The organism is Streptomyces sp. NPDC094034 (genome assembly GCF_040303865.1).
Taxonomy (GTDB): Bacteria; Actinomycetota; Actinomycetes; order Streptomycetales; family Streptomycetaceae; genus Streptomyces.
On the sequence record NZ_JBEOUD010000007.1, the window covers coordinates 56,120 to 112,573 of the forward strand.

Below are 56,454 nucleotides of genomic sequence, written 5' to 3' on the forward strand. Positions count from 1 at the left end.
CGCCCGCTCATCCACTCCAGGGCCGGCGGGATCTCCCGGCGCCAGGTGTTGAAGTTGTGCCCGCCGCTGTCGAGGATGATCGACGACACATGCGAGGGCGCTTTGACCTTGCTGATGAACGTCCGCGTGGCCTTGAGGTTTCCCTCGCCCTTCTTGGACGAGGTGACCAGGAGGGACACCGGGCCCTGCGGCCGGTTGTCCAGGCTCCACAGCAGGTCGGAGCGGTTGCGCAGCTGCTTGTCGCCCCGGAAGAGATCACCGGTCGTCGGATCGACGGGCGCCTTGTAGTACGCCGAGAGCCCGACGCCCACGGAGTACCGCTCAGGATGGTGCATGGCGATCTTCAGCGCGCAGTAGCCGCCGGTGGAGTTGCCGATGATGCCCCAGCTCTTCGGCTCGCGCCCGACCCGGTACGTCCGGGACACCGCCAGCGGCAGATCCTTGGCGAAGAACGTCTCCGTCTGCGGGCCGCGCGGGATGTCCACGCACTCGGTGTCCCTCGGCGGCGCCACGGTGGGCCGCAGCATCACCAGCACCATCGGCTGCATCTTGCCGTCCTTGGCCAGCTGCCAGGCGGTCTTCGGATAGTTCAGCCCCTTGATCAGGTTCTCCGCCATCCCCGGATAGCCGGTGAGCACCACGGCGACCGGGAAGGTCCGGTGCACGAATCCCGGCCGGAAGTACTCCGGCGGGAGATAGACGTACGCGGTGCTGTCGATTCCGGATTTCGGGCCGCTGACGACGATCCGCTGGACCTGGCCGGCCACCGAGGGCACCGAACCGCCGGGCGTGGGCGTGCGCTGGGTGTCCATCACCGTCACGTGAGTGCCGCCCGCCGAGTGATCGACGACCGCTCCCAGGTCCTGCTTGCGCCCGAACAGGTCGGACCACGATCCATAGAAGAGGAAGGAGTTGTTGGCGACGAGACCGACCGCCATGAACACCGCCACCTGCGTGGCGAACAGGAGTCCGATCCGGCCGAGCACCACGCGTGGCGTACCGCGCGACAGGCGCGGCCACAGCCAGATGGTCACGACGAACAGCCCAACAGCCAGCAGGACGGCCAAGATCAGGACTTTACGGCTGGTAAGACCCATGTCGACCGAGCTTTCTCCTGTGAGATTTTCCGAAACGCTGAAGAACCCGACCTCTGAAAGCCCCGTCCTGGAGGTCGCGAAATGTCCGGCCCGCGAAGAAGAGGCGGAGCCGGGCACCACGCTCTCTCGCGGAACCACGGGAAGCGATGTCCGTAACTCAGGATGGGGATAAATCAGGATCAGTTCCGGGTCGGTCACAGCACAACACGGGCATACCTCCCAGGCCACTGACACGCCGTCTGTTCCGCCGGACCCGACGTCTGTTCCCACGGATCCGACGTCCGCCCCGCGGCCCGCGCCCCGAATCCGTCCCCGCCTGGTCGGCACCACCCGCACGCTCGTCGGGCCGATGGATATCGCGGGTCCGCACCGCCCGAGGCCGCGTCCGGCCCGCCCAGGGGTGTGTCACTCGCCCGTCGGGCGGATCCGGCCGGGCGGCCCGCCCCCGGGGAGACCCCCTAGGGTGGGCGTATGAGTACGTTGCACGCGCGGGGCACGGTCGAGGGACTGCCGGAGTGGGACCGCTGTGCGGTGATGGGGGTCATCAATGTGACGCCCGATTCCTTCTCCGACGGTGGCCGCTGGTTCGACACCACCGCCGCCGTCAAGCACGGTCTCGATCTTGTCGCCGAGGGCGCGGACCTGGTGGACGTCGGTGGTGAGTCGACCAGGCCCGGCGCCACCCGCGTGGACGAGGACGAGGAGCTCAGGCGCGTGATCCCCGTCGTACGGGGCCTGGCGGCCGAAGGCGTCACCGTCTCCGTCGACACCATGCGCGCCGCCGTCGCCGAGCAGGCCGTCGCGGCCGGTGCCGCGCTGGTCAATGACGTCAGCGGCGGACTCGCGGACCCCGCCATGGTGCCCGCGGTCGCCGCCGCGGACGTGCCGTTCGTGGTGATGCACTGGCGCGGTTTCAGCGAGCGGATGAACAGCCGCGCCACCTATACGGACGTCGTAGCGGAGGTCGTCGCCGAACTGCGTGCCCGGATGGACGCGGTGGTGGCCGGAGGCGTCGCCCCCGAGCGGCTTGTCATCGATCCCGGCCTCGGCTTCGCCAAGCGGGCCGAACACGATCTCGCGCTCCTCGCACACCTCACCGAGCTGCGTGCCCTGGGCCGGCCGCTTCTGGTCGCGGCCTCCCGTAAACGCTTCCTCGGACATGTCCTCGCCGACGGCGAGGGCTCCCCGCCGCCCGCCCGCGAGCGCGACGCGGCCAGCGCCGCCGTCTCCGCGATCGCCGCCCACCAGGGCGCCTGGGCGGTCCGCGTCCATGAGGTACGGGCCACCGCCGACGCGGTACGGGTGGCCCGGGCCGTCGAGGGAGCCCAGTGACCGCGCGCACGGACAACGAACAGGTCGAGGTGGCCAACACCACGTTCTACGAGGCGATGGAGCGCGGTGACTTCGACGCGCTGTCCGCGCTCTGGCTGGACGGCGACGACGACGGGATCTCCTGCGTCCACCCGGGCTGGCCCGTGCTCACCGGCCGCGGGGAAGTACTCCGCTCATACGCGCTGATCATGGCGAACACCGAGTACATCCAGTTCTTCCTGACCGATGTCGTGGTGTCGGTCTGCTCCGACACCGCGCTGGTGACCTGCACCGAGAACATCCTCAGCGGTGGCCCCGCCGAGGAGAGCGGCGAGCTCGGACCGCTCGTCGGCCAGCTGGTCGTCGCCACCAACGTCTTCCGCCGCACACCCGAAGGGTGGAAAATCTGGTCACATCATGGCTCACCGGTTCTGGCCGAAACCGATGAGGAAACGGACGACGAGACACCCGCGTGAGTGGGTAGGCAGCTCCTGCGGGCCGATCGGCGGGTTCGGGCAGGGCCGGCCCCCGGGCAACCTCACACCTGTCCCTCACCCCCCGCACGAGAGCACTGTCCGTGCCCGCGGGTAGATTCAAATGAGGGAACCCAGCCGCCCGCACCCGGCCGGGTGCCCCGACGACCAACGACAGCAGGAGTGATTCGCGTGGATCGTGTCGCGCTGCGCGGCCTCAAGGCCCGCGGGCATCATGGCGTCTTCCCCCGGGAGCGCGAGGAGGGCCAGACCTTCATCGTGGACCTGATGCTCGGCCTCGACACCCGCCCCGCGGCCGCCGACGACGACCTGTCGAAGACCGTGCACTACGGGATCGTGGCCGAAGAGGTCGTGGAGGTCGTCCAGGGAGAGCCGGTCGACCTGATCGAGACGCTGGCGGAACGGATCGCCCAGCAGTGCCTGAAACACGACGGCGTCCAGGAGGTCGAGGTGGTCGTACACAAACCCGACGCCCCGATCACCGTCCCCTTCGACGATGTGACCATCACCATCACCCGGAGCCGAGTATGAGTGTGTTTTCCGCCAACGGTCCCCAGGGCGACCCGACCGTACAGCCGGTGCCCGCCTCCGTGGTCGCCCAGGTCGACGCCGCCGACACCACGCTGTCCAACCCGAAACGCGCCGTGGTCTCCCTCGGTTCCAATCTCGGCAATCGCCTGGAGACGATCCAGGGCGCCATCGACGCCCTGGAGGACACCCCGGGACTGCGGGTCAAGGCGGTCTCCCCGGTGTACGAGACCGAGCCCTGGGGCGTCGAGCCCGGCTCCCAGCCGTCCTACTTCAACGCGGTCGTCGTGATCAAGACGACGCTGCCGCCGTCCTCACTGCTGGAGCGCGGGCAGGCCATCGAGGAGGCCTTCGACCGGGTCCGCGAGGAGCGCTGGGGCGCGCGCACCATCGATGTGGACATCGTGGCGTACGCGGATGTCGTCTCGGACGACCCGCTGCTCACCCTCCCCCACCCCAGGGTCCATGAGCGCGCCTTCGTCCTCGCACCGTGGCACGACGTGGAGCCGGAAGCGCAGGTCCCGGGCCGTGGCCCGGTCGCCGAACTGCTCGCGGACGCCGACCGCGGCGGTATCCAGACCCGGACCGATCTGGAACTCCGCCTGCCCGAGTAGTGGTTAGGCTCAGCGGGGTCGGTACGGCGAGGATCGGTACAGCGAGGCGAAGGGCTTTCTCGGTGAAGCAGTTGCGGATCGGCGTCCTCGCCGGCCTGTTCGTGGTGGCGGGTGTGCTCTCCTGGGGCGCCGCCCGCCTGTGGGACTCCTTCGGCACGCTGCCGAGCGTCCCCCTCGCGGCGCCGATCGTGCTCGCGGTGATCGCCGTGGTCCTGACCGCGACGGCCCTCTCGCTGCGCGCTCGGCTGAAGGCCCAGCGGGAGCGCCGCCCCGGCGCGCAGGGCGTGAATCCACTGATGGCGGCCCGCGCGGTGGTCTTCGGCCAGGCAAGCGCCCTGGTCGCCGCCCTCGTCTCCGGTATGTACGGCGGTACGGGCGTCTTCCTGCTCGGCTCCCTCGACATCCCCGCCCGCCGCGACCAGGCCATCTACGCGGCGTTCTCCGTCCTCGCGGGCATCGCGGTGATCGTCGCGGCGTTCTTCCTGGAGCGGGTCTGCAAACTCCCGGAGGACCACGACAAGAACGGCACCGCCCCGGCGGGCCCCACCACCTGATCGCGCGGACCCTCGGCCGGCCCCGCTCAGCGGGCCATGATCAGACTCATCGCCTCCGCGCGGGTGGCCGCGGCGCGCAGCTGGCCGCGCACGGCCGAAGTGATCGTCTTGGCGCCCGGCTTCCGTACGCCTCGCATGGTCATGCACATGTGCTCGCACTCGATGACCACGATCACCCCGCGCGGGTCCAGGATCTCCATCAGCGAGTCGGCGATCTGCGTCGTCAGCCGTTCCTGGACCTGCGGCCGGCGGGCGAACACATCCACCAGCCGGGCCAGCTTGGACAGTCCGGTGATCTTCCCGTCCGAGGACGGGATATAGCCGACATGGGCGACCCCGACGAAGGGCACCAGATGATGTTCACATGACGACATCACTTCGATGTCCTTCACAAGGACCATCTCGTCGTGGCCGAGGTCGAACGTCGTGGTCAGCACCTCTTCGGGGGTCTGCCAGAGCCCGGCGAATATTTCCCTGTACGCCCGCGCCACCCGGCCGGGAGTGGCCCGTAGCCCCTCTCGGTCCGGGTCCTCCCCCACCGCGATCAGCAGCTCGCGCACCGCATTCTCGGCCCGCTTCTCATCGAATTCGCGGATGGGGCTCTCCCCGTCCAGCATCACCGGGTCGGTCATGTGTGCCTCGTTCCTGTGCCGTTCTGTGGGCGGGCAAACGAATGCCGCGCCCCCACAGGCTAAAACCTGGGGGGCGCGGCATCCATTCCGGGCCAGGTGAGGCGCCCGGATCAGCTCTCGGGACGCTCCTCGGGAACCGCCTCGCCGGGCGTCTCTCCGCTCGTCACCGCGGGCATCCCGCCGTTCGAACCGGACGCGCCATTGGTGAGCGCCAGCTCCTTGGGCGAGAGCACCGGCGGCCGCGTCGAGGGGGTACGCCGCGAGGAGCCGGTCCACGCCGGACGGGACGGGCGCTTCACGATGGTCGAGAAGATCTCGGCGATCTGTTCCTTGTTCAGCGTCTCCTTCTCCAGGAGCGCCAGGACCAGATTGTCGAGCACATCGCGATTCTCGACGAGAATCTCCCACGCCTCGTTGTGCGCGGTCTCGATGAGCTTCTTGACCTCTTCGTCGACCAGCGCCGCGACCTCTTCCGAGTAATCGCGCTGATGCGCCATCTCCCGGCCGAGGAACGGTTCGGTGTTGTCGCCGCCGAACTTGATCGCGCCGAGCCGCTCGGTCATGCCGTACTGCGTGACCATCGCCCGAGCCGTGGCCGTGGCCTTCTCGATGTCGTTGGCCGCGCCCGTCGTCGGGTCGTGGAAGACCAGTTCCTCGGCCGCGCGCCCGCCCATCATGTAGGCGAGCTGGTCCAGCATCTCATTGCGCGTGGTCGAGTACTTGTCCTCGTCGGGCAGGACCATGGTGTAGCCCAGGGCCCGGCCGCGCGACAGGATCGTGATCTTGTGGACCGGGTCGGAGTTCGGAGACGCCGCCGCGACCAGGGCGTGACCGCCCTCGTGGTACGCGGTGATCTTCTTTTCCTTCTCGGACATGATCCGGGTCCGCTTCTGCGGGCCCGCCACGACGCGGTCGATCGCCTCGTCCAGGGAGTGGTTGTCGACCAGCTTCTTGTCGCTGCGCGCCGTCAGGAGCGCCGCTTCGTTCAGCACGTTCGCCAGGTCCGCGCCGGTGAAGCCGGGCGTACGACGGGCGACGGCGCCCAGATCGACGTCCGGGGCGACCGGCTTGCCCTTCTGGTGGACCTTCAGGATCTCCAGCCGGCCCTGCATGTCGGGGCGGTCGACGGCGATCTGCCGGTCGAAGCGGCCCGGGCGCAGCAGCGCGGGGTCGAGGATGTCCGGCCGGTTCGTGGCGGCGATCAGGATGACGCCGCCCTTCACATCGAAGCCGTCCATCTCCACGAGCAGTTGGTTCAGCGTCTGCTCGCGCTCGTCATGGCCGCCGCCGAGACCCGCGCCGCGGTGCCGGCCGACGGCGTCGATCTCGTCGACGAAGACGATCGCCGGGGCGTTCGCCTTGGCCTGCTCGAAGAGGTCACGTACCCGCGAGGCGCCGACACCGACGAACATCTCGACGAAGTCGGAACCGGAGATCGAGTAGAACGGCACCCCGGCCTCACCCGCGACCGCGCGGGCGAGCAGCGTCTTGCCCGTACCGGGCGGGCCGTAGAGCAGCACACCCTTCGGGATCTTGGCGCCGACGGCCTGGAACTTCGCCGGCTCCTGGAGGAACTCCTTGATCTCATGGAGCTCTTCGACCGCCTCGTCGGACCCGGCCACATCGGCGAAGGTCGTCTTCGGGGTGTCCTTGGTGATCAGCTTGGCCTTGGACTTCCCGAACTGCATGACACGGGAGCCGCCGCCCTGCATCTGATTCATCAGGAACAGGAAGACCACGACGATCAGGACAAAGGGGAGCAGCGAGAGCAGCACCGAGACGAACGGGCTCTGCTTCGACGGCGAGACCGTATAGCCCTTGCTGATGTCGCCGTTCTGGAACTTGGTCTGGAGCGTCTTGGCGAGCGTCGCACCCTGGCTGCCGATATAGCTCGCCTGGATCTTGTCGCTGCCGTTGATCTTCTGGCCGTTCTTGAGGTCGACCTTGATGATCTGTTCGTCGCCGGTGGTCAGTCTGACCTGCTCGGCCTGGTTCTTGTCGATCGCCTGGACGACCTGACCGGTGTCCACTGTCTTGTAGCCGCCCGACGAGCCGACGACCTGCATCAACACGACCACGGCGAGGACGGCCAGCACGATCCACATGACCGGCCCACGGAAGTATCGCTTCACGTCCATCCATACGGAGCGAAGTCGCCCCGTCCCTCCTGCCCGTAGGTAAATGCTGCTGTGAGAAAAGACTGTTCTTCGGACGGTACCCCAGCATTGTGGCCCGCGATCGCACGGGACGGCTGGCAAACCCGTCTTCCCATGCTTCAACGGCGCGAGGGCGTCTGGGGTTCCCGGCCGCGGCGAAGCCTGTCCCTGGAACTTCGCCGCTCTTCGGAGCGCTCAGGTGCGCCGAGGTGCGCCGAGGTGCGCTCTGGACCCTGTCAGGGTCTAACCGCCGTACACATGTGGAGCGAGTGTCCCGACGAAAGGCATGTTGCGGTACTTTTCCGAGTAATCCAGGCCATATCCCACGACAAACTCATTGGGAATGTCAAAGCCGATCCATTTGACGTCGATCGCGACCTTTGCGGCATCCGGCTTACGGAGCAGGGTGCAGACTTCGAGCGAGGCCGGCTCCCGCGAACCGAGGTTGGAGAGCAGCCACGACAGGGTCAGACCCGAGTCGATGATGTCCTCGACGATCAGTACGTGCTTGCCCTTGATGTCGGTGTCCAGATCTTTGAGGATCCGGACCACACCGGAGGACTGCGTGCCCGCCCCGTACGAGGAGACGGCCATCCAGTCCATCGTCACGGGGGTGGACAGCGCCCGCGCCAGGTCCGCCATGACCATCACGGCGCCCTTGAGGACTCCGACGAGAAGCAGGTCCTTGCCCGCGTACTCCGCGTCGATCTTCGCGGCCAGTTCGGCCAGCTTCGCGTCGATCTCTTCCTTGGTGATGAGCACCGACTGGAGGTCGTTGCCCATGTCCTTGTCGTCCACCCGCATCACTTTCGTCGTCGGCCAGGGGTCCGGGGCCAAGGCACTGGCGGCCCGGGAGACACAGCCGTAAGTGCATCAGCGCTTCAGCCCTGCCGGATGACCAGTCTGCCACCCTGCCTCCGGGCCTCCACGCGGCCGGGCAGGTTGATGGCTCCCTGGCCGCGCCAGCCGGTGATCAGGCGGTCGACCTCTTCGATGTGACGGGCGAACAGCGAACCCGCGGGGGCGCCCGCGGCGATGACCGCCCGGCGCAGCACGCGACGGCGGACGGCGGGCGGGAGGACGTACAGCTTGGCGCACCTCAATTGCCCGGAATCGTCCCGCACGGACTCCTCGACGGTGGCGGCCCAGGTGTCCAGGGCGTCGGCGTCGTCGCGGGAGAGCTGTGCCGTACGGGCCAGGGCCTCGACGACGCCCTTGCCGAGCGCCTTCTCCAGGGCCGGCAGCCCTTCGTGGCGCAGTCGTGAACGGGTGTACGCGGGGTCGGTGTTGTGCGGGTCGTCCCAGACGGGGATCGACTGGACCAGGCAGGCCTTGCGGGCGGTCTGCCGGTCGAGCTGGAGGAAGGGGCGTCGGTAGCGGCCGGCCGCCCCCGAGACGGCGGCCATTCCGGACAGCGAGCGGGTGCCCGAGCCGCGGGCGAGCCCGAGCAGCACGGTCTCGGCCTGGTCGTCGCGGGTGTGGCCGAGCAGGACGGCGGCGGCCCGGTGGCGCTCCGCGGCGGCGTCGAGCGCAGCGTAGCGGGCGTCGCGCGCGGCGGCCTCAGGACCGCCTTCCCGGCCGACGGTCACGGCGACGGATTCGACGGGGTCCAGGCGCATGGCACGGAGTCGGGTGACGACTTCGGCGGCGCGGAGGGCGGAGCCGGCCTGGAGGCCGTGGTCGACGGTGATGGCTCCGGCGCGGACGGAAAGCTTGGGGGCCTCGAAGGCGAGGGCGGAGGCGAGCGCCATGGAGTCGGCGCCGCCGGAGCAGGCGACGAGCACGAGGGGGGGCTCGCCGGCGGGGACGGAGCCGGCGGAGAGGTTCTCCGGCCGGTCGGTGAGGACGTCGTGGAGTACGCGGCGGACCGCCAGGCGTATCGCCGCGACCGCAGGATGGGGACCCATATCCGGTGCCCTTCGTGATGTTATTTGGGGGGTGCCTCGGTCGGAGTAAGGACGGAGAGCGTCACTCAGAGTGCGTCGATGGTGACAGAACCGAGCCATTACCCGAGCATTGCACGCCTATCCCTCACCCACGGTCCCTCGGATGGGTGATACCTGAGGCGTACTACTGCCGCGAGCCGCGCCCGTCTCAGGAGTCCGCCTTGCGGTGCACCCGTGCGATCCAGTCCGCCGGTTTAGCGATCTCCGCCTTGGTGGGCAGGGTGTTCGGCGAGGTCCAGACCCGGTTGAAGCCGTCCATGCCGGTCTCCTCGACGACGGCCCGTACGAACCGTTCCCCGTCCCGGTACTGGCGCAGCTTGGCGTCGAGGCCGAGCAGTTTGCGCAGCGCCTGGTCGAGGCGGCCGGCGCCCCGGGCCCTGCGCTGCTGGAACTTCTCGCGGATCTCGGCGACCGACGGCACGACGGCCGGTCCGACGCCGTCCATCACATAGTCGGCGTGCCCTTCGAGCAGGGACATGACGGCGGTGAGGCGGCCGAGGATCTCGCGCTGTCCGGGGGTCTGCACCAGCTCGACGATGCTGCGTCCGTCCTCGTTCTCCTCGCCCTCCGGGCGACCGCCGGCGAGCGACTGAGCGGCCTCACGGAGCCGTTCGACGAGGGTCATCGGGTCGACCTCGGTCTGGTCGAGGAATGACTGGATCTCGCCCTGGAGGTGGTCGCGCAGCCAGGGCACGCCGGTGAACTGCGTGCGGTGGGTCTCCTCGTGGAGGGCGACCCAGAGCCTGAAGTCGTGGGGCTGCACGTCCAGTTCGCGTTCGACGTGGACGATGTTGGGGGCCACGAGCAGCAGTCGGCCGCCGCCGTTCGCGGCCGCGGGGAGATCGCGGGTGGCGGGGGCGAACGTCTCGTACTGGCCGAGGACACGGGACGACATGAACGACAGCAGCATGCCCAGCTCCACGCCGGTCACCTTGCCGCCGACCGCGCCGAGCACGGCGCCGCCGGGACCGCCGGGGCGGCGCTCCTGCATCTTCGCCAGGAGGGGCCCCAGCAGCTCGCGGAATCCGGCCACGTTCGCCTTGACCCAGCCGGCCCGGTCCACGACCAGGACCGGGGTGTCGGGCGGCTCATGGCCGTCGGGAACCATGCGCGTGTACGCGCGGACGTGCTCCTCCGAGGACTTCGCGTGCCGCCGCAGCTCGGCGACGATCTCCCGCGCCTCGTCGCGGGTCACCTCCGGTCCCGGCCGCACGAGGCGGGTCGCGGTCGCCACCGCGAGATTCCAGTCGACCATCTGGGCACCACCGATGCTCGTCATGCGTCAACCGTACGTGCTCGGCCCGGGGAGCGGTGGGGTGTGGGTGGCCCGGTTCTTCCCCTACGGGACCCTTAGGGGGCGCCTGATCACGGGACCAGGGCCGCGGAGAGCCGGTCCAGGGCCTTCTGGGCGGTGTCGGGGGCGGGGGTGGCGCCCGCCATGAAGGCGAAGGCCAGCAGTCGGCCCCGGGCGTCGACGACCGTGCCCGCCAAGGCGTTCACCCCGGTGAGCGTGCCGGTCTTGGCGCGGATGAGTCCGGCGGCGGGCCCGTCGTCCGCGTACCGGCTTCGGAGGGTGCCGTTGAACCCGGCGACCGGCAGTCCCGTGAGTACGGGGCGCAGCTCCGGGCGGGCGGGGTCGGCCGCGCGGGCCAGCAGCGCGGTGAGGAGGGCGGCGCTGACCTTGTCCTGGCGGTTGAGGCCGCTGCCGTCGGCGAAGCGCGCGCCGCTGACCGGCAGCCCGAGCTTCTTGAGCTCGGCGCCGACGGCGCGGCCCGCGCCCTCGAAGCTGGCGGGTTCGCCCGCCGCGAGGGCGGTCTGCCGGGCCAGGGACTCGGCGATGTCGTTGTCGCTGTCGGTCAGCGCGCGTTCGGCGAGGTCGGAGAGCGGGCGTGAGTAGGTCCTGGCGACGGTCGTCGAGGCCTTGGGGGTCTTGCCGGGCTCGGGCGCCGCCGAGGTACGGACGCCGCGCTCGCGCAGCAGCGCGGCGAAGACGCGGGCGGCGTCTCCCGCCGGATTGCCGCTGCGGGGGGCGGGTCCGCTGCGGGATGTGTCGAGCCGGCCCTGATCGGCCATCAGGGCGACGACGGGGGCGATGTTGTCGTTGGGGCCGATCGGGTGCTCCCGGCGGCCGGTGTAGAGGGAGGTGTCGTAGCGGAGCTCGACCTTGGTGATGCCCCGGTCGCGCAGCGCGCGGGCGGTGTCCTCGGCGAGTGCGCTCAGTCCTGACCGGCCGAGGGTGGCGTCACCGCCGCCGACCAGGGTGATCCTCCGGGCGTCGGCGGTGGAGGTCACCGTGGTGGCGATGCGGTGGTCGGGGCCGAGCGCGGAGAGCGCGGCGGCCACCGTCGCGACCTTGACCGTGGAGGCCGGGGTCATCGGGGTGCCGGCCGCCCTCTCGTACAGCGGCTCTCCGGTCGTGGCGTCGATGACGGAGGCCGACCGGGTCTCGCCGAGCGCGGGGTCGTCGAGGAGCGGTCCGAGCTTCTTCTTGAGATCCACGGACACGGTTCCGGCATTCGGGGGGTCGCTGTCGGGTGCGGAGAGCGCGGAGAGCACGCCGGCGGCGCTGGGGGCGGGCGTGGGCGTACGGGGGGCGGACGGGCCGTGAAGTGCGCCACCCGTACGGCTCTGCGCGACCGCCCAGTCCCGCTCGGCCTTACGCTGACCGGAGTCCCAGGGGCCGGCCGCGGCCACCGCCGCGGCGGCGAGCGCCATGCCGATCACGACGGAACCCGCCGTGAGCTGCCACACTTTCGGCTCAAGCACGGTTGACCAGCCCCTTTCGCGATCACACTGCTGCGTGGGGGACACTTAATCACTGCGCCTTGCCACGAGCATGGCACCCCGGCCAGGAGTGGGCCCGCTGTCCGCTCCCGGACGGGGGGTCTCCTGCGTGAAGTCGCAGCACCACTGACAAATGTGTTGATCATGGAGGAGCCACCCGTGGAGTTCGACGTCACCATCGAGATCCCTAAGGGTTCGCGGAACAAGTACGAGGTGGACCACGAGACCGGTCGGATCCGTCTTGACCGTCGTCTCTTCACCTCGACCAGCTACCCGGCCGACTACGGGTTCGTCGAGAACACCCTCGGCGAGGACGGCGACCCGCTGGACGCGCTGGTCATCCTCGACGAGCCGACCTTCCCGGGCTGCCTCATCAAGTGCCGTGCCATCGGCATGTTCCGGATGACGGACGAGGCCGGCGGCGACGACAAGCTGCTGTGCGTCCCCGCGTCCGACCCCCGGGTGGAGCACCTGCGCGACATCCATCACGTCTCGGAGTTCGACCGCCTGGAGATCCAGCACTTCTTCGAGGTCTACAAGGACCTGGAGCCCGGCAAGTCCGTCGAGGGCGCCGACTGGGTCGGCCGCGCCGAGGCCGAGGCCGAGATCGAGGCCTCCTACAAGCGACTTGAGGCCCAGGGCGGCGCGCACTGACCAGGCACTGACCTGGCACCGGCCGCCGGACGCAGGACGGGCGATGACGGGCGGCGTACCCCACGTGGGGTACGCCGCCCGTCCGCGTGTGTGACTCGTCCGTGTGTGTGACTGTCCATGTCCATGCCCATACTGGGCAGACGTGTGACTGCGCGGCGACCGGACAGGACCGAGATCGCCCCAGGAGCGAGGGAGCGGTGGGTGGTGGCGGAGTCCGGCGGTCAGGAGGACCGGAAGCCTCAGACGGACGAGGCGCACAGCGCCTTCACCCCGCCGTTCGGAGTGGAGCAGCCGCCGCTTCCCGAGGACGACCATCCGACGTCGGAGTTCGCCCTTCCCGAGGGGCTGAGCACGGAGCAGCCGGCCGAGCCGGAGGGCTCGGCCTTCGATCTGCCGGGCGGTGCGCCGGCCGGTGGGTCCGGTGGGTCCGGCGGGTGGCAGTCGCCCCACGCGTACACCCCCGCCCGGGGCGTCCCGGTGATCCAGTTGAGCAAGGAAGCGCCCTGGCAGGACCGTATGCGCACCCTGCTGCGGATGCCGTCCGGCGAGCGCCCCGTACCGGAGCGGGTCCAGCGCCACGACGACCAGGGGCCCGCCGTGCCCCGGGTGCTCGACCTGACACTGCGTATCGGTGAGCTGCTGCTGGCCGGCGGCGAGGGCGCCGAGGATGTCGAGGCCGCCATGTTCGCGGTCAGCCGCGCGTACGGCCTCGACCGCTGCGAGCCGACCGTCACCTTCACCCTGCTGTCCATCTCCCATCAGCCGTCGCTCGTGGACGACCCGGTGACGGCCAGCAGGACCGTACGCAGACGGGGCACCGACTACACCCGGCTGTCCGCCGTCTACACGCTCGTCGACGACATCACCACCGAGGACACGGACGTCACGCTGGAGGAGGCGTACCGACGGCTCGCGGAGATCCGCCGTAACCGGCACCCGTACCCCGGCTGGGCGCTGACCGCGTCCAGCGGGCTGCTGGCCGGGGCGGCGTCCGTGCTGGTCGGCGGTGGCGTGGTGGTGTTCGCGGCGGCGGCGCTCGGCGCGATGCTCGGCGACCGGCTGGCCTGGTTGTGCGCAGGGCGCGGGCTGCCGGAGTTCTATCAGTTCGTGGTGGCCGCGATGCCGCCCGCCGCGATGGGGGTGGCGCTGACGCTGCTCGGCCCGCATGTCTCGTGGGAGGGCCGGCCCTCGGCCGTGATCACCGGTGGTCTCTTCGCGCTGCTGCCGGGGCGGGCGCTGGTGGCGGGGGTGCAGGACGGGCTGACGGGCTATTACATCACCGCCGCCGCCCGGCTCCTGGAAGTCATGTACTTCTTCATCGCGATCGTCGTCGGTGTGCTGCTCGTGCTCTATCTGGGCGTCCAGTTGCACGCGCAGCTGACACCGGAAGCGGCGCTGCACAGCGAGGTACGGCCGGTGGCCCAGACCCTGGCGGCGGTGACTCTGAGCTTCGCCTTCGCGATCCTGCTCCAGCAGGACCGCTCGACCGTGCTGATGGTCTCGCTCAACGGCGGTGTGGCCTGGATCGTCTACGCGGCGATGCATGACGTGGGCGGTATCTCGCCGGTGGCCTCGACGGCGGTCGCCGCCGGTCTGGTGGGGCTCTTCGGGCAGCTTTTCTCGCGCTACCAGTTCGCCTCCGCGCTGCCCTACATCACGGCGGCGATCGGACCGCTGCTGCCGGGCTCGGCGACCTACTTCGGGCTGCTGGGCTTCGCGCAGAACGAGCCGGCCAGCGGGCTCACCTCGCTCTCCCAGGCCGTGGCGCTGGCGCTGGCGATCGCCGTCGGGGTGAATCTCGGTGGGGAGATCGCCCGGCTCTTCCTCACGGTGCCGGGGGCGAACCGGGCGTCGAGCCGCCGCGCGGCCAAGCGGACGCGCGGCTTCTGAGGGGTCTCGTCGAGGTGGTCAGCGCTTGGCGTGACGGCCGCGGCCACCGTTGCCCGGGGCGCCCGGCGTACCCGGGGCGCTCGGCGGCGCCATCGGGGCGCGCCCGTCCGTCGCGGCCGTACCCGGACCGACCAGGCCGTCATCGACGCCCGGCTGCCGCGCGGCTTCCTTCTTGGACTTGGAGCGCGCCCGCAGGAACTCGATCACGATCGGCAGCACCGAGAGCACCACGATGCCGATCAGGATCATCTCGATGTTCTCGGTCACGAAGTCGATCTTGCCGAGCGCGGCTCCCAGCAGCGTGACGCCCGCGCCCCACAGCGTGCCGCCGACGATGTTGTACGTGATGAACGCGCGGTAGTTCATCTGGCTCACACCGGCGATGATCGGCGTGAACGTACGGACGACGGGCACGAAGCGCGCCAGGACCAGCGACTTGGGGCCGTACTTCTCGAAGAACTCGTGCGCCTTCTCGACGTTCTCCTGCTTGAAGAACTTGGAGTCCGGACGCTTGAACAGCGCGGGCCCCACCTTCCGGCCGAAGAGATAGCCGACCTGGTCACCGATGATCGCGGCCAGCACGATCAGCAGACAGACCAGCCAGAGGGGGGTCTTGAGGGTGCCGGCCGTCACCAGCAGGCCGGTGGTGAAGAGGAGCGAGTCGCCCGGCAGGAAGAAGCCGATGAGCAGGCCGGATTCGGCGAAGACGATGACCAGAACACCGATCAGCCCGAAAGTCCCGATCAGATAATCCGGATCCAGCCAGCTGGGTCCGAGCGCAAGGGTGGTCACGGGTTCCGGACTCCTGTGTCATTAGTCGGTCGATCGTCGATTCGGCGTGGTCGGCCGCGCACAAGCTATCAACGCCTACCTGCCCTTCCAGGTTCCACCCGGCCCCTTACCGACGCACTCCGGATCCGGCCGGGGGCCCACACCGGACGCAGCCGGGGCAGACCCGCCCAAAGCAGCGGGCCCCGACGGCGCGACCGCGCCCGGGGAACAGAAGGGAAGCGTTACGGAAGGTGACGGATGGTTACGGTGAGCGCGTGCCCCATGACGTTCCGCCCGCCGCCCCGCCTCCCGCCCCGCCTCCTGCCCCGCCTTCCGGCCCGTCTCCCGCTCCGTCCCCCTCGGCCCGCACCCTGCTGCCCCTGGTCGTGCCCGCCCTGGTGGTCGGCGCCGCCTCGGCGCTCGTACTGCTGGGCGTGAGCGCGCTCGCGCATCGACTGGAGGACGTGCTCTGGAAGACGCTGCCCGACGCCCTCGGGGTCGGCCGCCACTCCACGCTCTGGATCATCGTGATGCTCACGGCCACCGGGCTCGCGGTGGGAATCGTCGTACGCCTGGTGTACGGCCACGCCGGACCCGACCCGGCCACCACCGGACTGATCGACGACCCGATGCCGCCCGGGGTGGTGCCGGGGCTGCTGCTGGTCACGGTGCTGGCGCTGGCGGGCGGGGTGAGCCTCGGCCCGGAGAATCCGATCACCGCCGTCAACATGGCGCTGGCCTACTGGCTGGGCCGCAAGGCGGCGCCCGGCACCCCGTGGGCGCTCTGGCCCTCGCTCGCCGCCGCGGGCACGATCGGGGCGCTGTTCGGTACGCCCGTGGCCGCCGCGCTGATCCTCACCGAGACACTCGCCGCGCGACCGGGACCCGACTCGCTCTGGGACGCGCTGTTCGGCCCGCTGCTCGCGGCCGGCGCGGGCGCGCTCATCACCGTGCTGGTCGCCCATCCGGTCTTCGACCTCGCGCTGCCCGCGTACACCGGCACCCACTGGAACGATCTGCTGGCAGCGCTCGTGATCACCCCGCTCGCGGCGGCGCTGGGGCTGGCGACCGTCTACGCGTTCCCGTACGTCCACGCCTTCTTCCGGCGTCTTGGCCACCCCGTACTGGCGATCACCGCGGGCGGACTGGTCCTCGGTCTGCTGGGGGCGCTCGGCGGGCCGCTGACGCTGTTCAAGGGGCTGGACGAGGTGAAGACGCTGGCCGCCGATCCGGCGGGCTGGTCGGCCGGCTCGTTCGCGCTGATGACGGTGGTGAAGGCGGCCGCGCTGGTCGTCGCCGCCGCCTGCGGCTTCCGCGGCGGCCGGATCTTCCCCGCCGTCTTCGTCGGGGTCGCGCTCGGCCTCTGCGCCCACGCGCTGGTCCCTGCCGTACAGCCCAGCCTGGGGGTGGTCTGCGGGGTGCTCGGCCTGCTGCTCGCGATCACCCGGCAGGGCTGGCTCAGCCTGTTCACCGCGGCGGTCCTGGTCGCCGATCCGAACGTGCTCTCGCTGCTGTGTGTCGCCGCGCCGGCGGGCTGGCTGCTGGTGACGGGCCGCCCCCGGATGCAGCTTCGCGAGGACGGCACGCCTCTGCGCTGACCGGCCCGGCCTCGACGGGCGGTTCGTACCGTTCGTCCGTATTCTCGCGATGGGAACCGTACCCACCGCGAGGAGATTCGCCGATGCCACTCCACCGAGGCGCGGACAAGGCGGCCGCAGTGCCCTGGAGCGAGCGCGACGAGATGCTCAGGCTCTCGATCAACCCCTTCTACGGGGAGGCCGATCCCACCAGCGAGATGACCTCGGCACCGGCCACCCAGCGGCTTCCCGACACCCCGACCCCGCCCGACACGGCGTACCAGCTGGTCCACGACGAGCTGATGCTCGACGGCAACTCACGGCTCAACCTCGCGACCTTCGTCACCACGTGGATGGAGCCGCAGGCCAGGACCCTCATGTCGGAGTGCCGGGACAAGAACATGATCGACAAAGACGAGTACCCGCGCACCGCCGAGCTGGAACGGCGCTGTGTGGCGATGCTCGCGGACCTCTGGAACGCCCCCGACCCGGCGGCGACCGTCGGCTGCTCGACGACGGGATCCAGTGAGGCCTGCATGCTGGCCGGGCTGGCGCTCAAGCGCCGCTGGGCCGCGCGCAACGCCTCGCGCTATCCGGCGACGGCCCGGCCCAATCTCGTCATGGGCATCAACGTGCAGGTCTGCTGGGACAAGTTCTGCAACTTCTGGGAGGTCGAGGCGCGGCAGGTGCCCATGGAGGGCGAGCGCTTCCATCTCGACCCGCGGGCCGCCGCCGAACTCTGCGACGAGAACACCATCGGGGTGGTCGCCGTCCTGGGCTCCACCTTCGACGGTTCGTACGAACCCGTCGCCGAGCTGTGCGCGGCGCTGGACGCGCTCCAGGAGCGTACGGGGCTCGACATCCCCGTCCATGTCGACGGGGCGTCGGGGGCCATGGTGGCGCCCTTCCTCGACGAGGACCTGGTCTGGGACTTCCGGCTGCCCCGCGTCTCCTCCATCAACACCTCCGGGCACAAGTACGGGCTGGTCTACCCGGGCGTCGGCTGGGCGCTGTGGCGCTCGCCCGCCGAACTCCCCGAGGAACTGGTCTTTCGCGTCAACTACCTGGGCGGTGACATGCCCACGTTCGCGCTGAACTTCTCCCGGCCGGGCGCGCAGGTCGTGGCGCAGTACTACACCTTCCTGCGGCTGGGCAGAGACGGATACCGCGCCGTCCAGCAGACGGCGCGGGACATCGCCGGGAGACTGGCCGGACGGATCGCGGAGATGAGCGAGTTCCGGCTGCTCACGCGGGGGAACGAACTGCCCGTGTTCGCGTTCACCACCGCCCCCGGCGTGACGTCCTTCGATGTCTTCGACGTCTCGCGCCGACTGCGCGAGCACGGCTGGCTCGTGCCCGCGTACACGTTTCCCGCCAACCGCCAGGACCTGTCCGTGCTGCGGGTGGTCTGCCGCAATGGCTTCTCGGCCGATCTGGGGGCGCTGCTGATGGCCGACCTGAAACGGATCATGCCCGAACTGCGCAGCCAGCAGTGCCCGTTGGGTCGGGACAAGGCGAGGGCGACAGCGTTCCATCACTAGTTCCATCGCTAGGCGTCCGGTCGTGCCGCGAGAGTCCCGCCCCCGGAACCGCTCTCCGGGGGCGGGACCGACGCGCCGCACATCAGCGGCTGAGCCGCCCCGCACGTCAGCGGCTGAGCCGCCCGAACCGGCGTACCGCCAGCGGGAAGAAGAGCACGAGCAGCGCCACCGGCCAGAGGACCGCCAGCGCCCCGGCGTGGTCCGCCGCCCAGGAACCGCCCGCCCCGCCCGGGTTGCCGAACAGATCGCGTACCGCCGTCGCCGTCGCCGACATGGGGTTCCACTCCACGACCGCGCCCAGCCAGCCCGGCATGGACTCGGGTGTCGCGAACGCGTTGGAGAGGAAGCCGATCGGCCAGACCAGGATCTGGACCATCTGCACCATCTCGGGCCGGCCCGCCACCATCGCCAGCTGGATCCCGAGCCAGAGCATCGCGAAGCGGAACAACAGCAGCAGTCCGAGAGCGCCGAGGAACGACGCGGTGCCGTCGTGCCAGCGCCAGCCGATCGCGTAGCCGACGCCGATCATCACGATCAGGCCGACCGCCGACTGGAGCATGTCCGCCACGCTCCGGCCCACCAGGACCGCCGACGACGCCATGGGCATCGAACGGAAGCGGTCCACCACCCCCTTGTTCAGGTCCTGGGTGACGGCGAGCATCGTGGACTCCAGGCCGAAGGCCATGGTCAGGGCGAGCATGCCGGGGACGAGGAATTCGACGTACGCCCCCTCGATCTCCCGTCCTCCGCCGATGAGATAACCGAACATCAGCAGCAGCATCACCGGGAAGACCAGCCCGAAGACGACCTGGACCGGCTGCCGTGCCCAGTGGGCGAGTTCGCGCCGGGTCATGGTCCAGGAGTCGGCGAGGGCCCAGCCGAGCCCGCTGCCTTCAGGGGGCGTGTCCGCGCCCGTGCCCGTGGACGCCGATGCCGTGGCGTTGACCGTCGTCACGCCGTCACCTCCCGCTGCTCGTGCCGATCGCGCCGATCGCGCCGACTCTGTGGGGCGCCGCCGTGCCCTTCCCCGCCGCCGTCTTTCTCGTCGGCGTCTTCCTCGTCGGCCTCCTTGCCCGTGAGATGGAGGAAGACCTCGTCCAGCGTCGGCCGGCGCAGAGCGATGTCCTCCGCCTCGATCCCCTCCGCGTGCAGGGCCCTTACGGTCTCCGTCAGCGCCGCCATCCGGTCCGCCACCGGCGCGCTCAACAGCCGCCGGTCCACGTCCGTACCGACGGCGTGCGTACCCGTGGTGCGTGCCAGCGCCCGCGCGCCGTCCGCGAGCCGGTCCGCGTCCCGCAGGACGACATCGATGCGGTCGCCGCCGATGCGCGCCTTCAGTTCGTCCGCCGTGCCCCGCGCGATGACCCGTCCGCTGTCCACCACCGAGATACGGTCGGCCAGTTGGTCGGCCTCCTCCAGGTACTGCGTCGTCAGCAGGACGGTCGTACCGCCGCCGACCAGCGAGCGCACCGCGCTCCACACCTCCGCCCGGCCGCGCGGATCGAGTCCGGTCGTCGGTTCGTCGAGGAAGAGCACCTCCGGGTCGGTGATCAGGGACGCCGCCAGATCGAGCCGGCGCCGCATGCCGCCGCTGTACTGCTTGACGGCCTTGCGCCCGGTGTCCGCCAGGCCGAACCGCACCAGCAGTTCGTCGGCCCGCTCCCCCGCGCGCCGGGCGCCAAGGTGGTAGAGCCGTCCGAACATCTCCAGGTTCTGCCGGCCGCCCAACTCCTCGTCGAGGGCCGCGTGCTGTCCCAGCAGCCCGATCCTCCGCCGTACGTCACGCGCCCGGGTCCGCACATCGAGCCCGGCCACCCGCACCAGCCCCTCGTCGGGCCGCAGCAGCGTGGTCAGGATCCGTACGGCCGTGGTCTTGCCCGCGCCGTTCGGTCCGAGCACGGCGTGCACCGTGCCGCGTGCCACCGTCAGATCGAACCCGTCGAGGGCCCACTTCTCGCCGTACCGCTTCCGTGCTCCCGCCACCACAATCACGTCGGTCACATCGGTCGCATCAGTCACATCGGTCAATGTCGTCGCCTCCCACCCAGTAATCAAACTTGACTACCGCGCGAGAAGAGTAACCCTGGCCCCTCGATTGGTCAAACTTGATTAGTGATGATCTCCGTCATGGGGAACGCCCGTCGCGTACGGGTTCTCCTCGCCCTCGCCGAGCACCGCCACAAAGGGCTCGCCCTCACCCGCGAAGGTGTACGCGCCGCCCTCGATGCGCTTGATCAGCCCCCGCGTCCACTGAGCGCCCGAGTCCGCCGAGTGCACCCACAGGTTCATGATCTCGCCGATGTGCCCGAGCTGTTCCGGGCCGTCCTCGGGCACATAGTGCTCGGTCACCGCGGCCCGCCAGGCCTCGATTCCGGCCACGCGCTCCTTGAGCAGTTCCACGACCTCGGCGCGCGGCAGATCGACGATGGCGCCGATCCCCGCCGACAGCACATCCATCTTCTGGTCGTAGACGGTCAGCGCCTCACGCACGAGCCGCAGATACTCCTCGCGGCCCGCCTCCGTCATCTCGTACTCGGTACGCGGCGGCCCGCCCACCGTGCTCGGAGCGACCTCGTGCGCCAGCAGAAGGCCCTGCTTCGCCATCTGCTTGAGCGCGTGATAGATCGAGCCGGGCTTGGCATTGGACCACTCGTGGGCGCCCCAGTACTCCAGGTCATTGCGCACCTGATAGCCGTGGGCCCGGCCATGCTGGCGGACCGCGCTGAGCACGAGCAGACGGATCGGTGACATTGCTCCAGGTTATGACCCCTGAGCCGGACACCCCCGCGGGGCCCGGACCGGCACCGGCCGGCTCCCGGGCCTCAGAAGGGGAAGGGGCTACGTCCGTGCTGCACCGAGATCCACTTCTGCGTCGTGAACGCCTCCACCGTCGCGTCGCCGTTGAGCCGGCCGAGCCCGGAGAACTTCTCACCGCCGAAGGCCACCAGCGGCTCGTCCTGCACGGTCGAGTCGTTGACATGCATCATGCCCGTCACGATCCGCTTGGCGAAGGCAACGCCACGCTCCACGTTCGCGGTGTGCACGGCCCCGCTCAGCCCGTACGGCGTGTTGTTCGCGAGCCGTACCGCCTCGTCCTCCCCGTCGAACGGGATCAGCAGCACCACAGGGCCGAAGATCTCCTGCCGCATCAGCGGGGAGCTCTCGTCCAGCCCCGCGAGCACCGTCGGCTCCACGAGATTGCCGCGCGTACGCCCCCGTACGAGCGCGGTCGCGCCCTCCGCCAGCGCCTGGTCCACCAGCGCCGTCAGGGCGTCCGCCTGGAAGGTGTTGATGACCGGGCCGATCTGGGTCTTCGGGTCGCGCGGATCACCGGTCCTGAGCGACGCCACCTTCGCCACGAACTTCTCGGTGAACCGCTTCTCGACGCTCCGGTCCACCAGGATCCGGTTGGCCGCCATACAGACCTGGCCCTGGTAGACGAACCGGCTCACGACCGCCGCGTTCACCGCGTAGTCGAGCCCCGCCTCATCGAGATCGTCGAGGACGACCAGCGCGCTGTTGCCGCTCAGTTCGAGAATGGTCCGTTTGAAGTTGCCGCCCGCCACGGCGCCGACGTGACGGCCGACCCGGTCCGAGCCCGCGAACGAGATCACCTTCGGCACGGGGTGCTCGATGAGCGCGTCCCCGACCTCCGCGATGTCCGTCACCACGACGTTGAGCAGTCCGGCCGGCAGCTCCGCGTCCTCGAAGAGCTTGGCTATGAGTCCGCCGCCGACGACGGGCGCGTTCTGGTTCGGCTTGATCACGACGGCGTTGCCGAGCGCGAGCGCGGGCGCCACCGACTTGATCGTCACCAGGAAGGGGAAGTTGAAGGGGCTGATCACGCCGATGACACCGACCGGCAACCGGTAGACGCGGTTCTCCTTGCCGTCCACCGGGGACGGCAGGATCCGGCCCTCGGGGCGCAGCGACAGCTGGATCGCCTCGCGCAGGAACTCCTGCGCGAGAGTGACCTCGTACACCGCCTTGAGCCGCGTACCGCCCAGCTCGTCGATGATCGCCTCGACGATGTCGTCCGTGCGCTCCTCGACCAGCCTGAGGACACGCTCGAAGACCCGGCGGCGGGTGTACGGACTGGTCGCGGCCCAGTCGCGCTGGGCGCGTTCGGCGGCGCGATACGCCTCGTCGATCTCCCGGACCGTGGCGATCGTGATGGCCGCGAGCTTCTCCCCGTTGTACGGATTGAAGTCGATTATGTCCCACGAGCCGCTGCCGGTCCGCCACTCGCCGTCGATGTACTGGTGGGCCAGGTCGGTGAAGTAGGACATGCGATCCCTTACTGCAGGTGCTGCAGGTGCAAACTCCTGATATGAGGCCATCGTACTGATGTCTCAGATCAGTTGGAGTAGTCCGCGCAGGACATCTCGGCTCTCCTCGGGTCCCGGGCTGTCCTTCTGTAGTCGCCCCATCACCCGTTCGTACTGGGCGACCTCCTCGCTCTTGTCCAGATACAGCGCACTGGTCAGCTGTTCCAGGAAGACGACGTCGGAGAGATCCGACTCGGGGAAGCTCAGCATGGTGAAGGCGCCGCTCTCGCCCGCGTGGCCGCCGAAGCTGAAGGGCATCACCTGGAGCGTGATGTTGGGCTGCTCCGAGATCTCGATCAGATGTCTCAACTGCCCCTGCATCACGGAGCGCTCGCCGTACGGGCGGCGCAGCGCCGCCTCGTCGAGGATGGCGTGAAAGCGCGGTGCCCGCTCGGACACGAGGACCTTCTGCCGCTCCAGCCGGAGCGCGACACGGCGGTCCACCTCGGCGCGGGGCGCCTCGGGCTGGCCGCGGGTGACGACGGCGTGCGCGTACGCCTCGGTCTGCAACAGACCGTGCACGAACTGCACTTCATAGATACGGATCAGTGAGGCGGCACCTTCGAGACCGATATATGTCTGGAACCAGCCGGGCAGCACATCGCCGAAGCTGTGCCACCACCCCGCGACATTCGCCTCCCGGGCAAGGCCGAGCAGGGCAGCGCGCTCGCCCTCGTCGGCGACCCCGTAGAGGGTCAGCAGGTCCTCGATGTCTCTGGCCTTGAAGCTCACCCGTCCCAACTCCATACGGCTGATCTTGGACTCGGATGCGCGGATCGAGTAGCCGGCGGCCTCACGTGTGATGCCGCGCGTCTCGCGCAGCCGCCTCAGTTGTGAGCCCAGCAGGATGCGCCGCACCACGGAACCGCCCGATTCGGCTGCGGTCACGTCTCCAACCCTCCCCATCACATGTGGATCTCCCCGGAGCACCCCCGAACTCCAAGTGCCGGATTCTGCCATCAAAACGCTTCAGCCCGTACTCATTCGATTACGGAAATAAGAAGGCTTTGCGGAGAGAGTAAAACTGGTCACGGGAAGAAATGCCCCAGAAACGGTACGGGAGGGGTGAAGTCCGGCGCGTGCACGTGCATCTGCCCTTGCATCTGCCGTACGCATTCGGAAGCATGGTCCCCGCGCACCTGCGTGCTCGTTCGTGATTGACGTGATGTTGACGCTGGACCACCGCAGTAACGCTACGGCCGCGAATCCCGGGAGTGCCTCGCATGGGGACGAATGGATCGACCATGCTCGAGCCGTTAAGGCAGGGGCTTCCCCCCATCGACCCCTCGGCGGCTGCGGGTTCGGTGTCGTGTGCGCTGCCCGCCCGCTATGAAGCGGTGCGCGGGGCACGGCAGTTCACCAGGAACACCCTGACCCAGTGGGAGCTGAGCGACCGCTTCGACGATGTCGCGCTGGTCGTCTCCGAACTCGTCACCAACGCGCTGCGGCACGCCCTGCCGGCCGACACCCCGCGCGAGCCCCAGGACGCTTCCGTACGGCTGCACCTGATGCGGTGGTCGTCGCGGCTGGTGTGCGCGGTACGGGACCCCAGCCACGCGAGCCCCGAGGCGCGGAAGACCGAGGAGGACTGCGCGGCGGAGTCCGGCCGGGGGCTGTTCCTGGTCGAGTCGTTCAGCGACACCTGGGGCTGGCACCCGCTGGCGGGATCGCTGCACGGCAAGGTGGTCTGGGCGCTGTTCCAGCTGCGGACGGCCGACTGACCGGCCGGTGCCGTCACTTACCGGCACTGGTACGTACTGGTGCTCGCGCGCTGGTGCTGGTGCCCGTGCTCGTAGGCTCGTACTGCGTACTGGTGGTAGCGGGCTTGCCGGTGTGCCGTTTCGGCCATCAGGCCATGGAAGCCGTGAATATTGGCCAGAGCTTGCCGCCCCGTACGCTCAGCCGCCCCTTGTCGGTCAGCCGCCCGCCGTCAGATGGTCGAACTCGCCATCCTTGACGCCCAGCAGCATGGCCTCGATCTCGGCGATCGTGTAGACCAGCGCGGGACCGTCGGGGTGGCGTGAGTTGCGTACCGCCACCTCACCGCCGGGCAGCTTGGCGAACTCCACGCACGATCCCTGGGAGTTGCTGTGCCTGCTCTTCTGCCAGACGACTCCGTGAAGCTCTGTGGCCGTAATGCCGTTGTACACGTGGTGCACAGGTCGCTCCCCGAGTTGCAAGGTGCAGTCGTCAACTTTCTCGGATCATAGCTGTGTTTCATGTGCTGATGCATGAGCAAATGCACGTGCACGCGGGGTGTTCCTTTGGTTACAGTCGCCGCCCCCGGCCCCCGGTCGCCCCCGCTTCTCCATAGAGACGCGATCCGGGGCCTTTCGGATCCCTCGCCGACCGATTGGTTGTTCGGGTACCCCGCGAACACAGGAAAACTCCCCGCGCGGTTCGAGCGCGGGGAGTCTCTGTACGGCCGGCCTACGGTCGGCGGGCCTGGGCCGGCGGTCCGACGGCGGGCCCGGGCCGGGGCACGGGCGGCTTGCGGTCCCCACGACGGGCGGACATCAGACCTCCAGGAGGGTGTCGAAGGCGGGCGGAAGGCGCTTCCAGGCGGCGCGGCCCGCGGCGTACTCGGCATCGGTCAGCAGACAGGAGTCCAGCAATTGCCCGATGCCCTCCCGGTCGAGACCGGGCGAGGTGAAGACCAGATGCTGGCAGCGGTCGCCGTGCAAGGGGTGCCAGTCCAGCGAGGCGGCGGCCCTGCGCGTCGGCGGGACCGTCTCCCACGCGGCGTCGGGCAGCGCCGCAAGCCAGGGGCCCACACTCTCCACGCAGAGCGCGCCACCGGCCGCGTCCCAGTGCAGGAGCGTGTCGGGGCGGTCCGCGAGCCAGAACCGGCCGCGGCTGCGGGCAGCGGCGCAGCACAGATCCTCCAGCGCCTGGTACAGCCGCTCCGGATGGAAGGGGCGCGCGCGGTGCCAGACGTATGTACCGACCCCGCACTCGTCCGCCTCCTGCGGCAGCAGCGCACAGGCCGGGTGCTGACGGGCGGCGGCGGCCTCGACATCGAATCCGCCGAGCGCGACGGCGGCCAGTTCCCCGGCCGACGCGCCCTCGCCGTCGATCCGTATCCGCTGTGCCGTCGGATGCAGTTGGGCGAGCAGCGCGTGGTCCTCGTCGTCCGCGAGCGGGCTGTCCACGACGGCGAGGACCGGCGCGTACTCCAGCTGCCGCGCCCATGTGTCGGCGATCGTCCGCTGGTCGGAGGCGGCGGCCGCGAGCCCGGCATCGGCCAGATCGTCGCCGTTGCCGAGGTACGGCAGCAGCAGCGCCGGGTCGACCGCGGTCAGCACCGCGCTGACGACAAGCCGCTCGCCGTGCGCGGCGATGACCTCGGCCATGGCCCGGGGCTCGACCGAGTCCCACAACTCGACGATCGCGAGGCGGGTGAGACCACCGTCGGCGAGCCGTTCCAGCTCGGGTACGAGATCTTCCCGCAGGGCGCAGCAGGCACAGTCGTTGACCAGTGCCGCCTCGCCCGTGGAGAGCAGCGCGGTGGCGTCGTGGACGGTCCGCACGACGGTGCCGCGGGTGGCCGTCGACAGATCGTGGTGGAGCGCGACGCTGCCGGGCACGGTGGCGAGAAGTCGCCGTACGGCCGCCTTGCGGGCGTCGGAGTGCAGCCCGCAGACGATCGCGACGGGCAGTCTGCTGTCGATGTCGCCCATCAACGGGCCCCGGGGCGGCGGCCGTAGCGGCGCTCGAAGCGCTCCACGCGGCCGGCGGTGTCGAGGACGCGGGCGGTACCCGTATAGAAGGGGTGGCTCGCCGAGGAGATCTCGACATCGACGACGGGGTAGGTGTGGCCGTCCTCCCAGACGACCGTCTTCTCGGCCGTCGCGGTCGAGCGGGTGAGGAAGGCGTAGTCGGCGGCCTTGTCGCGGAAGACGACGGGCTGGTACGCGGGGTGGATTCCGGGCTTCATGACGGCCTCTTCGTTCTCTTGTCTGCGTTCTCTTGTCTGCGTTCTCTTGTCCGCGGTCTCTCGTCCGCGTGCTCTCGTGCGTTCCGCCGCCGGCGATCTGTCGTCAGCGTTCTTCGCGGAAGTCGGTGTGCCGGCGCAGGAGCGGGTCGTACTTGCGCAGCGTCAGGCGGTCGGGGTTGTTACGGCGGTTCTTGCGGGTGACGTACGTGTAGCCGGTCCCCGCGGTGGAGCGGAGCTTGATGATCGGGCGCAGTTCATTGCGTGGCATGGGGCTAGTATATGGAAATGGTTTCCATTTCCAAAAAGAAGGATGTGTGACCTTGTCCGCCCACTGCCGGCTGACCGGGGCCAAGCCCGGCTTCGGCCATCAGATCTCCCACTCGCACCGGCGCACCGCGCGCCGCTTCGACCCCAACATCCAGCGCAAGCGCTACTGGCTGCCGAGCGAGGGCAGGCATGTCCGGCTCACCCTCAGTGCGAAGGCGATCAAGACCATCGACTCCATCGGCATCGAGGCCGCCGTCGCCCGGATCCGTGCCCGGGGGGTAAACGTCTGATGGCGAAGAAGAGCAAGATCGTCCGCAATGAGCGGCGCAAAGAGGTCGTGGAGCGATACGCCGCGCGCCGCGCCGAGTTGAAGGAGGTGATCCGGCGCCCCGGCACGCCCGAGGGGCAACGGCTGGCCGCACGGGAGGAATTGCGACGTCAGCCGCGTGACGCGAGCGCCACGCGGGTGCGCAACCGCGACAGCGTGGACGGCCGGCCACGCGGCCATCTCAGGAAGTTCGGCCTGTCCAGGGTGCGGATGCGCGAGCAGGCGCACGCCGGATTCCTTCCGGGAGTGCGCAAGTCCTCCTGGTAGTTTTGCGCGGTCCGGGCACCGACCCCAGGGGGTACTTGAACGTGCGGAATCTCGTACGGACCAGCGCGGCCACGACCGGGCTCGTCGTGGCACTCGCACTCACGCTCACAGGCTGCGGCGGGGACGGCGACGACTCGGCCAAGGACGGGGGCGGCGCCACGGCACCGAGCGCGACCAGCGGCGAGGGCTCCGGTTCGACCGCGGACTCCGGATCCGGCGCGGGCTCCGGCGCGGACGCTGCCGCGGCGAGCGTCGAGGGCACCTGGGCCGGGCTGAGCGACGGCAAGACCGTCGCGCTGTCGGTCAAGTCCGGCAAGGTCGCGCTCGTCGCGGACCAACATGTCTGCCAGGGCGCGGTGGAGGACATGGGCGAGCCGATGTTCTCCCTCAAGTGCGCCGACGGCGACACCGACCGCACCATGGGGACGATCGAGTCGAATGACGGCAAGACCCTGGTGATCTCCTGGGGCAAGGGTGTGCGGGACACGCTGGCGAAGGCCGGGGACAACAAGCTGCCGGACGGACTGTCGGGCGATCTGCCGACGGACCTGCCGACGCCGTAACGCCGTGATGCCGTGCTGACCGCGCCGTGACGCGGTCAGGGGGCGGGGCGGATACGGCCGCGCCGATCCGTTCCGCCCGGCCTGTCGGCCGAGTCCGGTCCGTCGGCCGGGCCCGGTCCGCCCGGCACCCGCGCCGCGTTCGCCGCGGAGGTCCCATGGGTCCAGCCCTCGGCGTCCGTCGCCCCCCGCACGCGCGTGGCCACCGTCTCCGGGAACATCCGGTCCATACGGTCGGCCACCGCCACCTCGCGGGCGGCGAGTACGGGCAGCAGCCCGCCAACGCCCTTGTCCGGCCGGTCCGCTCGCTCCTCCGTCGACCGCTCCGCCGCCGCCTGCTCCGCCGCCTGTTCCGTCGCCTGTTCCGTGGCCAGGGCCAGGCGTTCGCCGATGCGGTGAGCGTACGCCAGCAGGAACGACTGCCGGAATGTCTTCGTCCGCTTGCGCCCGGCCGCGCGCTGTCCGGCCTCCGCACGGGTCATCGCGGCCGTTCCCTGAACCAGCAGTGAGGTATGGAGCAGTTCGACCGCCTCCAGGTCCGGCTCGAAGCCGACGACCGTCGAGAAGCCGTACGCGCTGTTCCAGACGGCGCGGCAGCGGTTCGCCGAGGCCACGGCGTCGAGCAGGATCGCCTTCGCCGTCTCGTAGGGAGCGTCCACCCCGATACGGCACGCGCCGGGCACATCGCCCCGGTGCGTACGGTCGGCGAGCAGCGCCTCGTCGATGCTGTGCCGCGCCATCAGCTCCTGCGCCTTGGCGGTCAGCGCCTCCGCCTCCTGCGGGTAACCGGTCGCCTCCGCCTTGGCGAGCAGGGCGCGGATCCGGGTGAGCATGCGCGGCTCGCCGTCCGCGGGGGCGGCCACATGGAGGGGCGTACCGGGCACAGGACCGACCGGTTCGATCGCGGGCAGCCGGACGAGCAGCAGATACAACTCCAGTACGGCGGTGGCGTACGAGAAGCGGTCGGTCCGGTGGGGACGCGCTTCCCGCTCCTCGTCGAGATCCGCGAGCTGGGCGGCCCAGCGCGGCGGCAGCCGCTCATAACGCCGCGCCTCCGCCGCCGTCAGCTCGGCGAAGATCCGCAGGTGCGAGCCGTCGAGGTCGCGGCGTACGAGCCGTACGACATCGGCGGGCTGCCAGCCGCGTTCCCATGCCAGCCGCACGAACTGCGCACCGCGCAGCCGCAGTTCGGCGTCCGCCGCCGGATCCGCGGCGAGGAGGGAGGCGCCGGTGTCGATGCCGTCGGCGCCGCCGCGGTCCCCGGACCGCGCGGAGAGTACGGCCGCGAGGGCGCGCTCGACGGTACGGGCCGCCGCGCCGGCGGCGTCCTGGTCGCTCATGCCGCGGCCTCTGTGTGTTCCATGATCATGCGGGGTGCCTCCTCGGAACCGCTCCTTGCCGCGTTCCGATGGTCGCAGGTCCGTATCCGCGACCCTTGTCCACAGGCTGTGGATATCTCATCGCCGTTTTCGTACGGCGTACTACCGTGGACGCCTTCAACCAATGTCAGGGAGGGCACCCATGGGCGAGAACAAGCGGCGCATGCTGGCCGGAGAGTGGTACGTCCCCGACGACGAGGAACTGGGCACGGACACCGAACGGCGCTTCGCGCTGTGCGCGGCGTTCAACGCGAACGGCGGCGCCGCGCCGGCCGATCGCACCAGGATCCTCACAGAACTGCTCGGTTCGGTGGGGGAGGATGTCCGCATCCGGCCGCCCTTCCAGTGCGACTACGGGACATACATCAGTATCGGCGCCCGTACGTTCATCAACTTCAACGCGGTCTTTCTCGACGCGGCGCCGATCACCGTCGGTTCGGACGTCCAGATCGGGCCGAATGTCCAACTCCTCACCCCGACCCATGAACTCGGCGCGGCACGGCGCCGCGCGGGCTGGGAGAAGGCGTCGCCGGTGACGATCGGTGACAACGTCTGGCTGGGCGGCGGGGTGATCGTCTGCCCGGGAGTGACGATCGGCGAGAACACGGTGGTCGGCGCGGGGTCGGTGGTGACGAAGGATCTTCCGGCGGGTGTGCTGGCGGTGGGCAATCCCGCGCGGGTGATCCGCGAGTTGGCGGACTGAGCCGGGGGCGCGGCTCTGTCTCGCGGACGGCCTCACGGTGGGGGCGGCGGGTGCGTCAAGGGCGGCCGGGCGGGTGCGTCAAGGGCGGCGGGGGCGGCGCGGGGCGGCGGGGGCAGCGGGGGCAGCGGGGGCGAATTCGCACCACACCACCTTTCCCCGCGTGGCGCCCGCCTGGTCGCCCCAGTCCGCCGCCAGGGCCGTCACCAGCAGCAACCCCCGGCCCTCCGCCGCCTCCGCGTCGACCGACTCGATCCCCGTGGGCCACCTCGGGGGCGTACGGGACGGATCGGCGACCTCGACGCGCAGGCGGCCCCCCGTGCGCAGCAGGGTGAGGGAGACCGTGCCACGGGTGCAGCCGCAGAGGCAGATGCCGTGCCGCACGGCATTGGTGACGAGTTCACTGACCGCCAGCTCGACCGTGGCGATCAGCTCACCGTCCACCCGGCGCAGCGCGAGGACCTCACGGGCGTGGCGGCGGGCCTTGGGAGCCGCCTCCGGCCTGTGCGGGAGCGGGATCCTCGTGAGGGGCAACCAGGGCGGACCCTGGTCGTAGACATCGTGCGCAAGTCCACTGTCAGTGAGCATCGTTACTCTCGGACATCAATAGGTCACCGAAAGCAACCTATGTTGCCCGAGAGGAGTGCCGCCATGCCACATCACCCATACGAGGTCGCACCCGCCGTTCCGGCTGTTCCGGCCGTTCGGGCCGTTCCGGCTGTTCCGGGCGTTCGGGCTGTTTTGGCCGTTCCGACTCGTCGGGCCGAGCGTTATACGTCCCGCCGCTCGGCGCGTGCCGGCTCAGGGCGTCAGGACGAGCTTCCCGTTCGCGTGACCGTTCTCGCTCGTCTGCTGCGCTTGTGCCGCTTCCGCGAGCGGGAACGTACCGGCGATCCGCAGCCGCAGCGCGCCCTCCGCCGCCAGGCGGGCGTTCTCCGCGAGGCCCGCGCGCTTCTTCTCGGGCGTCGAGCTGCCGGCCCCGCCGGACGAGAAGGTCACGCCGAGTTCGGCGGCGGAGGGGTCGGCGATGGTCACGATCCGGTCGGTCGTCCCGCCGCGCAGCTCGATCGAGTCGGGCAGCGCTCCCTTGCCCGCCGTGTCGAAGACCGCGTCCACGCCCTGTGGCGCGACCTCGCGGACGCGTTCGACCAGCCCGTCGCCGTAGGTCACGGGGATGGCGCCCAGCGAGCGCACGTACGCGTGGTTGGCGGGGGACGCCGTGCCGATCACGACCGTGCCACGGGCCGTCGCGAGCTGCGCCGCCATCGACCCGACGGCTCCCGCCGCCCCGTGCAGCAGCAGGGTCTCGCCGTCGCGCAGCGCCAGTTCGTCGAGCACCCGCGCGGCGGTCTCCCCGGCGACCGGGATCGCCGCGGCCTCGGCCCACCCCAGCGAGGCGGGTTTGCGTACGGCCGTCCCGGCCAGGGCGTACTGCGCGTAGGCACCGGTGGCGGACCACCCCAGCACGTCATCGCCGACGGCGACGTCCGTGACCCCGGCGCCGACCTCGTCCACCACCCCGGCGATCTCCAGACCGGGCACGGCGGGCAGCGGGGTGGCGAAGGCCTGTTCCATCCATCCGTGGCGGATCTTGTAGTCCATCGGGTTGACGCCCGCCGCCTTCACGGCCACCCGGATCTCACCGGGGCCCGCGTGCGGCTCGGTGATCTCCTTGACGTGCAGGACATCCGGGCCGCCGAACTCCTCGAAAACGATCGCTCGCATCTCAGCCTCCATTCGGTACGGACGTGCAGGTTCCGGATTCGATCCTCCCGTCGTCCGGCCCGGCTCGCCTGCCGGACGGATCCCCCGTCGTTGTCAGACCCTCCTGCGAGACTCGGCGGTATGACCGAACGATGGGCTCTCGCCCCGGCGGACGGCGGCGGCGCGCTGCTCGTGCCGCTGGGCGCGGACGGCCACCCGGCCGGACCGGTGGCACGGGAGCCGGATCTTGTCGCGGCGGTCAGGACCCGGCTGCCGGAGGTCGGACGCTGGGTGTGGCGCTCCACCGCCGAGGTGTATCCGCGGCTGCTCGCCGCGGGGGTGCGGGTCGAGCGGTGCTATGACATCGAGGCGGCCGAGCTGCTGCTGCTCGGCCACGAGGGGCGGCTCGGCGAGCCCCGGTCGGCCGCGGCCGCCTGGGCCAGGCTGCGGAACGCGCCGGTGCCGCCCGACCCGCCGCCCCGGTCGGCGGAGCCGGGGTCGCAGTCGTCGCTGTTCGAGCCGCACGCGGGCGTGGAGGTGCCGTTCGAGGGGCTGCTCGATGTGTACGGGGAGCAGCAGCGACGCCTTGCGACCGCCGAGCACCCCGGGCGGATGCGACTGCTCACCGCGTCGGAGTCGGCGGGGATGCTGGTGGCCGCCGAGATGCACCGCGCGGGGCTGCCCTGGCGCGCGGATGTGCACCGTGAGGTGCTGGAGGAACTGCTCGGCGAGCGGTACGCGGGCGGCGGTGAGCCCCGGCGGCTCGCGGAGCTGGCGGACGAGGTGTCGGCGGCGTTCGGGCGGCGGGTGCGGCCGGATCTGCCGGCGGATGTGGTGCGGGCCTTCGGACAGGCCGGTATCAAGGTGAAGTCCACCCGGCGCTGGGAGCTGGCGGAGATCGACCATCCGGCGGTGGAGCCGCTGATCGAGTACAAGAAGCTGTACCGCGTCTGGACGGCGCACGGCTGGAGCTGGCTCCAGGACTGGGTACGGGACGGCCGGTTCAGGCCCGAGTATCTGCCGGGCGGTACGGTCTCGGGCCGGTGGACGACCAATGGCGGCGGTGCACTCCAGATCCCCAAGGTCATCCGGCGGGCGGTCGTCGCCGACGAGGGCTGGCGGCTGGTGGTGGCCGACGCCGACCAGATGGAGCCGCGGGTGCTGGCCGCGATCTCCCGGGACCCGGGGCTGATGGAGGTGGCGGGACACGAGGGTGATCTCTACACGACGCTCTCCGCCCGTGCGTTCTCGGGCGACCGCGCCCATGCGAAGCTCGCGCTGCTGGGGGCGATCTACGGCCAGACGTCCGGCGACGGGCTGAAGAACCTGGCGGCGCTGCGCCGGAGGTTCCCGCTGGCCGTGGCGTATGTGGACGACGCGGCGCGGGCGGGTGAGGAGGGCAGGCTCGTACGGACCTGGCTGGGGCGGACGAGTCCGCGAGCGGCCGGGGCCGAGGATGACGACGGCGAGGCGGGGATCCCGCAGGAGATATCCCCGGCGCCGGGGACGGACGGGGAGGGATCCGCCTCGTCCGGCGGCGAGTTCACCCCGGGATACGCGTCGTCGAACGGACGGGCGCGCGGTCGCTTCACCCGTAATTTCGTCGTCCAGGGCAGCGCGGCCGACTGGGCCCTGCTGATGCTGGCCGCGCTGCGGCGGGCGACCGCCGGAATGCGGGCGGAGCTGGTCTTCTTCCAGCACGACGAGGTGATCGTGCACTGCCCGCGGGAGGAGGCCGGGGAAGTGGCCGAGGCGATCCGCGCGGCCGGGGAGCTGGCCGGGCGGATCGCCTTCGGGGAGACGCCGGTGCGGTTTCCGTTCACGACGGCGACGGTGGAGCGGTACTCCGACGCGAAGTGAGGGCTAGGGCCTTGCGTTGGGATCTTGCCGGGCTCGCGCGCCCTGGTGGGCTACGGCCGCGTCAGCCACTTCTCGCTGGTCGCGATCGCCGTGAGTTGCTTCATGGTGAGCGCGGGGTTCTCGCGGGTGGCCGGGCTTTTCTGGTCGGCCGCGTTGAAGGCGGAGACGACGACACGCAGCCCGTCGGGCCTGATGGTGTCGGCGGTCCACATCTTGATGCCGTCGATGCCCTTCTCGCCGTCCGTTTTCGAGGTCTTGAGCAGCGTGCCGTCCGGCAGTTCGGTCGCGCCGGGGAACAGTTCGCCCACGACGTCCCCCATGTTGGGCTGCACATTGATCTGGAGGTAACTCCGGCCCTTGCCGTCGTCCACCACCAGATACGCGAATCCCTCCTGGCCGCCCTCGTCTCTCACCCGCAGCCCGGCGGGGAGCAGCGAGGTGAGCGTCTTACGGATGTCCGCGCCCTCCGGGTCGGCCGGGGCTTCGGAGCCCCCGCCGGCCGGCGGTCGTGCGGTCGGCGCGGCGGGCAGCTCGTTCAGCTGACCGCGCCACTCGTCCGAGCTGACCAGCGCCTTCAACTGCGCGGGGTTCAGCGGCGGATCGGCGCGGGTGATCTTGGCCCCCTTCTGTGCCGGGGCGTTGTACTCGCTCGCGTCGACCAGGAAACCGTCGGAGGTGTGCAGGACGGCCCGCCAGTACTTGGTGTCCTCGCGGCGGTCCGGGTACTCGTACCCCTGGAAGACCATGAGCCGTGAGCCGTCGGCCAGTTCGGATTCGACGCAGTTGTCGTAGGTGATGAACACCTTGTCGGGGCAGGCCACCTGCTGGTCCGCTTGGGGGCCGTCGGCGCGGGTGAGACCGACCGAGATCTCGGCGTCGCCCTTCCCGTCGTCGAAGACTCCGCGCACGCTCCGGAAGTCCGAGGTGTCGGACGTGTTCGTCGTCGGATTCTTCAGCTCTCCGGCGGGAAGCAGCCCGGCGAGAATCCCTACGAGGTCCGCGTCCGCGCTCGGCGCGGGGCCAGTGGGCGTGAGGCCGGTGGGCGCGGGGCCGTCGGGCGTGAGGCCAGTGGGCGCGGTGCCGGTGGGTGTGGCGCCGGTGGGCGTGGGGTGCGGCGCGGCCACGGATGTCTCGTCGGGCCGGCCGTCCCCTTGTCCGCCGCCCAGTAGTCCGCCGCCGTAGGCGCCGCCGATCCCCACGGCGGCCAGCGCGAGCGCGCTGCCCGTCACCACCGCGGCGCGCCGCCGGGCCACCCGGCCCCGGCCCCGGGTCAGCCCGGCATCCACCAGGGCGGCCCGGTCCGTGGGCGCGAATGTCTCGCCGGTGTGGCGCAGCGCCTCACCGAGTCCGTCCTCGAAAGGTACTTCGAATGGCTTCTCAGAGGGCATGGTCGACCCCACTCCTTGCTCATGTGGCTGATGTGGCTCATATGACGGACAGAATCAGTGCCGAGCCCCCTCGGGGCAGGGACTCAGCGATCGGCCAACTCGGCGAATCTGTCGCCCAGTTGAACGCGTAGCTTCGCGAGCGCCCGCACCGATCTGGTGCGTACGGCGGCGGAGCTGACCCGCATGGCGTCGGCGGTCTCCTCGACGCTGCGGTCCTCCCAGTACCGCAGCACCACCACGGCACGGTCCTTGGCCGCCAGCCGCCCCAGCGCGTCGAGCAGCGCGATCCGCAGGTCGACATCGTCCCCGAGGAACTGGGCCGACTCGGGGAGCTCCCCGAGGGGTCGTTCGGTCGCCGAGCGACGCCGCTGATGCGTGAGGAAGGTACGGACGAGGACGGTCTGCGCGTACCCGGCCGGGTTGTCGATCCGGGAGACGCGCCCCCACAGCGCGTACATCCGGCCGAGGGTCTCCTGCACCAGATCCTCGGCGAGATGGGTGTCGCCGCCGGTCAACAGAGAGGCGGAGCGGAAGAGCTGGTTCGTACGGGCGGCGGCGAACTCCCTGAAGTCGTCGGCCCGGGAGGTCCCCGACCGCTCGCCGCCGCCCACACGCCCCAGCAGTCCCGTGCGTCTCATGGTCCCCCGGTCCCCCGTATCCCGTGGCGCCGGCTCCCCCCGCCCGCCCCCTCACTCCACTGACGCGGTGGCCCAGCGGAAATGTTTCACCGGACCGGGGAAAGCAAGCATCCCGGCCGACGAACGGCGCCGGCCGGGATGTCAGGTGTCACTGAGTACGTGCTGCTCGTTCCTTGTGCTTGTTGTTTTTGCTTGCTACTTGAGGTAGACGATGCCGTCGGTCGTGAGGGCGGGACGGCCGGCGGTGCCGACCACGACGATCTTGATCGTGTGCTTGGCGCTGGACGCCCAGCTCTTGGTGAAGATCGCGTCCCGGTACTTGGTGGTGGACGACTTGAGGTCGACCGTCGCCACCTTCGTCCCGTCGAGGTAGACATACGCCTGCCCGGAGGTCGACGCCCGGGAGACCACCCATGCCACCGAGCGACCGGTGAAGGTCCAGCTGAGGGAGGCGTTCTTGGTCGAGCTGGTGTATGACTTGCCGCCCAGGTAGCTGGTGGACGACTTGGTGGTCCAGGAGCCGGTCCTGGCCGCCGAGCTCTCCTGGACGATCACCGGGGTGCCGGCCACCGACGCGGCCGCGGTGTTGCCGGCCTGGTCGTACGCGGTCATCGACCAGGTCGTCGCCGCACCGGACTTGGCGGTGTGCGCCGCGCTCGTGGTGGTCGGACCGTACGTCTTGGCGACCGGGGCGGTCAGCCGGACTTCCTTGAGCGCCGCGCTGTCGGCCGCCTTCCAGCTCAACGTCAGCGGAACGGCGGTGGTGTTGACCAGGCCGGCGCGCAGGGCGAGCGCCGGTTTGGTGGTGAAGGCCGGGGCCGTGGTCTCCGCGACGACGGTCGCCGACGCGCTGGTGGCGGTCTTGCCGGACTGATGGACGGCGCGGACGGCGACCTTGTGGCTGCCGGCCGCGAGCGTCACCTTCGCGGAGGTCGTGGCGCCGGACACGCTCGCGGCCACCTTGCCGTCGACCAGCAGTTCGTTCTTGGTGATCAGCGCCGAGGGCGTGGCCGTCGACCAGTTCGCGGTGACGGCGGCCTTGGTGTAGTACGTCGATCCCGCCAGGCCCGCGCCGGTGACGGATGTGACGGCCAGTCCGGTGGCGGGCCCCGCCGCCCAGGACCGGATGGTGGCCAGTTGGCCGTAGAAGGCGTCGCCGGGGCACTGCGTGTTGTAACCGTCGCGGTGTCCGTGGATGGCCGGGAAGGCGATCTGCGCGCCCTTGGCCCAGGTCTTGCCGCTGTAGCTCCGTCCGCTGTCACCCGCGGTGAGGGTGGCGGTGCCGGCCGGGTTCACCCCGTACTGGCCCAGCTTCCAGGCGGCGATACGGGCGACCGAGACCATGGCGGCCTGCGACGGCGCGGCGTCGGTGTAGGTGCCGAGGACGGAGATGCCGGTCGTCTCGGAGTTGAAGCCGTAGGCGTGCGCGCCCTGTACGGGCCGGTCGACGCCGCCCTTGCGGCCTTCGTAGACCGTGCCGCACTTGTCGACCAGGAAGTTGTAGCCGATGTCCTTCCAGCCCAGTTCCTTCACGTGGTACGCGTACACGCCGCGCACCACGGCCGGGGCCTGGGCGCAGGTGTAGGTGTTGCTCTCGGCGGTGTGGTGCACGGTGACCGCCTTGATCCGGCCGTCCGGCAGATAGCCGGGCTCCTCAGGGCTGATCGACTCGTCGGCTCCCCAGCCGGCCCGTGAGGTGATCGGCGGGCGCGGCGCGGTCGACGGCGGCGCGGTGGGGATGCTGACCGTCGGAGTCGGTGCCGGAGTGGACGCCGGGGGCGTCGAGGGTCCTGTGGTGCCCGGGGGTTCCGGGGTGGGCGGCGGTGCGGTCGAGGGGTCGCCGCCCGGGGTATCTCCCGGAGTCCCGTCCGGGGTTGGCGGGGTCGAGTGGTCCGTACCGTCCGTGGGTACGGTGCTGGGCCCGCCGGTGGGAGCGGGGGCGTCCGAGGTCTCACCCGGCGACGGGATGACGGGATCGTCGGCGGCGAACCCGACGGGCGCCATGGCCAGGTCCTCGCCGCCATCACCGCCGTCAGCGCCGCCGTCATTGCCGCTGTCCGTGTCGATCATGGCGAGGCTGAGGCCGGCGGGCAGCCGCGCCGAGGTGTGCCCGCCGCTGGTGACACGTACCTCGACACCGTCGGAGGGCCCCACCCACGCGGGCTCGGTCCCGCCGCGCTCGGCGGCGCTCTCACCCTGTCCGCTGTCGCCGTCGAGCACCAGCCAGCGGGACCACGCGCCGGAGCCCACGGCGCGGGTACGTGCCTCGACCTTGGCGGACACACGGGCACTCGGATCGTTCCAGGTGACACCCAGCATGCTGAACCGATCGGTGTCGCGCCGCGAGAGCGCGGCGCCGCGGCCGTCGTCCTGAGGCCGCAGATCCGCCGCCCGGACGTCCGTACTCACCGGCCCCGAGCTCTGGCCGTCCTCGGCGTCCGAGGAACCGGGAAACCCGAGCCCTCCGGACATGCCCTGGAAGGCGAGCACTCCCGAGACACCGACAGCTGTGATACCGGCCGTGAGCCAGATCCGACGCGACGTCACGTCGTACCTCCCCCTGTTGACGCGGCGCAGAAGTATGCGCGGGCGCGCCATCTCACCACATGACGGCACGGAAGAAAAAGCGTGATCTTCACACTGTTTCCGTACAACCATTTCGCCGCGGGCGACCACAGCCCGCCCGAGCGGTCGTCCCGCACCGGTGCGGCCTCGGCGCGCCAAAAACTCGGCAGGCGTGCGAGAAGCGTTGACAAACACATGACATGATTGCAGCCTGTGACTCGCAAAAATATTGATAACTAGCTCAATTTCTTTGCGCTCACCGTGCAACTTCGCTTGCTACGTCATGTGCGGCTTCGCGGCAGGGACCCGCCCCCGCCTGCTGCCACCGCGCCGCTCCGTTTCGGACCGCACGCACCCGCGTGGCGCGTGACGCGGGTCCCGCGCGCCGTACGGCCGGCCCAGTCCAGCGGGCTGTCCGTTCTCTCGTTCCGACAGGCTCTCTCGTTCCGACAGAACAGAGGACACCATGAAACGGAAACAGCCCCGCCGACGGCTGATCATCGGCGCGGTCGTCGCCGGCCTGATCACCGTCGGGCTCCTGCCCGTCTCGGCCGCCGGCTCCGGCACCGCCCAGGCGGCCGAACGGCCCAGCGGCGGCGCCCGTGCCGCTGCCGCCGCCGATCTGGCCAGCGGCAAGCCGATCGAGGCGTCGTCGACGGTTTTCACGTATGTCGCGCGCAACGCCAACGACGGCAATGCCGGCACCTATTGGGAGGCCGCGGGCCACCCGTCGACGCTGACGGTGAAGCTCGGCGCCAACGCCGACATCACCTCGGTCGTCATCAAGCTCAACCCCGACCCGATATGGGGCACCCGTACCCAGAACCTCCAGGTACTCGGCCGCGACCAGGCGGCGACCGGCTTCACCTCACTCGTGGCCCGCGCCGACCACGTCTTCAACCCGGCGTCGAACCAGAACACGGTCACGATCCCGGTCACCGGACGCGCCGCGGACCTCCAGCTCCAGTTCTTCGGCAACACCGGCGCTCCCGGCGGACAGGTCGCGGAACTCCAGGTGATCGGGACCCCGGCACCCAACCCGGACCTGACCGTCAGCGCCCTGTCGTGGACCCCCGCCTCCCCCGTGGAGAGCGACACGATCAAGGTGAACGCGACGGTACGGAACACGGGAACGGCCGCCGCCGGCGCGACCACCGTGAACGTCAGCCTGGGCGGCGTGGTCGCGGGCAGCGCGCCGGTGCCCGCCCTCGGCGCGGGGGCCTCGGCCACCGTCCCGGTCGACATCGGCAAGCGCGCGGCGGGCACGTACCATGTCACGGCGCTGGTGGACCCGACCGACACGATCATCGAGCAGGACAACGACAACAACAGCTTCACCGCGGCCTCGGACCTGGTCGTCGGGCAGAGCCCCGGCCCCGACCTTCAGGTGCTCGGCGTCGAATCCAGCCCCGCGAACCCGGCCGTCGGAGCGGCGGTCAGCTTCACCGTCGCGGTGAAGAACCGGGGGACCACCAGCTCCGGCGCCACCACGGTCACCCGGGTGGCGGTCGGCGGCACCACGCTCAACACCAACACCCCGGCGATCGCGGCGGGCGCGACGGCCAATGTGAACGTCAACGGCACCTGGACCGCCACCAACGGCGGAGCCACGATCGTCGCCACCGCCGACGCCACGAACGTCGTCACCGAGACCAACGAGACCAACAACACGTTCTCGCGGTCGATCGTCGTCGGACGCGGAGCGGCCGTCCCGTACGTCGAGTACGAGGCCGAGGCCGCCCGCTACCAGGGCACCCTGCTGGAGACCGACCCGCTGCGCACCTTCGGGCACACCAACTTCGCCACCGAGTCCTCGGGCCGCAAGTCGGTACGGCTCAACTCCACCGGCCAGTTCGTCGAGTTCACCTCGACCAACCCGTCGAACTCGATCGTCGTGCGCAACTCCATCCCCGACGCGCCGAACGGCGGCGGCGCCGAAGCCACCATCAGCCTCTACGTCAACGACACCTTCGTCAGGAAGCTGACCCTCTCGTCGAAGCACAGCTGGCTGTACGGCAACACCGACGGCCCCGAGGCGCTGACCAACACGCCCCAGGCCGATGCCCGCCGACTGTTCGACGAGTCGCACGCACTGCTGCCGACGACCTATCCGGTCGGCACCAAGTTCCGGCTCCAGCGCGACGCCGCCGACTCCGCCGCCTTCTACATCATCGACCTGATCGATCTGGAGCAGGTGGCGCCCCCGTCGGCCAAGCCGGCCGAGTGCACCTCGATCACGGAGTACGGCGCGGTGCCGGACGACGGGATCGACGACACGGCCGCCATCCAGCGGGCGGTGACGGCCGACCAGGAGGGCGCCATCGCGTGCGTATGGATCCCGGCGGGGCAGTGGCGGCAGGAGAAGAAGATCCTCACCGACGACCCGCTCGACCGCGGGCAGTACAACCAGGTGGGCATCAGCGATGTCACGATCCGCGGCGCGGGAATGTGGCACTCCCAGCTCTACACCCTGACCGAGCCGCACCAGGCGGTCGGCAGCATCAACCACCCGCACGAGGGCAACTTCGGCTTCGACATCGACGACAACACCCAGATCTCCGACATCGCCATCTTCGGCTCCGGCACCATCCGGGGCGGCCCCGGCGGCGCCGAGGGCGGAGTCGGCCTCAACGGCCGCTTCGGCAAGGACACCAAGATCTCCAACGTCTGGATCGAGCACGCCAATGTGGGCGTGTGGGTCGGCCGTGACTACGACAACATCCCGGACCTCTGGGGCCCGGCCGACGGCCTCCAGTTCAGCGGGATGCGGATCCGCAACACCTACGCGGACGGCATCAACTTCACCAACGGCACCAGCAACTCCCGTGTCTTCAACTCCTCGTTCCGCACCACAGGCGACGACGCCCTGGCGGTCTGGGCCAACCGCTACGTGAAGAACCCGTCGACGGACATCGCGCACGACAACCAGTTCATCAACAACACGATCCAGCTGCCCTGGCGGGCGAACGGCGTCGCGGTCTACGGCGGCTACGGCAACAAGATCGAGAACAACCTGATCTACGACACGGCCAACTACCCGGGCATCATGCTGGCCACGGACCACGACCCGCTGCCCTTCTCCGGGCAGACCCTGATCGCCAACAACGCCCTGCACCGCACCGGCGGCGCCTTCTGGAACGAGGACCAGGAGTTCGGCGCCATCACCCTCTTCGCCCAGAGCAGGGACATCCCCGGGGTCACGATCCGTGACACCGACATCCTCGACTCGACCTACGACGGCATCCAGTTCAAAACGGGCGGCGGCACCATGGCGGGCGTCGCCATCAGCAACGTCAAGATCGACAAATCCAACAACGGCGCCGGCATCCTCGCCATGAGCGGCGCCCGCGGCGGCGCGACCCTGACGAACGTGACCATCACGAACTCGGCCGACGGCGACATCGTCACGCAACCGGGCTCAAGCTTCGTGATCACAGGCGGCACCACATCGGCCACGGCGCAAAAACGCACCCTGGCCAACCGCTGGTAACGAATCGCCCCCGTGGTGGTCGGCCGTCTCCGCACCGGCCGACCACCACACGGCTGTCTGAACGGGTGACGCTCGCCGCCGGTCCGTGTCGCCGGACCGGCGCGCCAACCCCTGCGTGGACGATGCAGGAATGCCAACTTCCGTACAGGCCGCCGGGATTCTCCTGCGGGCCGCGGCCTCGGCCGGTGACCCGCCGCAGTTGCTGCCCGCCCGGGAGCAGATGGCCTTCACTCTCGGCTTCCACATCATCCTGGTGCCGTTCGGAGTGGCACTCACCGCCCTGATGCTCATCGCCAACTACCGGGGTCTGAAGCACGGTGACGACCAGGCCCTGCTGCTCGCCCAGCGCTGGTCGAAGGTCGCGGCCGTGCTGCTCGCCGTGGGAGCGGTCACCGGTACGGTGCTGAGCTTCGAACTCGGCATCCTGTGGCCGGGGCTGATGCGTGGATACGGCGCCGCGTTCGGTTTCCCGTTCGCGATCGAAGGCATCTTCTTCTTCCTGGAAGCCATCTTCGTCTCGATCTACATCTACGGCTGGAAGCGGCTCCCTCCCTGGGTGCACTTCTGGACGGGCGTACCCGTGGTCCTGGCGAGCATGGGCGGCACCGCCGCCGTCGTGGCGGCGAACAGCTGGATGAACCAGCCCGGTGGTATCACCCTGCGCGACGGCCGTGTCGTGGGGGTACGTCCGGCCGAGGTCTTCTTCAACGGCGCCTTCTGGTTCGAGAGCGTGCACATGCTGCTCGCCGCCTATATCGTCGCCGGTTTCTCGGTGGCCGCGGTCTACGCGGTCGGCATGCTCAGGGGCCGCCGCGACCACTACCACCGGCTCGGCTTCCTCATCGGATTCGTCGTGGCCGGCGTCATCCTGCCCGTACAGATCTATGTCGGCGATGTCGTCGCACGCCAGGTGTTCCACAGCGAGCCGGCGAAGTTCGCGGCGATCGAGTTGCTGCCCGCCACTGCCCGCCATGTCCCCGAGACGCTGGGCGGAGTGCTCGTGGACGGCGAGGTGCGCTACGGCCTGCGGATTCCGGACGTGGCCTCGCTGCTCGCCGGTTTCAGTCCGTCCACGGAGATCCGCGGACTCGACGCGATCGACCCCGCCGTACGGCCCTCCGACAGCGCGGTCAGCGTGGTCCATCTCGCGTTCGACATCATGGTGGGAACGGCCAGTCTGCTGCTCCTCCTGGTCCTCTGGTTCGCCTGGCTGCTGTGGCGCCGGCGGCGGGTGCCCACCAACCGGTGGTTCCTGCGCTGCGCCGCCGTCAGCGGGGTCGTCGCCGTGGTGTGCCTGGAGGCCGGCTGGGTGACCACCGAAGTGGGGCGGCAGCCGTGGACGGTGGTCGGCCTGCTGCTCACCAAGGACGCCGTGACCACACAGGGCAATCTCTGGCCGTTCTTCGCCGCCGCCCTCGCCATCTACCTCGCGGTGGGCACCGGCGCCGTGCTGATCCTGCGCTCCCTGACCAGACGCTGGAGAGCCGGCGGGGGCGAGGGGGAGGACGAGGGGCTGGACGTACCCTACGGTCCCAGCCGGCCACTGACCGACGCGCACACGGGGAAGGCCGGCGCCCATGAGTGACGCCATCGCGGTCCTGCTGTTCATCGGTGTCATCGCCTACGCGCTCTTCGGCGGAGCGGACTTCGGCGCCGGCTTCTGGGACCTGACCGCCGGCGGAGCGGCGCGCGGCAACAGGGCCCGCCGGCTGATCGACGTGTCGATCGGCCCTGTCTGGGAGGCCAACCACACCTGGCTGATCTACTGCCTCGTCATGCTGTGGAGCGCTTTCCCCCTCGCGTTCGCGGCCATCACCACGACGCTCTACCTCCCCTTGGGCATCGCCGTGCTGGGAATCGTCCTGCGCGGCGCGGGCTTCGCCTTCCGCAAGGCGTCGATGCGCACGCCCGAACAGCGGATCTACGGGGCGACGTTCGCGCTGTCCTCGGTGCTCACCCCCTACTGCTTCGGCAGCGTGGCCGGTGCCATCGCGTCGGGCCGGGTACCCACCGCCGGAAACGGAGATCCGGTCGGAAGCTGGAACAACCCCACCTCCGTCCTCGGCGGGGTGCTGGCCGTATCGGTGTGCGCCTACCTCGCCGCGGTGTATCTGACCGCCGCCGCACGGCAGAACGGGAGCCCGCGGCTCGAAGCGTGGTTCCGCCGACGCGCGCAGCTCGCGGGGATCGTCACCGGGGTGATCTGCCTGGCGGGCGTCTTCCTGCTCCAGGTCGACTCCCCGCGGCTGTTCCACCAGTTGAGCCACCGCGGTCTGCCGCTGCTCGTCATCTCGGCGCTGTGCGGGCTGCTCAGTCTGTTCCTGCTCGGACGTGAGAACCCCCTCGCCCTGCGCATGCTGGCCGCGCTGGCCGTGGCGACGGTCGTGTGCGGCTGGGGCGTCGCGCAGTACCCGTATCTGCTGGGCACGCATCTGACGATCGCCGAGGCGGCGGCGCCGACGCCCACGCTCTGGGTGCTGGCCTCCGTGGCCGGCGCCGCCGGGGTGCTCATCGCCCCGTCCCTGGCCGCCCTCTACATCCTCCAGAACAAGGGGCGGCTGGAGTCACGGGGCTGACGCGGCGGGCCACGATAAAGCCTCCCATCCCAGCGGGCGACCGGTGGAGCACTCAATTTCCGCGAAAAGTGGCGAAAAGCGCGGATGAGGTCGCGGCGCTAACCTTGTGATGATGGGGAGCCGATGCCGGACCCGCGCGTCAATGCTCTGGCGAGTTGTGCGGAGCGGAGCGACGCGACCCACAGGGCGGGGGAACAGTCGGCAGGTCTCGGTGAATTCGGCCCGACCCCGGCCGGCAGGCTCGGCGGGGAGTTTCCCGGGAAAACGCGCGAACAAAAAAGAAAGCCAGAACAGGAGCCAACTATGGCACCGAACTCTGCCGGCACAATGACGCGTCCGGATGTCGCGATCACCGACGGTTTCACACTCACAGTCGACGCGTTGCAGGCCAACGGGGTCGACACCATGTACGGGGTGGTCGGCATTCCGGTCACCGACCTGGCCCGCACAGCGCAGTCCAAGGGGATTCGCTACATAGGGTTCCGGCAGGAGCAGGACGCCGGCCACGCCGCGGCCGCGGCCGGATTCCTGACCGGCCGGCCGGGCATCTGTCTGACGGTGTCCGCGCCGGGGTTCCTCAACGGGCTGGTGGCGCTGGCCAACGCCACCACCAACTGCTTCCCGATGATCCAGATCAGCGGGTCGAGCGAACGCAGTGTCATCGACCTTCAGCAGGGCGATTACGAGGAACTCGACCAACTCAACGCGGCCAAGCCCTTCGTGAAGGCCGCGTTCCGGGTGGACCGGCCGCAGGACATCGGTCTCGGTGTCGCCCGCGCCCTTCGCGCCGCCGTGTCCGGCCGGCCCGGCGGGGTGTATCTCGATCTGCCGGCCGCGGTGCTCAGTGACACCATCTCGGCCGAGGAGGGCCGGGCGTCGCTGTTCCAGGCGGTCGACCCGGCGCCCAGGCAGATTCCCGCACCCGAATCCGTCACCCGGGCCCTGGATCTGTTCGCGGGCGCCGAGCGTCCGCTGATCGTCCTCGGCAAGGGGGCCGCCTACGCCAGGGCCGACCAGGCCGTTCGCTCGTTCGTCGAGACAACTGGCGCCCCGTTCCTGCCGATGTCGATGGCCAAGGGGCTGCTGCCCGACGACCATCCGCAGTCGGCGGCGGCGGCCCGGTCCCTGGTACTCGGACAGGCCGATGTGGTGATGCTGCTCGGCGCCCGGCTGAACTGGCTGCTCGCGCACGGCCAGCCACCGCGCTGGTCCGCGGCGGCGAAGTTCATCCAGGTCGACGCCGAGCCGATGGAGATCGACAGCAACCGGCCGATCGCGGCTCCGGTGGTCGGGGACATCGCCTCCGTCATGGCCGCGTTCACCCGGGCCGCGCGGCCCGGCCAGTTCGCCGTGCCGACCGCCTGGTGGGACGCGATCAGGGACCGGACGGCGCAGAACGTGGCGAAGATGCGGGCCAGGCTCGACGCCGACGCGACACCGATGAACTTCTCGACCGCGCTGCGCGCGATCCGCGACGTACTGGACGACCACCGCGACGCGTACCTGATCAATGAAGGCGCCAACACACTCGACTTCGGCCGCGACATCGTGCCGATGTACGAGCCGCGGCACCGGCTCGACTCCGGCACCTGGGGCGTCATGGGTGTCGGCATGGGCTACGCCATCGCCGCCGCCGTCGAGTCCGGCAAGCCGGTGGTGGCCGTGGAGGGCGACAGCGCGTTCGGGTTCAGCGGCATGGAGCTCGAAACGATCTGCCGCTACCACCTGCCGATCGTCACGGTCGTGTTCAACAACGGCGGTGTCTACAAGGGCGACGAGGTGAACACGTACTCGGCCGACCCCGCGCCCACGGTGCTGCTGCACTCCAGCCGCTACGACAAGCTCATCACGGCCTTCGGCGGCATCGGGTATCAGGCCGACACCCCGGACGAGCTCGGCCACGCGCTGCGTGCCGCGCTGCACTCCGGCAAACCGGCCCTGATCAACGCCGTCACCGACCCGACGGCCGGCACCGAGTCCGGCCACCTGACCAGCATGAACACCAGCAGTTCCGTGCAGTCGGCGCTCTGACCAGGACACCGGACCGGGAGGAAACACCATGACCGAGAAGACCACGCACGGTGCCGCCACCCCGGACGAGCACCTGGACGCGAGCAAGCCGCACGCCCTGGAGCACATCACGGTCGTGGACTTCACCCGCGTCCTGGCCGGGCCTACCTGTACGCGGATGCTCGCCGACGCCGGCGCGCGGATCATCAAGATCGAGCGGCCAGGGACCGGCGACGACACCCGCCAGATGGGCCCGTTCGCCCCTGACGGCACCTCGGAGTACTACCGGTTCGCCAACCTCGGGAAAGAGAGCATCGCCCTCGACCTCAAGGACCCCGGCGACCACGCCCTGGTCGAGTCGATGATCGCCGAAGCCGATGTCGTGGTGGAGAACTTCCGCCCCGGCGTCATGGCCAGGCTCGGCCTCGACCCGGCCAAGCTCGTCCAGGAGCACCCGCGGCTGATCGTCTGTTCCATCTCCGGCTTCGGCCAGTACGGGCCGCTGCACATGCAGGCGGCCTACGACACCGTCATCCAGGCCGTCTCCGGCATCATGGACGCCACCGGCGAGCCCGACGGGGGCCCCACCAGGGTCGGCACCTCCATATCCGACATCCTGGGCGGCATCTTCGGCTACTGCGGTGTGGTCACCGCCCTGGCGGCCAGGGAACGCACCGGCAAGGGCACCACCGTCGATGTGGCCATGCTCGACGCCACGTTCGCCACCCTGGAGCAGGGCCTCATGGACGCGCTCGGTGTACACAAGCGCCCGCGGCGCATCGCGAACCGCCACCCGTCCATGGCGCCGTTCGACACGTTCAGCTGCTCCGACCAGCTCGTGGCGATCTGCGTCGGCAATGACCATCTCTTCGGCATCCTCGCCGAAACCCTCGGCAAGCCCGAACTGGCCACCGACGCGCGCTTCGCCACGAACGTCGACCGGATGGACAACCAGGCCGCCCTCAAAACGGCCATGGAAGAAGTGCTGCGGACCGACACCGCCGCCGCCTGGCACGATCGGCTGGAGGACGCGGGCATCCCGGTCAGCCTGATCCTCAACGTCGATGACACCCGGAGGCTGGAGCAGATCAAGGTACGCGGCATGGTCAAGGACGTCGGCGGCTTCCAGGTCCCCGGCAACCCGATCAAGTTCGGCTCGTACAACTCGCTCGGCACCATGATCCCGTCGCCGGAGCTGAACAACCGCTCCGATGCCCTGCGCGCGGAATTCGTACCGCACGCGAACCTTGTGGACCACGCGGCGCCCCGGGCACCCCGGTCACCCTGACTTCGGCGGGCCCGGTCACCCTGACTTCGGCGGGCGGGAACCGGCCTTGGCGCCCGGACCGTCGACGATGTCCAGCACGGACATCATGCCCTTGTCCTCGTGGTTGAGGAGATGGCAGTGCGCCACCGTCCTGCCGGTGAAATCCGTGAAGTGGACGCGGAACACGATGGACTGGCCCCGGATGACATTCACCGTCTCGTACCAGCGGTGGCCGGGATCGGTGGCCTTTCCGTTGACACTCATCAACTGGAAGTGGTTGGTGTGGAGATGGAAGGAATGGTCCTCCTCCGTGTCGTTGCGGACAGTCCATTCCTCCACCGTGTTGAGGCGGGAGGTGAAGTCGATCCGATGGGGGTCGTAATACCGGCCGTTGATGTAATACCGCTCCGGGGTGGCCGTCTCCGTATACACCAGATTCTTCCGGTCGGCGATGGTGGCCTTGGCGAGATCTTCGCCGGGCGCGAAGGTGGTGGGGATCGCGGCCGGAGTCACGGGAGTTCCGCCGGTGACCACGCTGGCGAGATTCACCTGAGGGAAGGTGTTCCCGGCCGGCCCGGTGTCGAACGGAAGGGTCTCCAGCTGGGCGGTGCCCGCCTTGCCTCCCTGTACCAGGACGTCGAACCGCGCGGCGGCCGGGATGAGCAGCGTCTGAGCGGCGTAGACCCGTTGGACGGGATAGCCGTCCTGGGCGATGACATGGAAGGTGGCGCCCGGCAGACGCAGCTTGTAGTAGATGTTCGCGCCGATATTGGCGAGCCGCCACAGCTGGGTCTCACCGGGACGGATGCCGATGACCGGATTCTGCTGGCCGTTGACGGTTCGGTTGGTCTTCGCCTGGATGCTCAGCGGATTGACCTTGATCGCGTCGCCCTGGATCTGGTTGTCCTTCAGGGCGATGACACGTTCTGTGATGTTCTTCAGGGACGGCGGCAGATACGTCCGCAGTCCGTCGATGATGATGAGGCCCGACTGCCCGCCGGCGACCTGCCCGGCGGAGTACATGTCGATGTGTGAGTGGTACCAGTAGGTGCCCGGTGTGATGTCGCGCGGCAGTTGGTACGAGTAGTGGTACGTCGTGCCCGGCTTGATGGAGAGAAAGATGTCGTCGGCGGGCCGGCGCGGTGAGACATGGAGCCCGTGCACATGCAGATTGGTGTCCTTCGTCACGCCCTGCACCTTCTCCGTGACCCGGTTCACCATCGCCAGTTCGATGCGGTCGCCGGGCTTGACGCGGAGAGTGGGCGGCATATAGCGGCCGTTGTAGGTGAGGCCCCACAGCCGACGGTCTCCCACCAGCACCTTCTGCCGTTCGACGACAACGGTGGTGCGCAGGACTCCGTTGTGGCTCACCATCTGCGGGGGATTCCGCAGCGGCTCGCCCTTCCCTGTCCGCTCGGCCTGCGACGCCCCGGGCAACGGCCCTTCGTTGACCCGGGTCACCCGCTCGGACACCGAGCCGCCGCAGCCGGCCAGCCAGGCCGCGGCGAACACCAGGCCGACGACGAGCCAGGTGAGCCTGGAACGCGACCGAGTCACAACTCTCTCCCTAGGGGCGGCATGTCGTGCTCCGGGGTCATGGCCCGGAGCACGGGAGGGGAACAACCGGAGATTAGGGAACGAACCCCGATACACCGGCGCACCACACATTCCGCCCACACGAATCCGCCCCAACGGCGGTAAGAGAGAAGAGAAGAGAAGAGAGGAGAGGAGTCCGGAGCGTGGTGCTACCTGTGTCGGCTCCAGCGGGCCGGGTCCTCCTCCAGAGCCGCCCGGTCCCATCCGCCCCGCTCGGCGGCGGCCTCGTAGGTACCGCGCAGAAAGCCCAGCAGCGTCCGATCGGGTTCGGAAGCGGTGCGCACCGCCTCGTACGGCAGCAGGAACTGGCCGTTCTCCCGGCTGTAGAACGCCTCGGCGGGGGTGACGGCGCTCTCGGCGAATCCGTCGGGTTCGGGGTAGGCGTACGAGTAGAAGGCCCCCTCGTCACCGCCGCCGGGCCAGAAACCACAACTGCTCAGCTCGTGTGAGTAGCCCTCTTCCATGACCCAGTCACCGCAGTTCGGCGCGCCACCGGGGTGGCGGGGGGCGCCTCGTCCGGAGAACCGGGTGCAGGCCAGGTCCATGGCACCCCAGAAGAAGTGGACCGGGCTGACCTTGCCGACGAAGTAGCTGCGGAACTCGCCGAGCACCCGGTTGGCCTGGAGAAGCTGGCGCCAGAAGAGGTGGGCGCCCCGCGGGTCGTACGTATGGTGCGAGAAGTCCTCCGCGAACGGGATCGCCGGCTCGACCTCGTTCGGATGCCCCTGGATCGTGGTGGGGACGTCCAACTCCGCCAGGGCCCGCAGAACACGGGCGTGGAAGTCCGCCACCGGCATGGACTCCAAGGCGATGCGCCGGGCGCCGCCCTCGCTCGTACGCAGACTCAGCACGTGGTCGATGAAGTCGAACTCGATGTCGAAGGCACCCGAGTCGTGGGGAATGGCCGAGGTGGTCAACCCCCGTGGGCTGACGTAGAACGTCACCTGCCACCAGTGGTTGAGCAGCGGGGCGTGTGCCAGCCGGACCTTCCCGACGATCTGTGTCCACATGTGCAGCGTGTCGCGCGTCTCGGCCCACTCGGCGAGCCGCAACCGCGGCCACATGCCGGCTCCCCGGCGGGCTTCCGTCGTCACCATGTCTTCCTCCGGAGCCTCGGATCCCCCGCGCGCGGACACGCTGATACGCGCTCATGCCCGTGATGCCCGCTGATGCCTCCATCGTCGTCCTGTCCGACGGCGTCGGCCACCTGAGCACAGTGAGCACCGTGAGCACAGCCGACGTCACCGGCCGGCCGCGCTTCAGTCCAGCGCGCAGGAATTGACCACATCACCACTCGCGGGCCGCCGGATCGTACGGTCCGCGGGCGGGGCCGTCCCGTCCTCCACCCAGGCCGTGAGGGCCGTGAACGCCGAGCGGTAGCAGGGCAGGATCGGCCGCAGCCTGTCCGGATAGGTGTCGTAGAGGCCATCGGTGTGCGTGCCGTTCTCGACGGTGTAATAGCGGTGCAGCCGGCCGCGGCCCCGGTCGTCGATCATGCGCGTGTACACATCCGAGTCGGTGGCGATCGGCAGCAGCGAGTCCAGATCACCGTGGAGCGTGATCATGGGCTTGCCGATCCGTCCGGTCAGCGCGACCTTCGCGACGGCGCGATGGACGGACGAGGGGCGGGAGGCGTAGTCGTAGGCGGCGTCGGAGGGACACGCGGCGAAGATCTCCTCGGGCCCCGAACCGGCCGACGCCCCCGGGCACTTGGGGTCGTACGACGGGTCGAACTCCGCGCGGAAGATCTTCTGGGTCAGTCCCCAGTACGCCGTCTGGTGGTACGGCCAGAGAAACTGGGAGCCGTCCGCGAACCCGGCCGCGAGGAGATCGTCGTCGTCCGCCGTGCCGAGGCTCCGGGCGACGGTGACCGGCAGACTCGTCAGGGGATTGGGCCCGCGGGTGGTCCAGAGCGTGCCTTCCCAGTCCACACCTCCGTCGTACAGCGCGGGATGGTTCTCCAACTGCCAGCGGGTCAGATATCCGCCGTTGGAGATGCCCGTCATATACGTATGGCGCGGCCCGTGCCCGTAACGCTGCTGTACGGCCTTCTTGGCGGCGCGCGTCAGCTCGGTGACCCGGCTGTTCCATTCGGCGACGGCGTCACCCGGCCGTTCGCCGTCCGTGAAGAAGTCGGTACCCGTATTGCCCTTGTCCGTGGCCGCGTAGGCATATCCGCGCGCCAGCACGGCGTCGGAGATCAGGACGTCCGTGGAGTACTGCCTGCGGTTGCCGGGCGCGCCCGTGACGACGAGGCCGCCGTTCCACTTGTCGGGCAGCCTGATCACGAACTGGGCGTCGTGCCGCCAGCCGTGGGTGGCGTTGGAGCGCGAGTCGTCGGGGAAGTACCCGTCGATCTGGTCCCCCGGCACCCCGGAGGGCCTCTCCGTCCCCGCCGCGGACAGTCCCGCCTGGTCGGCGGGATCGGTGTACGGAGTGCCGGCGAGCGCCGTCGTCGTGAGATCCGCCAGACACGCGGTCCGCTGGTGGTCGGCTCCCGGCACATCCAGCCGGTGCTGCCGGGCGCAGTGCGCGTCCGCGCGGTCCGGTGGCGCCGCGCCCACCGCTCCGGCGGGGCCAATGGAGGACAGCCCCATCACAAGGGCGGCGAGAGCGGCGAGAACCGGGATGCCTCGGGACAGACGCATAGGAGCGGGCCTCCGGGGAGTGGCGATACGGGTGGGTGCGCCGCCATATCGTGCTGGGGCCGTTCCCGTACGGCCATGGGGCCGGCCCATACCTCTCTCACTGTCCCCCTAGGCCCGCACACCATTCTGATGCTCACGCAGGTGGGCCTGGGGCTGGTCTCCAGGGCCCTGGGCGTCGGCGTCCTCGCCGCCACCGCGCTGGTGGGGAGCACGCCCGGTCCACGGCTTGCACAGGGGAGAGGGGAACGTTGTACTAAAAGCGCCAAATCTCACTGTTGGGCCGGACTGTCGGGCTGTCGGGCTGTCCGATTACTCACCGTTCCGCCGTCCCCTTACTCACCGTCCGCGGCACGAGAAAAGAAGTGACCATGCGGAATCCATGTCTCACTTTCAGACAACGCTCGCTGCGTACGGCACGGGGCGTCCGCGGCCAGGGCGCGGGCTGGACCGACGCCGGGCTGCTCACCCTCCGTATCGTCGTCGGAGGTCTCGTCGCCACCCATGGCCTACAGAAGATGACGCACCTCCTGGGCGGAGGCGGCCTGGCCGCCGGTGCCGAGGAGTTCCGGCGCGACGGCTTCCGCGGCGGCCGGCTCACCGCGGTGGCGGCCGGATGCGGTCAGACAGGCGGGGGTCTGCTGCTCGCGGCCGGGCTGCTGACGCCGCTCGCCGTGGCGGCCGTCGCAGGCGTCATGACCGTCGCGGCCACGGTGAAGCTCCCGCACGGGCTGTGGGTCCAGGATGACGGCTACGAGTATCCGCTGGTCCTGGTCGTGTCCGTGGCCGTGACCGGGCTCACCGGGCCGGGCGCCTGGTCACTCGACCGGCTGACCGGCGTCAACTGGCCCGCGTCCGCCGGCATCGCCGGCTGCGCGGCCGGAGTACTGGGGGGCCTGACCACACGGCGTGCGCTGTTGCGGGCGAACGGGCGGTCCGGGGAGCCGGAAGTCACCTGAAGCCCCTGAACCGGCGCCGGTGTACGGCGATGCCGGTCGGCGGTGCCGGTCCCGAGGCGCCACCGACGGTGCCGGCTCTGCGGCACCGCCGAGGGTGCCGGTCCTGCGGCGCACAGCCGGTCGGGAGCATGCCCACCCCAGGAGCGTGCCCACCCCAGGAGCGTGCCCACCCCAGTCCAAGGAGGAACAGATGGCCGCCACCGTCGCGGATGCCATGATCTCTACCCTCAAGGCCGCCGGTGTACGGCGCGTCTACGGCCTGCCAGGAGACTCCCTCAACGGGTTCACCGACGCCCTGCGCCGCGACGGCGGTATCGCCTGGGAGCATGTGCGGCACGAGGAGGCCGCCGCGTTCGCCGCCGCCGCCGAGGCCGGTTTCACCGGCGAACTCGCGGTCGCGGCCGGCAGCTGCGGCCCCGGAAACCTGCATCTCATCAACGGCATGTTCGACGCACAGCGCAGCCGGGTACCGGTGCTCGTCATCGCCGCCCACATCCCGCGCGTGGAGATCGGTGGGGGCTACTTCCAGGAGACGCACCCGCAGGAGATGTTCCGCGAGTGCAGTGTGTACTGCGAGATGGCGAGCGTGCCCGAGCAACTGCCGAGACTGCTGGAGATCGCCATGCGCACCGCCCTGGAGCGCGGCGGCGTCGCGGTACTGGTCGTCCCGGGCGAGCTGTTCCTCGACCGCGCCACCCCCTCGCCGCCGCCGCGCCCGGTGCTCAAGTCGTCCTCGATCATCCGTCCTGACGACCAGTCGCTCGACCGGGCGGCGCGTCTCCTCAACGCCGCCGAACGGGTGACCATCCTGGCCGGGGCGGGCTGCGCGGGCGCCCACGACGAGGCGGTCGCGCTGGCCGCGGCGCTCAAGGCGCCGATGGTCCACTCACTGCGCGGCAAGGACTCCCTTGAGTACGACAATCCCTACGACGTCGGTCTGACGGGACTGATCGGCTACAGCTCCGGCTACCGGGCGATGGAGCACTGCGACGCGCTGCTGATGCTCGGCACCGACTTCCCCTACCGGTCGTTCTACCCCGAGAACGTCCCCGTCGTACAGGTCGACGTGCGCGGCGAGCAGATCGGCCGCCGTACGCGGGTGGACGTCCCCTTGGTGGGGACCGTCAAGGACACCGCGCCGGCGCTGCTGCCCCTGCTGAAGCACCGGACGGACGACGACTTCGCGGAGCGGATGACCGGACACTACCGGCGGGTACGGGCCCGGCTCGACCGGCTGGCCGAGGCCAAGCGCGGGGACTCCCCCATGCACCCGCAGCAGGTGGCCGCCGCGATCGACCGGCTGGCGGCGCCCGACGCGGTGTTCACCGCCGACGTGGGGACTCCGACGGTATGGGCGGCCCGCTATCTGCGGATGAACGGTCAGCGGCGGCTCATCGGCTCCTTCACCCACGGCTCGATGGCCAACGCGCTGCCGCACGCGATCGGCGTCCAGGCCGGCCGGCCCGGCCGCCAGGTGGTCGCGCTGGCGGGTGACGGCGGCCTGGCCATGCTGCTCGGGGAGCTGATCACGCTGCGCCAGCTGAACCTTCCGGTGAAGATCGTCGTCTTCAACAACTCGGCGCTGTCCTTCGTCGAGCTGGAGATGACGGCCGCGGGCATCGTCACGTACGGCACGGGCCTGGACAACCCCGACTTCAGCGCCCAGGCCCGCGCCGCCGGCCTGTTCGGGGCGCGCGTCGAGCACACGGACGAGCTGGAAGACGTCCTGCGCGAGGCGTTCGCGCACGACGGACCTGCGCTGATCGACGCTCGTACCGAACGGTACGAGCTGTCGTTGCCGCCGAAGATCACCTTCGAGCAGCTCAAGGGCTTCACCCTGTTCGCCACCCGGACCATCCTCTCCGGGCGAGGGGACGAGATCTTCGAGCTCACCAAGTCGAACCTGCGCCAACTCAGCACGGAGTAACCGAGCAGAGGGGTGGTCGGGCCGGAGGGTGGTCCGGCCAGACGGATGGTCCCGCCAGAGAACGCACCCGTCGGCGGCTCGGCCAGCCTCTCGGTCAGCTCACGGTCAGCTCTCGGTCAGCTCTCGGTCGCCGCGAGCAGCTCGGCGAGGTGGTCGCACCAGACCTCGGCGACATGGAGCGTCTGATGGCCCCGCGTCTTCGGTCCCGCGGGGACCGTCAGGGCTCGTCCGTGGGGAACCTCGGCGATGGCCCTTTCCAGTACGCCGAGTTCGACGGGGTTGAGTTCGTCGTCCTCGAAGTTGACGGCCAGCAGCGGGGCCCGTATCGACCGGAGGCCGGGGGCCGGGTCGTAATCCCTGGACGCGTCGAACTCCCAGACGACGTCGTTGGCGTCCTCGTTGTCCATCGCCTGCGACTCGGTCAGCGTGATCTGGGTGTCGGCGGCATCGACGGACCGAAGATCGGACGCCATGTGCCGGGCGCTGCCGACCATGAGCTGGAAGAGCGCCATCGCGTGGCCGAGTCCGGCCGGCTGCTTGTTGTAGCGGCCATCGGCGTATCCGGGATCGGACGTGATCAGCTGGATGAGCATCCTTCGCCAGAGCAGATTCCGTCCGGTGATCCGCTCGGGAAGACTGGCGATCGCCATCAGCGCCTGCTGGTCCGGATAGCGCTGGCCCCAGATCCACGTCTGCATCCCGCCCATCGAGGTGCCGAGCAACAGCCGTAGTCGCTCGATGCCCAGCCCGTCCACCAGCAGCCGATGCTGGCCCTCGACCATGTCGCTGTAGCCGTAGTGCGGGAAGTCGGGTCCGAGCCCTTCGCCGGGCCGGCTCGACCCGCCGTGACCGAGGGCGTCCGGCAGGACCACGAAGTATCTGCTCACATCGAGGGGCCGACCGCTCCCGAACAGGAAGTCGGCGATGGACGGTCGGAGGAATTGCCGGCCGGAGCCGGTTGTGCCGTGCAACAGCATCACGGCGTTGTCGGCGCCCGCGTTCAACGAACCGAGTGTGTGGTACGCGAGGTTCACATCGAGACGGTGTCCGTCATCGAAGGGAAAGTCGCTGACGGTGTGGAAGCCTGGTACGGCTTTGGATTCCCAGTCGGTGGTCATGAGCGACCTCTAGAAGAACGAGAGGGTCTCGATACCGACCCCCGCTTGCACGGTACGCAGGACCTCGCCGCGTTCGAGGTTGCACACGGCCAGCGAGCCCTCGTTGTGATTCGCGATCAGCACCGTCTCCCCGTCCTCGTGGAAGGCCATGTTCATGGGGCCCTGGCCGAGGTGGAGAAGCGTCTGTGACGTGAGGTCCTCGGAGAAGATCGTGGCCAGCGGCTCCTCGAAGTTCGTGACCACCAGATATCTGCCGTCGGGGCTGTAGCGCGCGATCTGAGCCGCCTTCTCGTGCCCGTCGAGTGTGACCGTCGAGCGGATCTCGTCCGAGTCCGTGTCAACGACGAAGAACTGCGGCTGCCGCGCGTCGACGAGTACGACCGACTCCCCGTCGGG

The 56,454-nt window shown here is 69.9% G+C and carries 50 protein-coding genes (2 of these 50 only partly in view); 22 read left to right on the forward strand and 28 right to left on the reverse strand.

Translation table 11 applies throughout. The annotated features are described in order from the left end of the window. Positions 1-1,097, reverse strand: partial view of an alpha/beta hydrolase gene (locus tag ABTZ59_RS09190; RefSeq protein ID WP_351393121.1) — the 5' portion only. 16 nt of this gene lie to the left of the window's left edge; the window shows 1,097 of its 1,113 coding nt (coding positions 1-1,097); the start codon lies at positions 1,095-1,097; its stop codon lies off the left edge, out of view. Positions 1,098-1,568: 471 nt separating this feature from the next. Here ABTZ59_RS09190 and folP point away from each other — a divergent pair, with 471 nt between their 5' ends. From folP to ABTZ59_RS09215, 5 genes are all read left to right on the forward strand, one after another. Further along, the gene (gene folP, locus ABTZ59_RS09195; protein WP_351393124.1) at positions 1,569-2,429 is read left to right on the forward strand and encodes a dihydropteroate synthase; all 861 of its coding nucleotides are present in this window, start codon (positions 1,569-1,571) and stop codon (positions 2,427-2,429) included. Positions 2,430-2,485: 56 nt separating this feature from the next. Continuing rightward, entirely contained in the window at positions 2,486-2,884 is a 399-nt protein-coding gene (locus ABTZ59_RS09200; RefSeq protein WP_503002503.1) for a nuclear transport factor 2 family protein, read from the forward strand. A 189-nt stretch (positions 2,885-3,073) separates the two neighbouring features. Further along, positions 3,074-3,433, forward strand: a complete 360-nt coding sequence (gene folB, locus ABTZ59_RS09205; RefSeq protein ID WP_351393130.1) for a dihydroneopterin aldolase — start codon at positions 3,074-3,076, stop codon at positions 3,431-3,433. Then, positions 3,430-4,044, forward strand: coding sequence for a 2-amino-4-hydroxy-6-hydroxymethyldihydropteridine diphosphokinase (gene folK, locus ABTZ59_RS09210; protein ID WP_351393133.1), 615 nt, complete (start codon positions 3,430-3,432; stop codon positions 4,042-4,044). Before folB ends, folK begins: the two co-directional genes overlap by 4 nt. 62 nt (positions 4,045-4,106) lie before the next feature. Further along, on the forward strand, positions 4,107-4,598 hold the full coding sequence (locus ABTZ59_RS09215) for a DUF3180 domain-containing protein (protein WP_351393136.1): 492 nt from the start codon (positions 4,107-4,109) through the stop codon (positions 4,596-4,598). A gap of 26 nt (positions 4,599-4,624) precedes the next feature. Here the strand turns inward: ABTZ59_RS09215 and folE are convergent, their stop codons facing one another. From folE to dacB, 6 genes are all read right to left on the reverse strand, one after another. Next, on the reverse strand, positions 4,625-5,230 hold the full coding sequence (folE, locus tag ABTZ59_RS09220; RefSeq protein WP_351393139.1) for a GTP cyclohydrolase I FolE: 606 nt from the start codon (positions 5,228-5,230) through the stop codon (positions 4,625-4,627). Between the two features lie 110 nt (positions 5,231-5,340). Next, positions 5,341-7,368: an ATP-dependent zinc metalloprotease FtsH gene (gene ftsH, locus ABTZ59_RS09225; protein WP_351393141.1), complete on the reverse strand. Its 2,028-nt coding sequence runs from the start codon at positions 7,366-7,368 to the stop codon at positions 5,341-5,343. Positions 7,369-7,629: 261 nt separating this feature from the next. Then, positions 7,630-8,190 carry a hypoxanthine phosphoribosyltransferase gene (gene hpt / locus ABTZ59_RS09230; protein ID WP_030354476.1) on the reverse strand — a complete coding sequence of 187 codons (561 nt, stop codon included), beginning with the start codon at positions 8,188-8,190 and terminating at the stop codon, positions 7,630-7,632. 77 nt (positions 8,191-8,267) lie between these two features. Further along, on the reverse strand, positions 8,268-9,293 hold the full coding sequence (gene tilS, locus ABTZ59_RS09235; RefSeq protein WP_351393145.1) for a tRNA lysidine(34) synthetase TilS: 1,026 nt from the start codon (positions 9,291-9,293) through the stop codon (positions 8,268-8,270). 187 nt (positions 9,294-9,480) lie between these two features. Then, the gene (locus tag ABTZ59_RS09240) at positions 9,481-10,611 is read right to left on the reverse strand and encodes an Rv3626c family coenzyme F420 biosynthesis-associated protein (protein WP_351393148.1); all 1,131 of its coding nucleotides are present in this window, start codon (positions 10,609-10,611) and stop codon (positions 9,481-9,483) included. A gap of 86 nt (positions 10,612-10,697) precedes the next feature. Next, the gene (gene dacB / locus ABTZ59_RS09245) at positions 10,698-12,047 is read right to left on the reverse strand and encodes a D-alanyl-D-alanine carboxypeptidase/D-alanyl-D-alanine endopeptidase (protein ID WP_351393503.1); all 1,350 of its coding nucleotides are present in this window, start codon (positions 12,045-12,047) and stop codon (positions 10,698-10,700) included. Between the two features lie 228 nt (positions 12,048-12,275). On the opposite strand from dacB, the gene ABTZ59_RS09250 reads away from it, so the two are divergent. Further along, positions 12,276-12,770 carry an inorganic diphosphatase gene (locus ABTZ59_RS09250; protein WP_003968257.1) on the forward strand — a complete coding sequence of 165 codons (495 nt, stop codon included), beginning with the start codon at positions 12,276-12,278 and terminating at the stop codon, positions 12,768-12,770. Between the two features lie 201 nt (positions 12,771-12,971). Next, the gene (locus ABTZ59_RS09255) at positions 12,972-14,660 is read left to right on the forward strand and encodes a threonine/serine exporter family protein (RefSeq protein WP_351393151.1); all 1,689 of its coding nucleotides are present in this window, start codon (positions 12,972-12,974) and stop codon (positions 14,658-14,660) included. A gap of 18 nt (positions 14,661-14,678) precedes the next feature. Here the strand turns inward: ABTZ59_RS09255 and ABTZ59_RS09260 are convergent, their stop codons facing one another. Further along, a complete protein-coding gene (locus ABTZ59_RS09260) occupies positions 14,679-15,452 on the reverse strand; it encodes a DedA family protein (protein WP_351393153.1) in 774 nt (257 codons plus the stop codon). A gap of 254 nt (positions 15,453-15,706) precedes the next feature. Here ABTZ59_RS09260 and ABTZ59_RS09265 point away from each other — a divergent pair, with 254 nt between their 5' ends. After that, a complete protein-coding gene (locus ABTZ59_RS09265) occupies positions 15,707-17,029 on the forward strand; it encodes an ion channel protein (protein WP_351393156.1) in 1,323 nt (440 codons plus the stop codon). 83 nt (positions 17,030-17,112) lie between these two features. Beyond that, complete coding sequence (gene gad / locus ABTZ59_RS09270; RefSeq protein ID WP_351393159.1) at positions 17,113-18,549, forward strand: glutamate decarboxylase; 1,437 nt, start codon at positions 17,113-17,115, stop codon at positions 18,547-18,549. Between the two features lie 106 nt (positions 18,550-18,655). On the opposite strand, the gene ABTZ59_RS09275 is transcribed toward gad, so the two are convergent. The 5 genes from ABTZ59_RS09275 to ABTZ59_RS09295 all read right to left on the reverse strand — a co-directional run bounded on the left by ABTZ59_RS09275 (position 18,656) and on the right by ABTZ59_RS09295 (position 23,783). Next, the gene (locus ABTZ59_RS09275) at positions 18,656-19,402 is read right to left on the reverse strand and encodes an ABC transporter permease (RefSeq protein WP_351393507.1); all 747 of its coding nucleotides are present in this window, start codon (positions 19,400-19,402) and stop codon (positions 18,656-18,658) included. Positions 19,403-19,500: 98 nt separating this feature from the next. Next, complete coding sequence (locus ABTZ59_RS09280) at positions 19,501-20,550, reverse strand: ATP-binding cassette domain-containing protein (RefSeq protein ID WP_351393510.1); 1,050 nt, start codon at positions 20,548-20,550, stop codon at positions 19,501-19,503. 108 nt (positions 20,551-20,658) lie between these two features. Next, positions 20,659-21,300, reverse strand: coding sequence for a PadR family transcriptional regulator (locus tag ABTZ59_RS09285; protein ID WP_351393162.1), 642 nt, complete (start codon positions 21,298-21,300; stop codon positions 20,659-20,661). A 71-nt stretch (positions 21,301-21,371) separates the two neighbouring features. After that, positions 21,372-22,838 carry an aldehyde dehydrogenase family protein gene (locus ABTZ59_RS09290; protein WP_351393165.1) on the reverse strand — a complete coding sequence of 489 codons (1,467 nt, stop codon included), beginning with the start codon at positions 22,836-22,838 and terminating at the stop codon, positions 21,372-21,374. Between the two features lie 63 nt (positions 22,839-22,901). Further along, complete coding sequence (locus ABTZ59_RS09295; RefSeq protein WP_249952860.1) at positions 22,902-23,783, reverse strand: Sco1979 family transcriptional regulator; 882 nt, start codon at positions 23,781-23,783, stop codon at positions 22,902-22,904. A 317-nt stretch (positions 23,784-24,100) separates the two neighbouring features. On the opposite strand from ABTZ59_RS09295, the gene ABTZ59_RS09300 reads away from it, so the two are divergent. Beyond that, positions 24,101-24,598 (forward strand): ATP-binding protein, encoded by a 498-nt coding sequence (locus ABTZ59_RS09300; protein ID WP_351393169.1) that lies wholly within the window; start codon positions 24,101-24,103, stop codon positions 24,596-24,598. Between the two features lie 195 nt (positions 24,599-24,793). Here the strand turns inward: ABTZ59_RS09300 and ABTZ59_RS09305 are convergent, their stop codons facing one another. The 4 genes from ABTZ59_RS09305 to rpmG form a co-directional block, all read right to left on the reverse strand. Next, a complete protein-coding gene (locus ABTZ59_RS09305) occupies positions 24,794-25,036 on the reverse strand; it encodes a DUF397 domain-containing protein (RefSeq protein WP_030354490.1) in 243 nt (80 codons plus the stop codon). A gap of 357 nt (positions 25,037-25,393) precedes the next feature. Continuing rightward, complete coding sequence (locus ABTZ59_RS09310) at positions 25,394-26,557, reverse strand: CobW family GTP-binding protein (RefSeq protein ID WP_351393174.1); 1,164 nt, start codon at positions 26,555-26,557, stop codon at positions 25,394-25,396. After that, positions 26,557-26,814, reverse strand: a complete 258-nt coding sequence (locus tag ABTZ59_RS09315; protein WP_351393177.1) for a type B 50S ribosomal protein L31 — start codon at positions 26,812-26,814, stop codon at positions 26,557-26,559. Before ABTZ59_RS09315 ends, ABTZ59_RS09310 begins: the two co-directional genes overlap by 1 nt. A 103-nt stretch (positions 26,815-26,917) precedes the next feature. Then, positions 26,918-27,082 carry a 50S ribosomal protein L33 gene (gene rpmG / locus ABTZ59_RS09320; RefSeq protein WP_249952856.1) on the reverse strand — a complete coding sequence of 55 codons (165 nt, stop codon included), beginning with the start codon at positions 27,080-27,082 and terminating at the stop codon, positions 26,918-26,920. A gap of 52 nt (positions 27,083-27,134) precedes the next feature. Here rpmG and rpmB point away from each other — a divergent pair, with 52 nt between their 5' ends. Genes rpmB through ABTZ59_RS09335 form a run of 3 tightly spaced genes read left to right on the forward strand, consistent with a single transcriptional unit; the run spans position 27,135 to position 28,239 of the window. Then, the gene (gene rpmB / locus ABTZ59_RS09325; RefSeq protein ID WP_351393513.1) at positions 27,135-27,371 is read left to right on the forward strand and encodes a 50S ribosomal protein L28; all 237 of its coding nucleotides are present in this window, start codon (positions 27,135-27,137) and stop codon (positions 27,369-27,371) included. Further along, complete coding sequence (rpsN, locus tag ABTZ59_RS09330) at positions 27,371-27,676, forward strand: 30S ribosomal protein S14 (RefSeq protein ID WP_351393180.1); 306 nt, start codon at positions 27,371-27,373, stop codon at positions 27,674-27,676. Before rpmB ends, rpsN begins: the two co-directional genes overlap by 1 nt. Before the next feature lie 41 nt (positions 27,677-27,717). Continuing rightward, complete coding sequence (locus tag ABTZ59_RS09335) at positions 27,718-28,239, forward strand: hypothetical protein (RefSeq protein ID WP_351393516.1); 522 nt, start codon at positions 27,718-27,720, stop codon at positions 28,237-28,239. A gap of 35 nt (positions 28,240-28,274) precedes the next feature. Here the strand turns inward: ABTZ59_RS09335 and ABTZ59_RS09340 are convergent, their stop codons facing one another. Then, positions 28,275-29,576, reverse strand: coding sequence for a DUF2786 domain-containing protein (locus tag ABTZ59_RS09340; protein ID WP_351393182.1), 1,302 nt, complete (start codon positions 29,574-29,576; stop codon positions 28,275-28,277). Positions 29,577-29,757: 181 nt separating this feature from the next. On the opposite strand from ABTZ59_RS09340, the gene ABTZ59_RS09345 reads away from it, so the two are divergent. After that, entirely contained in the window at positions 29,758-30,318 is a 561-nt protein-coding gene (locus ABTZ59_RS09345; RefSeq protein WP_351393186.1) for a sugar O-acetyltransferase, read from the forward strand. A gap of 78 nt (positions 30,319-30,396) precedes the next feature. Here the strand turns inward: ABTZ59_RS09345 and ABTZ59_RS09350 are convergent, their stop codons facing one another. Continuing rightward, the gene (locus ABTZ59_RS09350) at positions 30,397-30,903 is read right to left on the reverse strand and encodes an ATP-binding protein (RefSeq protein WP_351393189.1); all 507 of its coding nucleotides are present in this window, start codon (positions 30,901-30,903) and stop codon (positions 30,397-30,399) included. Positions 30,904-31,116: 213 nt separating this feature from the next. Continuing rightward, the gene (locus tag ABTZ59_RS09355) at positions 31,117-32,040 is read right to left on the reverse strand and encodes an NADP-dependent oxidoreductase (RefSeq protein ID WP_351393192.1); all 924 of its coding nucleotides are present in this window, start codon (positions 32,038-32,040) and stop codon (positions 31,117-31,119) included. Positions 32,041-32,160: 120 nt separating this feature from the next. Between ABTZ59_RS09355 and ABTZ59_RS09360 the strand changes: the two genes are divergently transcribed. Next, positions 32,161-33,879 (forward strand): bifunctional 3'-5' exonuclease/DNA polymerase, encoded by a 1,719-nt coding sequence (locus tag ABTZ59_RS09360; RefSeq protein ID WP_351393195.1) that lies wholly within the window; start codon positions 32,161-32,163, stop codon positions 33,877-33,879. Between the two features lie 50 nt (positions 33,880-33,929). On the opposite strand, the gene ABTZ59_RS09365 is transcribed toward ABTZ59_RS09360, so the two are convergent. The 3 genes from ABTZ59_RS09365 to ABTZ59_RS09375 form a co-directional block, all read right to left on the reverse strand. Then, on the reverse strand, positions 33,930-35,267 hold the full coding sequence (locus ABTZ59_RS09365; RefSeq protein WP_351393198.1) for a hypothetical protein: 1,338 nt from the start codon (positions 35,265-35,267) through the stop codon (positions 33,930-33,932). An 83-nt stretch (positions 35,268-35,350) separates the two neighbouring features. Next, on the reverse strand, positions 35,351-35,905 hold the full coding sequence (locus ABTZ59_RS09370) for a SigE family RNA polymerase sigma factor (protein WP_351393201.1): 555 nt from the start codon (positions 35,903-35,905) through the stop codon (positions 35,351-35,353). Between the two features lie 195 nt (positions 35,906-36,100). After that, positions 36,101-38,503 (reverse strand): peptidoglycan recognition protein family protein, encoded by a 2,403-nt coding sequence (locus tag ABTZ59_RS09375; protein ID WP_503002468.1) that lies wholly within the window; start codon positions 38,501-38,503, stop codon positions 36,101-36,103. 433 nt (positions 38,504-38,936) lie between these two features. Between ABTZ59_RS09375 and ABTZ59_RS09380 the strand changes: the two genes are divergently transcribed. The 5 genes from ABTZ59_RS09380 to ABTZ59_RS09400 all read left to right on the forward strand — a co-directional run bounded on the left by ABTZ59_RS09380 (position 38,937) and on the right by ABTZ59_RS09400 (position 47,834). Then, entirely contained in the window at positions 38,937-41,960 is a 3,024-nt protein-coding gene (locus tag ABTZ59_RS09380) for a CARDB domain-containing protein (protein ID WP_351393204.1), read from the forward strand. 130 nt (positions 41,961-42,090) lie between these two features. Beyond that, on the forward strand, positions 42,091-43,545 hold the full coding sequence (locus ABTZ59_RS09385; RefSeq protein WP_351393207.1) for a cytochrome ubiquinol oxidase subunit I: 1,455 nt from the start codon (positions 42,091-42,093) through the stop codon (positions 43,543-43,545). Then, positions 43,538-44,536: a cytochrome d ubiquinol oxidase subunit II gene (locus ABTZ59_RS09390; protein WP_351393210.1), complete on the forward strand. Its 999-nt coding sequence runs from the start codon at positions 43,538-43,540 to the stop codon at positions 44,534-44,536. The genes ABTZ59_RS09385 and ABTZ59_RS09390 overlap by 8 nt, the downstream gene beginning before the upstream one ends. 303 nt (positions 44,537-44,839) lie before the next feature. Beyond that, positions 44,840-46,567 carry an oxalyl-CoA decarboxylase gene (oxc, locus tag ABTZ59_RS09395; RefSeq protein WP_351393213.1) on the forward strand — a complete coding sequence of 576 codons (1,728 nt, stop codon included), beginning with the start codon at positions 44,840-44,842 and terminating at the stop codon, positions 46,565-46,567. 28 nt (positions 46,568-46,595) lie between these two features. Then, positions 46,596-47,834, forward strand: a complete 1,239-nt coding sequence (locus tag ABTZ59_RS09400) for a CaiB/BaiF CoA transferase family protein (RefSeq protein ID WP_351393216.1) — start codon at positions 46,596-46,598, stop codon at positions 47,832-47,834. Positions 47,835-47,849: 15 nt separating this feature from the next. Here ABTZ59_RS09400 and ABTZ59_RS09405 read toward each other — a convergent pair whose 3' ends face one another. The 3 genes from ABTZ59_RS09405 to ABTZ59_RS09415 form a co-directional block, all read right to left on the reverse strand. After that, positions 47,850-49,370: a multicopper oxidase family protein gene (locus tag ABTZ59_RS09405; protein WP_351393219.1), complete on the reverse strand. Its 1,521-nt coding sequence runs from the start codon at positions 49,368-49,370 to the stop codon at positions 47,850-47,852. Positions 49,371-49,558: 188 nt separating this feature from the next. Continuing rightward, positions 49,559-50,506 (reverse strand): DUF5996 family protein, encoded by a 948-nt coding sequence (locus tag ABTZ59_RS09410; protein WP_351393222.1) that lies wholly within the window; start codon positions 50,504-50,506, stop codon positions 49,559-49,561. A 162-nt stretch (positions 50,507-50,668) separates the two neighbouring features. Beyond that, positions 50,669-52,057: a tannase/feruloyl esterase family alpha/beta hydrolase gene (locus ABTZ59_RS09415; protein WP_351393225.1), complete on the reverse strand. Its 1,389-nt coding sequence runs from the start codon at positions 52,055-52,057 to the stop codon at positions 50,669-50,671. Between the two features lie 368 nt (positions 52,058-52,425). On the opposite strand from ABTZ59_RS09415, the gene ABTZ59_RS09420 reads away from it, so the two are divergent. Next, positions 52,426-53,013, forward strand: a complete 588-nt coding sequence (locus tag ABTZ59_RS09420; RefSeq protein ID WP_351393228.1) for a DoxX family protein — start codon at positions 52,426-52,428, stop codon at positions 53,011-53,013. 190 nt (positions 53,014-53,203) lie between these two features. Continuing rightward, positions 53,204-54,940: a ubiquinone-dependent pyruvate dehydrogenase gene (poxB, locus tag ABTZ59_RS09425; protein WP_351393232.1), complete on the forward strand. Its 1,737-nt coding sequence runs from the start codon at positions 53,204-53,206 to the stop codon at positions 54,938-54,940. A 116-nt stretch (positions 54,941-55,056) separates the two neighbouring features. Here poxB and ABTZ59_RS09430 read toward each other — a convergent pair whose 3' ends face one another. Both ABTZ59_RS09430 and ABTZ59_RS09435 read right to left on the reverse strand, forming a co-directional pair. After that, entirely contained in the window at positions 55,057-56,058 is a 1,002-nt protein-coding gene (locus tag ABTZ59_RS09430; protein WP_351393235.1) for an alpha/beta fold hydrolase, read from the reverse strand. Between the two features lie 9 nt (positions 56,059-56,067). Beyond that, positions 56,068-56,454, reverse strand: the 3' end of a protein-coding gene (locus tag ABTZ59_RS09435) for a hypothetical protein (RefSeq protein ID WP_351393238.1). Its footprint extends 564 nt past the window's final position; the window shows 387 of its 951 coding nt (coding positions 565-951); the start codon falls outside the window, past its right edge; its stop codon occupies positions 56,068-56,070.

What these genes read in the sequence shown, in the direction of transcription:
- folP (WP_351393124.1), top strand. Translation starts at nt 1,569, where the DNA reads ATGAGTACGTTGCACGCGCGGGGCACGGTCGAGGGACTGCCGGAGTGG.
- ABTZ59_RS09200 (WP_503002503.1), top strand. Translation starts at nt 2,486, where the DNA reads ATGGAGCGCGGTGACTTCGACGCGCTGTCCGCGCTCTGGCTGGACGGC.
- folK (WP_351393133.1), top strand. Translation starts at nt 3,430, where the DNA reads ATGAGTGTGTTTTCCGCCAACGGTCCCCAGGGCGACCCGACCGTACAG.
- folE (WP_351393139.1), bottom strand. Translation starts at nt 5,230, where the DNA reads ATGACCGACCCGGTGATGCTGGACGGGGAGAGCCCCATCCGCGAATTC.
- ftsH (WP_351393141.1), bottom strand. Translation starts at nt 7,368, where the DNA reads ATGGACGTGAAGCGATACTTCCGTGGGCCGGTCATGTGGATCGTGCTG.
- hpt (WP_030354476.1), bottom strand. Translation starts at nt 8,190, where the DNA reads ATGCGGGTGGACGACAAGGACATGGGCAACGACCTCCAGTCGGTGCTC.
- tilS (WP_351393145.1), bottom strand. Translation starts at nt 9,293, where the DNA reads ATGGGTCCCCATCCTGCGGTCGCGGCGATACGCCTGGCGGTCCGCCGC.
- ABTZ59_RS09240 (WP_351393148.1), bottom strand. Translation starts at nt 10,611, where the DNA reads ATGACGAGCATCGGTGGTGCCCAGATGGTCGACTGGAATCTCGCGGTG.
- dacB (WP_351393503.1), bottom strand. Translation starts at nt 12,047, where the DNA reads ATGGCGCTCGCCGCCGCGGCGGTGGCCGCGGCCGGCCCCTGGGACTCC.
- gad (WP_351393159.1), top strand. Translation starts at nt 17,113, where the DNA reads ATGCCACTCCACCGAGGCGCGGACAAGGCGGCCGCAGTGCCCTGGAGC.
- ABTZ59_RS09275 (WP_351393507.1), bottom strand. Translation starts at nt 19,402, where the DNA reads ATGACCCGGCGCGAACTCGCCCACTGGGCACGGCAGCCGGTCCAGGTC.
- ABTZ59_RS09285 (WP_351393162.1), bottom strand. Translation starts at nt 21,300, where the DNA reads ATGTCACCGATCCGTCTGCTCGTGCTCAGCGCGGTCCGCCAGCATGGC.
- ABTZ59_RS09290 (WP_351393165.1), bottom strand. Translation starts at nt 22,838, where the DNA reads ATGTCCTACTTCACCGACCTGGCCCACCAGTACATCGACGGCGAGTGG.
- ABTZ59_RS09295 (WP_249952860.1), bottom strand. Translation starts at nt 23,783, where the DNA reads ATGGGGAGGGTTGGAGACGTGACCGCAGCCGAATCGGGCGGTTCCGTG.
- ABTZ59_RS09300 (WP_351393169.1), top strand. Translation starts at nt 24,101, where the DNA reads ATGGGGACGAATGGATCGACCATGCTCGAGCCGTTAAGGCAGGGGCTT.
- ABTZ59_RS09310 (WP_351393174.1), bottom strand. Translation starts at nt 26,557, where the DNA reads ATGGGCGACATCGACAGCAGACTGCCCGTCGCGATCGTCTGCGGGCTG.
- ABTZ59_RS09315 (WP_351393177.1), bottom strand. Translation starts at nt 26,814, where the DNA reads ATGAAGCCCGGAATCCACCCCGCGTACCAGCCCGTCGTCTTCCGCGAC.
- rpmG (WP_249952856.1), bottom strand. Translation starts at nt 27,082, where the DNA reads ATGCCACGCAATGAACTGCGCCCGATCATCAAGCTCCGCTCCACCGCG.
- rpsN (WP_351393180.1), top strand. Translation starts at nt 27,371, where the DNA reads ATGGCGAAGAAGAGCAAGATCGTCCGCAATGAGCGGCGCAAAGAGGTC.
- ABTZ59_RS09340 (WP_351393182.1), bottom strand. Translation starts at nt 29,576, where the DNA reads ATGAGCGACCAGGACGCCGCCGGCGCGGCGGCCCGTACCGTCGAGCGC.
- ABTZ59_RS09345 (WP_351393186.1), top strand. Translation starts at nt 29,758, where the DNA reads ATGGGCGAGAACAAGCGGCGCATGCTGGCCGGAGAGTGGTACGTCCCC.
- ABTZ59_RS09350 (WP_351393189.1), bottom strand. Translation starts at nt 30,903, where the DNA reads ATGCTCACTGACAGTGGACTTGCGCACGATGTCTACGACCAGGGTCCG.
- ABTZ59_RS09355 (WP_351393192.1), bottom strand. Translation starts at nt 32,040, where the DNA reads ATGCGAGCGATCGTTTTCGAGGAGTTCGGCGGCCCGGATGTCCTGCAC.
- ABTZ59_RS09360 (WP_351393195.1), top strand. Translation starts at nt 32,161, where the DNA reads ATGACCGAACGATGGGCTCTCGCCCCGGCGGACGGCGGCGGCGCGCTG.
- ABTZ59_RS09365 (WP_351393198.1), bottom strand. Translation starts at nt 35,267, where the DNA reads ATGCCCTCTGAGAAGCCATTCGAAGTACCTTTCGAGGACGGACTCGGT.
- ABTZ59_RS09370 (WP_351393201.1), bottom strand. Translation starts at nt 35,905, where the DNA reads ATGAGACGCACGGGACTGCTGGGGCGTGTGGGCGGCGGCGAGCGGTCG.
- ABTZ59_RS09375 (WP_503002468.1), bottom strand. Translation starts at nt 38,503, where the DNA reads ATGGCGCGCCCGCGCATACTTCTGCGCCGCGTCAACAGGGGGAGGTAC.
- ABTZ59_RS09380 (WP_351393204.1), top strand. Translation starts at nt 38,937, where the DNA reads ATGAAACGGAAACAGCCCCGCCGACGGCTGATCATCGGCGCGGTCGTC.
- ABTZ59_RS09385 (WP_351393207.1), top strand. Translation starts at nt 42,091, where the DNA reads ATGCCAACTTCCGTACAGGCCGCCGGGATTCTCCTGCGGGCCGCGGCC.
- ABTZ59_RS09390 (WP_351393210.1), top strand. Translation starts at nt 43,538, where the DNA reads ATGAGTGACGCCATCGCGGTCCTGCTGTTCATCGGTGTCATCGCCTAC.
- oxc (WP_351393213.1), top strand. Translation starts at nt 44,840, where the DNA reads ATGGCACCGAACTCTGCCGGCACAATGACGCGTCCGGATGTCGCGATC.
- ABTZ59_RS09400 (WP_351393216.1), top strand. Translation starts at nt 46,596, where the DNA reads ATGACCGAGAAGACCACGCACGGTGCCGCCACCCCGGACGAGCACCTG.
- ABTZ59_RS09410 (WP_351393222.1), bottom strand. Translation starts at nt 50,506, where the DNA reads ATGGTGACGACGGAAGCCCGCCGGGGAGCCGGCATGTGGCCGCGGTTG.
- ABTZ59_RS09415 (WP_351393225.1), bottom strand. Translation starts at nt 52,057, where the DNA reads ATGCGTCTGTCCCGAGGCATCCCGGTTCTCGCCGCTCTCGCCGCCCTT.
- ABTZ59_RS09420 (WP_351393228.1), top strand. Translation starts at nt 52,426, where the DNA reads ATGCGGAATCCATGTCTCACTTTCAGACAACGCTCGCTGCGTACGGCA.
- poxB (WP_351393232.1), top strand. Translation starts at nt 53,204, where the DNA reads ATGGCCGCCACCGTCGCGGATGCCATGATCTCTACCCTCAAGGCCGCC.
- ABTZ59_RS09430 (WP_351393235.1), bottom strand. Translation starts at nt 56,058, where the DNA reads ATGACCACCGACTGGGAATCCAAAGCCGTACCAGGCTTCCACACCGTC.